Raw genomic sequence first — 45572 nt, forward strand, 5'->3', positions numbered from 1 at the left:
GTAAGTCTCCGGTCGCCAGCACACCACACCCTGCCAATACCCCGACTCTCTCCGCGGATGACCAGGTCAAGCTCGTCGCATGGTTCGAGGAGGGTCGTCACAAGCAGGGGATGGGCGTCCTCGACCGCGATCTCGGCAACTTCAAGCGCAGCGTGGCCATTGCCCCCAGCACGCCTGCCGACTTCAGGAATGTCCATTCGGCCTGCAGAGACCTTGACCATGACCTCAGTATCATCAAGGATTTTGAGCCGATTCCCGACCCGCCCACCCAGGCACTGTGGTCCTCGGCGCTCACGAACCTGCGGCAGGGCGCGACCCAGTGCCTCACCGGTTCCACCGCCAACGATGCCACCCAGGTCACCAAGGCCAAGATCGCCCTCATGAAGGGTGACACCGACTACTCGGCTGTCATGGCCCGGCTGGGCAAGGCTCTTGGCGTCACCCCCACCCCCACATCCAGCTGAAGCCTCCTCCCTCTGCGCTTTGGCCCGCCTCCAGCAGACCGTGGTGCAGCCGACCCCCGGCGGGTATCCGATGGTCCAGGCCGACAAGGAGGACGGCGAGGATCTTCGGGCTGCTCAAGCTCGATGTGCTGGGGGTGCGGATGCAGTCCGCGATAGCGCACGCCGTCGCCGAGGTCCACCGGTCAACTGATGCTCAGCTTCTGCCTGGACCTTTCCTTCGACCACCTCACTGAGAAGCTCAACGAGGTCGTGACGGAGCACATGGATAGCGTCTTCCGCCACCCCGGAGAATTGAATTCGGCAGAGGATCATATGACCCAGTGGCTGGCAGCGATCCGGGATGCAGCAGGGAGGTAGCGCCGCCGATCAGGAGCTCCTGCGGCGATCTACACAGAGCGGTTGACGGCTCATGCCGGCATGGCTTCGTTGGGCGCGGGACGGGCAGCAACTTCACTGTATCCATCCGCTTAGAGTGGCTTCCATGAGTGATCGTCGCGGACCACGGGAAGTCTCGCCGGTGCTGTTGGGTGCGGGTGGAGGTGAGGGCGACTGGCTGCCTGTCACCGCGGGTGAGTCGGGAGCCGCCGTCTTCCGCAGCGCGGACGGTACCCGGTACGCCAAGTGCGTAGTGGCAGCGGAAGCTGCTGGCCTGGAGGCCGAGCGCGACCGGGTCGCGTGGCTCAGCGATCAGGGCGTCCCCGGGCAACGGGTGCTCGGCTGGCGCTCCGGCGACGCGGGGGCCTGCCTGGTGACCAGTGCCGTCGGCGGCGTACCCGCCGACCAGGTGTCCGCCGCGGACCTACGAGCCGCCTGGGGACGCATCACGGACGCGGTCCGCGGGCTGCATGACGTGCCCGTACAGCGGTGCCCGTTCAGCCGGGACCTGGACGCGATGGTCACCACAGCGCGCGACGTTGTGACCCGTGGCACGGTGAACCCGGAGTTCCTCCCTGTCGAGCAGCAGCACACGCCGGCCACGGAGCTGCTGGCCCGCCTCGTCCCGCAGGTCACGCGGCGACGGGAACAGGAGGCTGCCGACACGGTCGTCTGCCACGGAGACCTGTGCCTGCCCAACGTCATCCTCGACCCGCAGACCCTGGATGTGGCGGGTTTCATCGATCTGGGCCGCCTCGGCCGAGCCGACCGCTACGCCGACCTGGCCCTGCTGCTCGCCAACGCGCGGGAGACATGGCCGGACGAAGAGCGGGCACAGGACGCGGACACGGCGTTCGCCGAGGGGTACGGCATCTCCCTCGACCACGACCGCCTGCGCTTCTACCTCCACCTCGACCCGCTCACTTGGGGCTGAGCGGCGGTCAGCCCGCCCAGTCCCAGTCGCCATCCCACCGCTGCCCCGACCGCGATCGCCGGGCCGGAATCGGCAGGCACGGCAGCTCGGCAACACGGTGTTCAGCAAAGGCCCCTCGGCAATGCGGCTGGACGCCGGCCGGTCAGGCCGCAATCGGCAGTGGGGAGGGGACAGCAGCGGTTGGCCGCGTTGATTTCCTGGTGGGTTTGCGGGTGAGGCGGCGGGTCAGCAGGGTGATAGATGCCCAGGTGATGAGTGGCGTGCGGTCGTTCGTGGTCACGGCAGGGACGGCGGGCCCGCATGATCCACGACAGCGAGCGTTCCACCGCCCAACGGCGGGGCAAGCCGAAGAGGCCTTCGGTGTCGGTGGCCGGCGCACGGTGGGCGCCTCGCGGCGGGTGGGGGCCTCAGCCCGGGCCGCCGTCCAGCTGAGAGTATGCCGAGGCGCCTGGGTTCCCCCGGCCGCGGGACCGGGCCGTCGCACAGCCCCGGGCACGACCGGTTCGCTCCTCCGTGGGGGGGCGCCCTGGGGTGTCCAGGGGTACGGGTGCCGCCCTGACCGACACGGACGGACCGGGACGAACCGCGCGGCGGGGGTTAGCGGTGGCGGTCGAGCAGGTTGACCGCCGTGTCGAACGCGGAGTCCCGGTCCGCGGCGGTGACGCTCCCAACCAAGGCATCACCGCCGCCGGACAGTGCATGTACGAAATTGCCCACACGGTTGTTTCTGCACTTGGCTGCTCGCCGGCGTTGGGTTTTGTCCACTCCGGCAACGAACGCTCCTTCGTCGTGGACGTGGCCGACCTCTACAAGACCGACGTCGCGATCCCAGCAGCTTTCGATGCTGCTGCCGAGGGCGAAGAAGACGTAGCCTCGCGCACCCGCCGGGCCCTGCGAGACCGAATCAACGAAACGGGCCTGCTGAACCGCTGCGTACGTGACATCAAACAGCTCCTCTCCTACGACGGCACCCGCGAAGCGATAGAGGTTCGGGGTCAGATGATCCTGCAGTCCGACAGTGGTCTACACGTCCCGAGTGGCCGCAACTACGGGGACGAGCCCATCTGGTGATCGTCATCATCCTCGCCAACTGCCCGTCAGGACTGCGTGGCTTACTCACCCGCTGGCTCCTTGAGATCTCTCCCGGCGTCTTCGTGGGCACCCCATCAGCGCGTGTACGCGACGTTCTCTGGGCGGAAGTTCGTGAGTACGTCAACCAAGGCCGTGCCCTCCTGGTACACCAGACTGACAACGGGCAAGGCTTCACCTTCCAGACCCACGACCATGCTTGGCACCCCACCGACCATGAGGGCCTCACCTTGATCCAACGTCCAAACCTCGCAGCACCACAGGAAGGAGCCCGGGAGCCCGTATCACTCAGAAACCCCGCTCAGGTTGGAGCAACGCTGCCAAGCGGCGGAGATTCGGGGGACGGTAGAGATGACTCATGAATCATTCGACCCAGAAGATTGCCATATGACCGCTAGGTCGCAATCTGCAGTAGTGAGTAAAAACAGGCTCTGCCCAACATAGAACCACAGGTGGGCAAGTGTGGTCCCCGCGCATGCGGGGGTGTTCCCACGACGGCAAACCGGGCCTATCGCGCTCTGAAGTGGTCCCCGCGCATGCGGGGATGTTCCCAGCCCGCTATGCCCAGCCCGCGGGGAGGCTCGGTGGTCCCCGCGCATGCGGGGATGTTCCCCCCAACTCCGGTGCCTCCGATGGCGGGAACACGTGGTCCCCGCGCATGCGGGGATGTTCCCGGGCCGACGTTTGGTGACCTGGGGGGCTCCTCGTGGTCCCCGCGCATGCGGGGATGCTCCCTGCATGACCGGCGTCTACTCGCGGATTGGTAAAGATCCCAGGCAGGTCATTCATCCAACTTTAGGAAGAGTCCGAAGAGACGAATACGTCGCTCATGTCCTTTTCATAGACGCAACGGAAGTTGCCACCCTGAGGCGCCTGCAGCCGAAGCGCACAAATCCCCCTACAGTGCCGCCTGCCCCCGAAGGATGTGACTTCTCCCCCAGCCTGGAGGGCTGCCTCGGGCCCACACCCGACCCGCCAGAAAGATGTCACCCCCACCGGACACCGCCGAGCCGCCATAACCACCACTGTCCTGAGCGCCCTCGTCGCAACCCTGTATCGCTGTTCCCCGCCCCTGAGCCCCCAGCCCAACCAGCAAATGAGGCCACATGAATGCGTACGGCCGGCGCAACATACCGACGGTTCCACGGTTCGCGAAATCGGGAACCGCCGGACTATTGATTCCTCCACCGCCACGTCCTGTCCAACCACGCCGACACGGGACATCGCACCGCCACAGACATCCGCCCCGCCCAGGGGCACGCCCCATTGCCGCATGCCAGCCGCGCCCTCCCTATGCCGCGGCGTAGCCGAGGACAAACAGGTCCCGGGCCCGCTCCAGTTCGCGCTCGGTGCGCAACTGCACCTCCAGGTCGCCAGTTCCGTGATGGCCAACCTCAGTCACATCCCGGGTGAAGTCGGGCACGAGGTCCACCTCCTTCGAATGCAGCCTCACGTAGACGAGAACCTTCGTCTGCTGCGCCGGCGGGACACAAGCGACGTTCCGCAGCCACCGGTAGGGGGTGTACTGCTTCTGCCCGCACCGCCACATCGCCCCCAGCCCGAGCAGCACCTCGCCCAGCACCGCGGACAGATCCGCCATCGTCCCCTCGGCCGCACCACGGCCCGGCGACATCCCTGGCTTGGAACCCGCACCCCGCGTGGCGGGGCGTGCCGACGTGCCCCGAAACGGGCGACCGTCTCCAGGGCGATGTGGTCGTCGCCGTAGAGCCGGTAGCGGACCAGATCGATACTGCGCCGATGCTCACGCACAGCGTGCACGTCGTAGCGGGTTAAAACCACCAACCACACAGATGACGCGGGGCGCGCTCCACAAGATCTGCCCGGCGGCCTCGGAGCCGAGCCGGTCGCGCACCAGGCGTTAAAACTCCGCTTTGTGGTCCATCAGCCAGGCCAGGTAGAACAGGCCTTGGTGGATGACACCTGCGTCCGTCGCCCGCTTGTACTCGACAATCACCGGCGCACCGTTCTCGTCCAAGCCGAGCGAGTCGATCCGACCGCCGTGAACCGGCCCGGTGCTGTACTCGCTCGGCAGGAACCGGACCCCCAGCATGATCTCCAATGGGCCTCGACCAGGCCCTGCATACCCGCCTCGACATCCGCCAGACGCGGCATGACCTCAGTCATGCCGCGCTTCGTGCTGAACAGCCTCAGCCCCATCGCCCCCATCTCAAGATCGCTTCAGGGCCCAACCCGTCCGGCATGAGGACTATTTCGCCGAGGCTTTCGCCCTTACACCCCAACGGGCGAAGTCCACTACGCAGAGTGACATCCCTACTGGACCGACTGCAACATCAGGCTCCGGAACCCTAACTACCCCTCCTGCCTCCTGACACTCGCATGACGCTCAGGCCCCAAAATCTTCCGCGAGAGACGACACTAAATGACCTCTGACCTGCTACTTCCCCCAGCACCGTCGGTGTCGATCTCTTCCCGATGACGCACCATGTGGAGTGCACGGCCGTGTCGAACTGCCTTGTAGAGCGCCCAATCACACATTCCGAAGTACAGGGTTGGCAACACGCCGAGGAGACCCGACCTTCGCTGATCGAGGGCGAGGGGCCAATCAGTGACTCCGGGATCGGGTTCGGCATGGTCGAACAGCCGAGTCGCACGCGAGGAGTCTCCTCACAGAGGCGCGGCCCCACGAATGCCACGCCAGTGAAACGAGCCCAATGTCTCGGGACGCGTCAAGCTGCGGCAGGACGCCCCGCGCCCTTCTCCCCCACAGTCAAGGTCCGCCCCTCGGCTCTCGACCAGCACCCAGGACGAGCCTCCGCAACCCGAACGGCGTGCGCCGGACAGAAGCAACGCTGCTCGCACAACAGGCCGGGGATCATTGTCAGATACATACAAGAAACACCCTCCACCCTTGTACCTCAGCTCCACCTCAGAGCCCCCGCCCCATCACGAGGTCAGCATCATCCGACAGCCATCGCATCTGCAAACGCCTAGCCAACTCCTGGACCAGCCCGTGCGAGCCGATACTTCGACTGACGAATCGTCAGCAAAGTCAGCATGAGGTCAGCAAGAGTCCGCCCAGAGGTGCCCACAGCCGCCCACAGACGGGAATCCTCGCCAGCCCGGGGACCCCCGCTCAGAGCCAGCCAGGCACCACCGGGCCAGGCGTTCCGCGCACAAAAAAATGATGCCGCCGGCCGAATCAGCCAGCGGCATCGAAAGGCAGCATCACCGCAGGTCAGCGCACCCTTCCCCGGGCCTTCAAGGGCAGTGGGGGCAACTCCGGAGCGGGTAGCGGACCCCCGTCGTAACCCTTCACCTCACCGAAGCGGGAGCCCTCCATCCAGTCCTTGCGGGCGGTCTCGATCTCCGACTGTGTACGTCCGACAAAGTTCCACCACATGATCAGCTCTTCCTCGAACGGCTCTCCGCCGAGCAGCATCAGGCCGGCGTCCGATTCGGCCAGGAGGGGGAGTTCGCGGCGACCGCATCCGAGGTAGAGCATGGATCCCGGGGTGAGCGGTACGCCGTCCACCCGGACCTGGCCCGACATGGCGAGTACCGCGTACTCGAAGTCCGGGTTCAGCGGTAGGTCGAGGCGGGCGCCGTCGGTGAGGGTGAGGTCGGCGCCGACGATCGGGGTGTAGGTGGTGCCGGGTGAGGCGGCGCCGTCGATGTCGCCGAGGATGACGGTGGCCGTGAGGCCGGGTGCCGTGATCTGTGGGAGGGCCGTGTGGTGCTGGAAGTGGGGCTCCACGTGCCGGTGGGCATCGGGGAGGGCCACCCACAGTTGTGCGCCGTGGAGAACGCGCGCGTGGGAGCGGGGGCTCTCCTCCGAGTGGCTGATCGCCCGGCCCGAGGTCATCAGACCGAGTTCGCGCGGGCGGATGGTGGCGAGGCTGCCCGTGCTGTCCCGGTGGAGCACCTCCCCCTCGTGGAGCCAGCTGACGGTTTGGAGGCCCATGTGCGGATGGGGCGGGACCTGCATTCCGGGTTCGTCCGCGATGTCGTCGGGACCGTAGTGGTCGACGAAGGCCCAGGCGCCGACCATGCGGCGGCCGAGGTTGGGCAGCAGCCTGCGGACCTCGGTGGATTCACCCAGGGCTACCCGACGCGGGCTGAGGAGTTCGCGTACGGGCTCGGCGACGACGAACCCGCGACCGCCGCAGACGGAGGGGGCGGCCTGACGATCGAGATTGCTCATGACGCTCAACCTATTCCTGTGCGTGCGGGGAGGATCAAACCCTCCACAACAGTAGTGGAATATTCAACTGACCTGATTCCGTTGACGCCGTCGACAGCAACAGCACCAGACTCCGAGGAGTGAGGAACCAGTGAGCGAGACCTACTACGAGTTCGGCACCGCCGCCGAGCGGTGGGACCGTGCGCAGATGTTCTTCGACGCCAAGGAGTACCAGACCGCGGCACGGATCGTGCGCGGCCTGATCGACGAGGCGCCCGGACAGGTCGCCCAGCGGTTGCTGCTCGCGCGTTCGTACTACCACTCGGCCCAGTTGTCCCGGGCCGAGACGGAGCTGAGGGCCGTCTTGGAGCTCGACCCGGTGGAGCACTACGCCCGGCTGATGCTCGGGCGCACCCTGGAGCGTCAGGGCCGGGCCGATGAGGCGGCTCCCCATCTGCGGATGGCCGCCGCCATGGCCGGTGAGGGCTTCGACCCCGCGGACTGAGGGCCGGCACCCCCGGGTCTGGAGAACAGCCCGGGGAACCGTCCGGAGCACCATCTGGGGTTTAAGGAACGATCGTTCTTGACTGATCGTTCCTTAAACCCCTATGGTCGTTGTCATGGGACGCCCCAGAGGATTCGACGAAACCGAAGTGGTGCGGTCGGCGGCCGAGCTGTTCTCACAGCGGTCGTACGACGGCATCTCCATCGACGACCTGGTCACCCAGCTGGGGCTGCACCGCAACAGTCTGTACAAGACCTTCGGCAGCAAGCGGGGTCTGTATCTGACCGCACTGCGCTGGTCCCTGGAGCACCAGGTGGCCCCGCTGATCGACCGACTGTCCGCGGCTCGCGGCACGCCCGAGGGCGTGCGCGACGCGCTCGACACCGCCGTGAGCGGGTCCGGGCTCGATCTGCTCCTGCTGGCCGCGATCGAGCGGGCACCGGTGGACGACGAGGTAGCCGCTCTGGTGGGCGGTGCCTTCGCCGCGCTGGACACGGCCGCAGCACCGACTACCCGGCAGGAGGACGCGTCCGCTCCGGCGCTCGCGGTCGCCCTCACCGGTCTGCTCCTCGGCTTGCGCATCCGTACCAGGTCCACCGGTCCGCAGACCGGCCGAGCGGCCGACGAGGTCCGGGCCGCGTTGGTGCAGCACCTGACCCCTCACCCCTGACCCCACCCACCCCTTCGTTCCAAGGAGCACCGATGGCCCGTGTCAGCATCGAAGACGGCCGACTGATCGTGGAGATGGAAGGACTCGGGAAGGTCTGGGCGCTCAAGAGCCGGCTCGTCATCCCGCTGGAGCACGTTCGCGGCGCGACCGCCGACCCGGGGATCGTCAAGGAGCCCAAGGGGCTGCGGGCGCCCGGCACCCACTTCCCCGGTGTGATCACTTCGGGCACCTTTCACGGCAAGGACGGCAAGGTGTTCTGGGACGTCCGTGACGCCGCGAGGGCCGTGGTGATCGAGTTGGTCGACGAGCCCTATGCGCGTCTGGTCGTCGAGGTCCAAGACCCCCGCTCCACGGTGGCCCTGGTGGAAGGGGCCATTCCCGCCCGCTGACGCGAAGGAACGCCGCCGGTGCAAAGGGCGGGTCGGCCCCTCGTACGCGTCGGATCGACGGGGCTGTCAGCGGCTGGCTGCCGGCAGCCTGGGCACGCTCGCCACCAGCCGGGCCGTGTAGGGGTGTCGTGGTGTGACCAGTACGTCCGCGGTGGCGCCCTGCTCGACGATGCGGCCGTTCTCCAGGACCGCCGTGCGCTCGCAGAGCGAGGCGACCACCGACAGGTCGTGGGAGACCATCACCATCGTCAGTCCGTGATCCCGCTTGAGTTCGTTGAGCAGGTCGACGACCTTCACCCTGGTCGTCACGTCGAGGGCGCTGACCGGCTCATCGGCGAGCAGTACCCGTGGGCCGCACACGGTCGCCCGGGCGATCGCGATGCGCTGCCGCTGCCCACCGGAGAACTCATGGGGGTAGCGCTCGGCGGCGTCGGCCGACAGCCCGACGCGTTCCAGCGCGGCGGCCACCTTGGGCCCGGCCGTGGCGCGCGTGTCCAGTCCGAGCGAACGCAGTGGTTCGGAGACGATGTGCCCGACGCGTCGACGCGGGTCGAGCGATGAGTAGGGGTCCTGGAAGACGCACTGCACACTGCGTCGGAACCGTCGCATCAGTTCGCGGTCGCGGAGCCTGAGCTCGTCGCCGTCGAACCGGACGGCTCCGGCGGTGGGGCTCGTGAGTCCGAGGAGCAGCCGCAGGAGGGTCGTTTTCCCCGCGCCGGATTCTCCGACGAGGGCGAGGCTCTGCCCCTGTTCGACGGTGAGGGCGATGTTCTGGACGACGGGCGCGGTGCGTCCTCGGTAGGTGAAGGAGACGTCGTCCAACTCCAGTACGGGGGTCATCGTCCGTTCCTCGGGTCGAGTGCCGATTCCAGCTGGCGCGCGCTGTCCACCAGGGCCTTGGTGTAGGGCTCGCGGGGAGTGCTGACGATCTCGGCCACGGTCCCCTCTTCCACGGCCCGCCCGTCCTTCAGTACGAGGACGCGTTCGGCGATCTCGGCGACCACCGCGAGGTCGTGGCTGACGAACAGGACGGCCATCTCCCGTTCGCGCACCAGTGTGTCCAGCAGGGTCAGCAGTTCGGACTGGACCGTCACGTCGAGGGCCGTGGTGGGTTCGTCGGCGATGAGGAGTCGGGGGTCACAGGCCAGGGCCATGGCGAGGGCGACCCGTTGGCGTTGGCCGCCTGAGATCTCGTGCGGGAACGCACGGCTGATCCGCTGCGGATCGGGGAGCCGTACCTGCTCCAGGGCGGCGGTGACCGCGTGTTGGAGCTCGGTGCCCTTGAGGCCGTGCCGCCGGGCGAGCGGGCCTGCGAGCTGTCGGCCGACGCGCATCAGAGGGTCGAGCGCGGTCAGGGGCTCCTGGAAGACGATGGCCGCGTCCCTGCCCCGTACGCGCCGCAGGTTCCGTTCGCGGGCGCCGATGACCTGGGTACCGGCCAGGGTGATGCTGCCGCTCGTGGTCATGCCGTCGGGCAGCAGACCGAGGGTCGCGAGCGAGGTGAGGGACTTGCCCGAGCCGGATTCGCCGATGAGGCCGAGCCGTTGTCCCGGCTCGATGCTCAGTGAGAGGCGGTCGACCAGGGTGCGCCCGTCCGCGGTGCGGATCGTCAGGTCGCGGATGTCGAGGATGCTCATGCGCGCCTGCTCTTGGTGGCCGGGTCGAGGGTGTCCCTCAGCCCGTCGGCGATGAGGTTGACGCCGATGACCAGGAGGACGAGGAGGATGCCCGGGGCGAGTGCGCCGGCGGGTGCGGTGGTGAAGGTTGCCTGTGCTTCTTGCAGCATCCGCCCCCAGGACGCGTGGGGCGGCGGGGCACCGAGGCCCAGATAGGAGAGACCGGCTTCGGCGAGCACCGCGAGCCCGAACTGGAGGGCCAGGTTCACGATGAGCGTGGGCCAGATGTTGGGGAGCACGTGTCCGGCCACGATGCGGATCCAGGAGGTGCCCGAGGTCCGTGCGGCGGTGATGTAGTCGAGGGCGAGGACCCGTTTGACGAGGATGCGGACCAGCCGGGCGACGATCGCGCTCTGGGCGAGTCCGATGGCCAGTACGGCGGAGCTGAGCGTGGCCGAGCGGGCGGCGACGATCAGCATCGCGAGGAGCAGGGTGGGGAATGCGATGAGGATGTCGAGGAAGGCGGAGACCGTGTCGTCGAGCCAGCCCTCGGCGAACGCGGCGAGCACCCCGAGGGTGACGCCGATGGTGGCGGCGATCAGGACCGATCCCAGGCCGGCTTGGACCGCGATCCGGGAGCCGTTCATCACCTGGGTGAACAGGTCGCGACCGAGTTTGTCGGTGCCGAGGACGTGGTCCGCTCCGGGCGCGGTGAGCCGTCCGCCGGAGGTGTCGTCCAGGGCGTAGGGGAGCCAGACGTACGAGACCAGGGCGAGGAGGGCGATCAGCCCGGCCAGGGTGCAGCCGGTGATCAGGGTGTACGACCTGGCGGCTGATCGTTTCCGCGGGCCGGCGGGGGGTGTGGGACTGGGGATTCCCACGGGCGTGACGGAAGGGGTTCGGGTGGTCATCGGGTGCCTCCCGACAGTCCGGTGCGCAGCCGTGGGTCGATGATCCGTTGGACGAGGTCGGCGGCGAATCCGATGAGGAGGACGGCGAGCGTGGAGACGAACAGGATTCCCTGGATCACCGGATAGTCGTGCTGGCTGATGCCGGTCGCGAGCATCGAGCCGAGCCCTGGCAGCGCGAACACCGACTCGACGACGACCGCTCCAAGGAGGGTGGAGGCGAGTTCGATCCCGAGGATGGAGATCACGGGCACCGAGGCGTTGCGCAGGCCGTGTCGCCACATGGCCCCGCCGAAGGAGGACCCGAGGGCGCGGGCGGTTCTGAGGTAGTCGCTGCCCAGGACGTCGAGCGTGGCGGACCGTACGTAGCGGATCAGGGATGCGCTCATCACGAGGGCGATGGTGACGACGGGCAGGACCAGTGAGCGGATCGCTTCGCCCGGTTGGGCCCAGCCGTCGGGCGGGAAGCTGCCGGCGGGGAGCCAGCGGGCGTTGAGGGCGAACACCGCGATCAGGATCATGCCGAGCCAGAACACCGGGATCGCGATGCCCAACTGCGACACTCCGCTGAGGAGGGCGCCGTACCAGGTGCGACGGCGGTGTGCGGCGATGAAGCCGGCGGGGACGGCGATGAGCACGGCGAGCACGAAGGCGGCCAGGGTCAGCGGGACGGTCACGTTGAGCCGTGCGCTGATCTCGGGTTGGACCGGCAGCGAGCTGATGAAGGAGTTGCCGAGGTCGCCGCGGACGAGCTGCCCGATCCAGTGGACGAACTGTTCGGGCAGTGGCCGGTCCGAACCGATCGACTCCCTGGCTGCTGCGATCTGCTCCTGGGACGCGCCCACCGAGGTGAGCGCGTTGGCAGGGTCTCCGGGCAACATGCGCAAGAGGACGAACAGGACGACGCTCGCCAACGCCAGGGACACCAGCAGGAAGGCGAAGCGGCGCAGGAGGTAGCACGCCATCAGCCCTTCTTGATGTCGTAGGCGTAGAACTGCGAGTTCAGGCCGTTGAGCGGGTAGCCGGACAGCTTGCTGTTGGCGACCACGATCTGCGGGTAGAGGTACAGCCACTCGCTGGCGGCGTCCTCGGCGGTCTTGCGGTTGACCTTCTTCAGGAGTTCCGTCTGCTCGGCCGCGGTGGAGGACTGTTCGGCCTGCTCGACCCACTGGGTGACCTGCGGGTCGTTGTAGCCCCAGTAGAAGTCGGGGTTGCCGTACCAGACCAGGTCGCGGTCGTTGACGTGCTCCTGGAGGGTGGCTTCGAAGCCGCGGTTCTTGTAGACCTTGGTGTACCACTCGTCCGGGGTGATCGTATTGATCTTGACGGTGATGCCGACCTTGGCGAGCTGCGACTTGATGAAGGTGGCAGCGGTGGGGTGCGGGTCGTAGTTGGGGGTGTCCAGGGTGAAGCTGAAGCCCTTGGGGTATCCGGCCTCGGTGAGCAGGGTCTTGGCACGCTCGGTGTCATAGGTGTCGATCGCGGTGAGGTCCTCGTACCACGGGTCGGTGGGAGGGACCATCGAGCCGATCAGCTTGCCGTGGCCGCCCCAGACGGACTCCAGCAGCTTCTTGTCGTCGATGGCGGCGGACACGGCCTGGCGCACCTTGACGTCGGTGAAGGGCTTGACCTTGTCGTTGAAGGCCAGCAGGAGCTTGGTGGTCGAGTTGCCCTCGTTGACCTTGTAGCTCGGGTTGTTCTCGAACTGGTCGAGCGCATCCGGGGACTGCTCGCTGGTGACCACGTCGACGGCGTTGGTCAGCAGTGCGTTGTTGAGTGCGGTGGCGTCCTTGAAGTAGCGGAAGACGACCTGCTTGTTGGTGGCCGCCTCGCCCCAGTAGTCGGCGAAGCGGTTCAGGCTGAGTGCGGACCCACGGGTCCACTTGCCGAGTTGGTAGGGGCCGGTGCCGTCCTCGCTCGTCTTGAGGTCCTTCGCCTCGGAGTTGATGACCCAGACGTAGGACAGGTTGTAGACGAAGGAGATGGACTTCTGTGCGAGGGTGACCTGAACGGTCTTCGGGTCGGGCGTCGCGATGGACTTGATGACTTCGAGGTTGCTCTTGCGCGCGGACTGGGAGTCCTTCGCGGTCACCTTCTCCAGGCTGTACTTGACGTCCTGGCTGGTGAGCTTCTTGCCGCTGTGGAAGGTCACGTTGTCGCGCAGGGTGAAGGTGTAGGTGAGCCCGTCGGGGCTGACCTGGTGGGACTGGGCGAGGAGCGGTTCGACCTTGCCGCCGTCGGTGAGTCTGAACAGCCCTTCGTACACATTGCCGTTGAGGGCTTCGGTGACGCCCTGGCCGCCGCCTGCGGTGTTGTCGAGGTTCTGCGGTTCGTAGAGGGAGCCGATGTTGACGGTGGCGTCGGCGTCGTGTCCGCCGCCCGATGCACTGCCGGTGGTGGTGGTGCCGCAGGCGCTGAGGGTCAGGGCGAGCGTGGCTGCCGTGGCGGTGGCGTACAGGGCTGACTTCTTGATGCTCATGACAGTGAGGGGCGCTTTCGTGCGGCGATGCGGATGGGGATGGGGTGATCAGTGCTGTGCGGGGACGCCGCCGCGGAAGAGAGGCCGCTTCTCGCCGGCCGAAATCGGCAGGTGGAAACGATTCTGCTGCGGCGGCATCGGACAGTTGTACTGATCGGAGAATCCACACGGCGGCACGAATGCACGGTTGAAGTCGAGCCGCACGGTGCCCTCACCTGTCGGTGTGACGAAGAGGAAGCGCCCGGCGCCGTACGTGGTGTCGCCGTTGGTCGGGTCGCCGAAGACCAGCAGCAGGACACCGTTGTCATCAAAGGCGCTGAGTCGATAGTCCCGACCATCCACCGTGAGCGCGATGTCTCCCGGGACGACCAGGTCACGCGTACCGCCGTTGTCCCGGATGTGCTCGAAGGCGACCTTGCGGGCTCCGGGAACCGGCGTGTACGAGGCATCGAGGACCCAAGCCGGGTCATACGGGAAGACGTCCGTGCGCTCGAAGGCCGCGATCGCAGGCGAACGAGGGTCCCAGAACCGCAGGGCGTGCTCGGGCTCTCCCGTGAGGGGGTCGGTGCGCTCCACCGTGGTGACCGTCACTCCCGGCTCCTGCCCTCGGCTCGCCGCCTCCGGATCGGGTCGTTCGCCCCGCGGGAGCCAGCGGGTCTCCACCAGCGCGAGATTCCCGGTCGCGGACGCGAGCGAGCGGTGTCGCTCGACGCACCACGCCTCCCACTCCCCCACGGGGTCAAGGGACGGCTGATCAGGGACGACGGGGTGTGACACGGCATGGACTCTCGCGTAGACGATTCGACGACTTCACGCCCAAAAGTCACTTGGCGTGAAGTTCAACCCAAAGCTTGCTCTTTATCTTGCATAAGACGAACTAATGTCAAGTTGTGACACATGGTGAGATGACGCCATCAGACGGCATCAGGCGCCGCCCCGGATTCCGTGATCCGTGTTTCTGCTCTTCGGGTGGGCCATGTTGGGTTTGCGGCCCGCGGACGCAACGGTGGCTTCCCTTCGAACCCGCGCACCCGGACGTTCCCGCCCGTAGAGACACACCCCCGAGGGCTCGATCACGGCCAACACCGCCTTGATCCGGCCATCCGCACTCCAGGCCCTGGGCCGCCCCCGTCGACCGTGATGGCATCACCGCATGGACGACGAGCGGCGCATCCTGATCGTGGCCTTCGACAACGCGCAGATCCTCGACGTCGCGTGCCCGAGCGGCGCCCTGGACATCGCCAACCGGCAGGGCGCAACGCCCCGGTACGCCGTCGAGTTGGGCACGCTCGGGCAGCGTCCGGCCCGCACCTCGACGGGCATCGTCCTGGGGGCGGGGTGCGAGCTGGAGTCGGTGACAGGACGTCTGGACACCCTGTTGGTGGTGGGCGGTACCGGCACCCCTGCCGCGGCGGCGAACAGTCGGCTGCTCGCCCAGGTCCGCCGATTGGCACAGTGCAGTCGCCGCATCGCCTCGGTGTGCACCGGCACCTACATCCTGGCCGCGGCCGGACTGCTGGACCACCGGCGGGTGACGACGCACTGGGGATACGGGGAACAGTTGGCCGCCGATCATCCCCGGGTCGCCGTCGACGTCGGTCCGCTCTACATCCGCGACGGAAACGTCTACACCTCCGCGGGCGTCACCAGCGCCCTCGATCTCACCCTGTCCCTGATCGAGGACGACCACGGCCCGACGCTGGCCCGGGCGGTGGCCCGCCAGTTGGTCTCCTATCTGCACCGCCCAGCCGATCAGGCCCAGATCAGCATGTTCCTCTCCGCCCCGCCACCGGGTGACAGATTGGTGCAGGACCTCACCCGCCATATCGCCGCCCATCTGGCGGGCGACCTCACCCCGCGTGCCCTCTCGCTCCGGGCGGGCGTCAGCACCCGTCATCTGACCCGCTTGTTCGCGACGCACCTCGGAGTGACCCCGGCGAGGGCGGTGCGGTCCGCGCGGACCGAAGCCGCGGCCCACCTCGTACGGTCGTCCGATCTCCCGCTGGCGGCCATCGCCCGCCGGTGCGGTCTGGGATCGGCGGAGACCCTGCGGCAGGCGTTCCTGGACCACTACGGGGTCACCGGGGACAGGATTCGCAGGATGCCGGACATGCCTCGTCCGAAGACCCCGCCCGCCGGCAGACTTCCCCGCCATGACGAATCCCCCCTCGAATCCCCCCTTGAGTCACTTCTCGAAGTCAGGGCCTGCGCCGACCCGTAGGACCCTGCTGCGCACCACGGCGGCCGGTGCGGCGCTCACCACGGTCGGCCTGGCCGGGAGCACGGCGGCCCACGCCACCAGCCCGGTGCGGCCGGGCCCCCGCATCGGCATCCTGTTGTACGACGGCTTCAGCGTGCTGGACGCCACCGGCCCCGCGGAGGTGCTGTCCCGGCTGCCCGGCGCGGAGGTCACGATGGTGGCGCAACGCCGAGGGCCGGTGCGTACGGACACGGGCGACCTCCGGGTGATGGCCGAGCGGTCGATCGCCGACGTCGACCGGTTCGATGTGCTGTTGGTGCCGGGAGCCGGGGCGCGGGGTACGACGAGCACGATCGCGAATCGATCTCTGTTGGAGTGGATACGCAAGGTGCACCGGCACACCCGCTGGACGACCTCCGTGTGCACGGGCTCCCTCGTGCTCGCCGCCGCGGGTCTGCTGGAGGGGCGGAAGGCGACGACGTACTGGGCGTCGGCGCCCTATCTCGAATCCGTCTACGGTGTGACCTACGTCCCGGAACGCTATGTGCGCTCCGGAAAGATCATCACGGCGGCGGGCGTGTCCGCCGGGTTGGACATGGCCCTCCAGCTGTCCGCGCTGATGGCCGGCGACACCACGGCCCAAGCGCTCCAGCTCGCACTCGAATACGACCCGCAGCCCCCTTTCGATTCGGGAAACGCGGCGGAGGCGGAGCCCTGGCTCAAAGAGTTGGCCCTGCAACTGCTGGCCCAGTCCCAGGTCTGACGGCCACGGCACCCGGGGCCGGGCCGGTGCCGGGTGGCCGTACACCCCTGTGACGTGGAGCGATGTCGGCGGGTGTGGTAGCCGAGTGACGGCACGGCTCCTATGAGAGACTGCTGAGGCTGGCGGCTAGCCACAGTCCGGATGCGTGGCCCGACTGACAGTCATCCACCACTCGGACGAAATCGTGTTGGGTCTACCCAGCAGTTGACTACGGCATTTCGAGTGGGGATTTGATGACCACAGTTCGTCTGACCACATCCAAGGGCAACATCGTGCTCGAACTCGACGATGAGAAGGCCCCCAAGTCGGTCGCCAACTTCTTGAGCTACCTCGACAGCGGTCACTACACCGGCACCATCTTCCACCGGGTGATCGGCACCTTCATGGTCCAGGGCGGTGGCCTGGACAGCAAGATGCGACAGAAGCCCGCGCCCAAGACGGTGGAGAACGAGGCGCGCAACGGCCTGAAGAACGCGAAGTACAGCGTTGCCATGGCCCGGACCTCGGCTCCCCACTCCGCCAGTGCGCAGTTCTTCATCAATGTGAAGGACAACGACTTCCTGGACTACCCGGGGCAGGATGGCTGGGGCTACGCCGTGTTCGGCAAGGTGGTGGAGGGTGAGGACGTCGTCGACAAGATCGCGCAGACTCCGACCAACGCCCAGGACGTGCCGCTTGAGCAGATCGTCATCGAGTCGGCCGAGGTCGTGAAGGACGCCGGCTGACGAAGCGCCTCCCGCTCACCCGAGTGACCTGCTCGACCTGCACCAGCCCTCAGCTGATGAGAGCCGCTGTGCAGGGCCGGGTCGGACGCATGGGCCTTCTGGGGCTCTCGTTCGACCGAGTGTCGGTCACACCGTCGCGACGGCACGGATGAGTGGTTCGGAGACATGGTGGAGGGGGCTGTCCGCGGAGCGGGCGGCCCCCTCCACCGTTCTCCGCAGCCGGGTACGGCGCGCCGGGACTGTGAGCCACCTGCCACCGGCACCGAGCGCCTTCGGACGAACCTCGCCCGTCCGCATCCATGGACCGCCGCCCGCGGGAAGAAGCGCAGAGGACCAATCCATGACGAGGGCCGAGCCCGGTCGCGACCGCGGTACGGCTCGGAGGAAGGGCGGCTGCCATGCCTGCGATGAGCGGAGCGTCCCCGGACGTGCTGGTGGTCGGAGCGGGGCTCGCCGGGCTGGCGTGCGCCGTCGACCTGCTGCGGGCCGGGCTGAGCGTCCGGGTGGTCGAGGCGTCGGACGGCGTGGGCGGCCGAATGAGGTCCGACCGGCACGAGGGCTTCGTCATCGATCGCGGCTTCCAGGTGTTCAACACCTCCTACCCCCAGGTGAAACGACGGCTGTCCCTGCCCGCCCTGAAGCTGCGCCCCTTCACCCCGGGAGTGGTGGTGCACACCGAGCGCGGCAACCTCCGCTTCACCGACCCCACCCGCGCACCCCACCGGTTCTCCGACCTCCGCCCCGGGCGCCTCGCTTCCGCGCGGGACCTCCTGGCGCTGGGGGTGCTCTCGGCACGGGACGTGCTCGGGCCGGTCGGACCGCTCAAGCGCGGAGAGGACCGCACCACCTGGACGGCGCTCTCGGCTGCGGGGTTCTCCGAGGAGTTCATCGAGCGGTTCTTCCGGCCCTTCCTGTCGGGCGTGTTCCTGGAGGACGAGTTGGAGACGTCCAGCCGCTTCTTCCATCTGGTGTGGCGCAGCATGGTGCGGGGCACGCTCTGCCTTCCGGCCCGGGGCATCGGTGCGGTGCCCGCCCAGCTGGCGGCGGGGCTGCCGGCCGATGTGGTGTCGTTGGAGCGCCCGGTCGAGCGGCTCACCGACGACGGGGTGCTGCTCGCATCGGGGCAGGAGGTCGCGGCGCGTGCCGTGGTGGTGGCGACCGGGCCCGGGCCTGCTGCCTCGCTGCTACCCGGGCTCGTGGTGCCCGTATCGCGCGTGGTCACGACCTACTACCACGCGACGGGCGGTCCCTCTCCGCTGCCCGAGCCGACCCTGTTGACCGATTCGGAGCGACGGTTCCTCAACACCTGCGTACTGAGCGAGGTCCAGTCGGGGTACGCCCCCGCAGGCCGTCATCTGGTCGCGACCTCCGTACTCGGCGCCGATGAGCCGGGGCGCGAAGCCCTCGTGCGCACGGCACTGGCCGAGGTCTACGGCACCGGAACCGACGGCTGGGAGCTGCTGACCGTACGCACGGTTCCCGATGCGCTGCCCGCCATGCCGCCTCCGCAGCCGCTGAGCCGTACGGCGTGGGTGGGCCCGGGGCGTTACGTCTGCGGCGACCACCGGGCGACCGGCTCGGTGCAGGGTGCACTGGCTTCGGGCACCAGGGCGGCGCGGACGGTGCTCCGGGACCTCGCGTCCTCGAACTGACTGGTCACCCGGCCGGGAGCACCGGATCGTCTCGAACTAGTGTGGCGCCCGGTGCATCCAGAACGACGGCACCTCTGGAATCCCGATCATCGGATGGTTCGACGCCATGCGGTGTTGCAGGGCCGGCCGGGAACCCCCGGCCGGGTCGGATTCGGTTCTCTATCTCAAGGGCCCGGGCGGTCTCGTTGAGGCAAGTGAACGTGACCACTCGGAGCGCGCATGTCCACCCCACCGCGAAGGGCCCGCTGGCTGATCCCCGTGGCCCTGCTCATCGCCTGGCTCGCGATCGGCGGGGGGCTGGGCCCCTACGCGGGGAAGCTGGGTGAGGTCGCCACCAATGACCAGGCCGCCTTCCTGCCGCGGAGTGCGGAGTCGACCCGGGTCATCACGGAGCAGCGGGCTTTCCAGCAGCAGGAGACGGTGCCCGCCATCGTGGTGTGGACCGCCGACGGCGGCGGTCGGCTGGATGGGGCGCAGCGCGCAGCGGCCACCAGGGCGTTGGCCTCCGTCGCCGGAGAGCGGGGTGTGGAGGGGCGGCCGTCCCCCGCACTGCCCTCGCGGGACGGGCGGGCGCTCCAGGGGATCGTGCAGCTCAGCCCCGACCTCGGAGACGAACTAGCGGGGACGCTCGACCGGGTGCGGAAGACTGCCGGGAGCGTGCCCGGTGCCTCGGTGCAGTTGGCGGGGCCGGCCGCCGCGCAGGCGGATCTGTCCGATGCCTTCGCCGGGATCGACGGGCTGTTGTTGGGGGTGGCCCTCGCAGCGGTGCTGGTGATCCTCTTGTTGGTGTACCGGAGCGTGCTGCTGCCGCTGGTCATCATCCTGGGGTCGGTGTTCGCGCTGGGTCTGGCGTGCGCGGTGGTGTACTTCCTCGCCGATCGCGGGGTGGTGCGGGTGGACGGGCAGGTCCAGGGCATCCTGTCGATCCTGGTGATCGGCGCTGCGACGGACTACGCCCTGTTGTTGACGGCGCGCTACCGCGAGGAACTCGCCCGTACGACGGACCGATTCCTTGCGGTACGGGCCGCGCTGCGGCAGTCCACGGGCGCGATCGTCGCCAGTGCGGCCACGGTCGCCCTGGGGCTGTTGGCGCTGCTGTTGAGCGATCTGACCAACAACCGGGCGCTTGGACCCGTCGGCGCCATCGGGATCGTCTGTTCGGTGCTGAGCGCCCTGACCTTCCTCCCGGCGGTGCTGGTGCTGCTCGGTCGGGCGGCCTACTGGCCGGCCAAGCCCCCTTCGGCGCAGTCGTCCACGAGTTCGTCGGGAGTGTGGCCCCGGGTGGCCGCACTGGTCGACCGGGCGCCCCGCCGGGTGTGGTCGCTCTCGCTGGTGGGCCTGCTGGCCTGCGCGGCCTTCGCGCCCACACTCACTTCGAAGGGTGTGCCGCTGGACGAGATCTTCGTCAAGGACGCGCCGTCCGTCTCGGCACAGAGCACGCTCGCCCGGCACTTCCCGGGCGGGTCGGGCAACCCTGCGGTCGTCATCGCCGCTGCGGACCGGACGGATCAGGTGGTGGAGGCGGCAGGCCGTACCCCGGGGGTGGCATCCGTGGCGGCGGTGACGGAGTCGGGGCGTCCCGGTGGCGGTCCGCCGCTCGTCGTCGACGGTCGGGTGCGCATCGACGTCACCCTCCAGGACGCGGCGGACAGCGATGCGGCGAAGGAGGCGGTGGCCCGGCTGCGCACCTCGCTCCATGCGGTCCCCGACGCGGCGGCGATCGTGGGCGGCTACACGGCTCAGCAGTACGACACCCAGGTCACCGCGGAGCGGGACCGCATGGTCATCGTCCCCGTCGTCCTGGTCATCATCTTGATCATCCTGATGGGGCTGTTGCGTTCGTTGGTGATGCCGATCCTGTTGGTGTCTACGGTGGCGTTGAACTTCCTGGCCACCCTCGGGGTCTCGGCCCTGGTCTTCGAGCACGTCTGGGGATTCGCCGGAACCGACTCGTCCGTACCGCTCTACGGCTTTGTGTTCCTGGTGGCTCTCGGCGTGGACTACAACATCTTCCTGATGTCCCGGGTGCGGGAGGAGTCCTTGCGGCACGGGGTGCGCGAGGGAGTGTTCAAGGGACTCGTCGCCACAGGCGGAGTGATCACCTCCGCGGGGGTCGTGCTGGCGGCGACGTTCGCCGCGCTCGGGGTGATCCCGCTCGCCTTCCTCGTACAGATCGCCTTCATCGTGGCCTTCGGGGTGCTGCTCGACACCTTGGTGGTGCGCTCGCTCCTCGTCCCCGCGCTGGTGCGGGACATCGGCCCCGCGTCCTGGTGGCCGGGGGTGTTGAGCCGGCGTCCAGCCGGGCGGGACAGCTGACGCACGGGCCGGGTCAGCTCGACCAGTCGAGCGGTCGAGCTGACCCGGCCCGGAAGCGGTCGCTAGCGCGGGCCGCCCACGCTGATGCCCGGGCCCTCCGGCCGGTCGTCCCGGTCATGCGGTTTCAGTTCTATGGCAATCCGGTGGGTCCTCTCCCGCGAGACCGAGGCCCCTGCCTCGGCGGTCAGCACACCGATGCGCAGACCGCCCCTGCCGTTGCCCTCCTGTCGGATCTGTACGGCGAACTCGACGTCGACGCGCTCCACCAGGAAGCGGAGCCTGCTGCCCTCGGCGCTGCGCTGCGCCGCCTCCAACTCCTCCCGGATCCGGCCGATCACCTCGGCCAGTCCGGCGGTCTCGTCACCTTCGTGCCCGCCCCGCCCACCACTTGCGCTCATCGCGGCCCTCTCGTGACACTACGGGGGCGGATCGCCACCCATCGTGGTTATTGTTGCGGAGTATGAGGGAGCCCGAGGGAACTTCCGATACTGCGGTGAGCGACGGCTGTTGGCGGGTGCGACTGTTCCAGGGGGAGGCCCGAGGGGCCGCGCCCCTGGGAGCGGGAGTGCTCCTGCCCGGCGGTCTGGTGCTCACCTGCGCCCATGTCGTACTCCATCCCCTTCGTGCCGCGCGGGACGGGTCGAACACCCAGTCGCCCCGACCGCTGGAACATGTGTACGCCGAGTTCCCCGCCGCCGGGCCGGCCGTACCACATCCGCTGCGTGCCGAAGTGCTGACCGAACACCTCCGTCCGCCGACCTCGCGCTACAGCGCGGACCTCGCCCTGCTGCGACTGGTCGAAGAGCCCGCGGTGCGGCCCGCCGTGCTCCACCGTCAGATACCGGCGCGCAACGAGTTGGTCCACACGGTCGGCTATCCGCAGGACCTCCCGGGCGGGGAGGACATCAACGCCCGGCTCATGGGTCGCGGCGGCCCCGGGCTCTATCCCGAATGGGTACAACTCGATCCGGAATCAGCGCCCTACGTCGTGCGGCACGGCTTCAGCGGCAGCGGGGTGGTGCACAGCAGGACCGGTGGGGTCATCGGCATCCTGGTCCACCAGCACGGCACCGAACGGGTCCCCGTCGCCCTGAGCCACGCCTATATGATCCCGACCGAGACGATCCTGCGGCACCTGCCGTCCGACGAGCTCCACCTCCTGGTGTCGGGACCGCGCGCCGTCTCGCACACCATCCCGCTCGATCTCACCCCCCGCACATCAGCACGTGCCCCGGGTCTGCGGCACACCATGACCCAGTGGCTCAGCGAGGGCGGCCCCACGGCCGGGACCAGCAGCGGGACGGGAAGGGTTTCGGCGCCGTCAAGACGGACTTCCGTCGGCTCCGGCATCGGCCCGGCGGCCTCGGCGGAAGGCCCCCGGAACCAGCACGGCGCCCCGGAACCGGTGGAGTTGGCCTTCGCCGCCGACGACGACCTCGACGCCCTCTCCGTCATCCACTCCACGCTCATCCTCGCCGACCGCGAGCGCAATCCCCGCGCGTTACCCGGTACGGGAGCGAGGGAGCCGCTGGCCGGGTCCATCGATCTGGCGCTGGACGCCACGGGCTGGACCGCGGAGAAGCTCATCGCCCGCACTGCCGCCCGGGCGGGTCTGGACGCCCCGACCACGCCGAACACCGAATCGGGCAGACTCCTGGAGCGGATCGCCGCCAAGGGCCCACCGCTCTCGGCCGCCTTCCTCTCCGTCGACCGGGCGGAACCGACCGGGGAAGCGGTCCTGCCCCTGCTCCACGCCCTCCTCAAACCGGGACACAGCCGGCTGCTGTTGACCTTCCGCGACGCCCGTTCCCCGTTGCTGGAGCGGGTTGCCGAAGAGCTGCTCGACACCGGTTGGGCGGAGCGCCGGGCGGCTGCCGTCGCCGTACGGCTGGGTCTGCTCGCCGAACTGGAACACCGGGAGCGCAGGCTCCAGGAGGCCCGCACGGGCCCGCGGTCCCGGCCGGAGGGCGAACCGGCGTCCGGTCGACTCGCCGCGCGGTTGGCCGAGTTACGCCGGGGCGGCGCCCTGAACAACAGCGCAGCCCTCTGCCACGAACTGTTCCGACTGCGCACTGCGGTGGAGGACGCCGTACAGGCCCTCGATCCGCCGCGTCCATCCCGCGGATACGTGGTGCTCCCGCCGGGTAACGGACTCATCGACCTGCCGCACATCACCGTGGGCGATCCGGATGACTTCGTCGAGCCCGAGCCCGACGGCGAGGCCACCGCGGTCGGAGGTGCCGCGCTCGTGCGGGGGCAAGAACTCCACCAGCAGTACCGGGTCGTCGGCCGGCTCGGTCAGGGCAGCTACGGGCAGGTCTACCTGGCCCGCGATCAGATGCTGGAGGAACGGGCCGTCGCCCTGAAGGGGGTGCGCGACCCCGATGACCCGAGTGCGATGAAGACCGCACTGATGGAACGCCTCCGGCTCGTCAGCCTCAACCACCCCTCGATCATCAAGGTCTTCAACTACGCCAAACACCCCAGCCATCCGGCGAGCACCGCCAAGTTCATCGTGATGGAGTTCGCCGACGGTGCACCACTGCATTGGGTCGCCGACCAGATCGCCCAACGCATCGAGCCCTTCCACGACTACCGGGTGCACGAGTTCATCGCGGCCTACGGGCTGCGCATCCTGGACGCGCTCACCTATCTGCACGTCGAGCGGAAGTTCGTCTACGGGGACCTCTCCCTCAGCAATGTGATCCACTGCGGCGACGGCATCAAACTGATCGACGTGGCCGGGGTGCGCCCCATCGGTGCACCGGGTCCCGTGACGTATCCGGCCCCCGAACTCCACGCGGACACCCGCATGACCGTCCCCGCCGATCTCTACGCCGTCGGGACGGTCCTCCACACACTGCTCGACCAGGTGCCCGAAGACCCCTCGGGGCTGGGCCCCACCTCGCTGCGGCGGCTCCTGAACCGTGCCACGGCACTGCTGCCCGAGGAGCGGTTCGCATCCGCGGAGGAGATGTCCGTACAACTACGGGGAGTCTTGAGGGAGTTGCGTTCGCTCAGGCTCGGCGAGGAGACGTTCGAGCCGTCGCCGCTGTTCGGGGCGGCACCCGCCGCGCTCGACGGGGAGCTCGGCAAGGCACCGCCGCTCGATCAATGGCGGCACGGCGGCAACGTCAAACGACGCTTGACCGCCCGTCCCCCCAAACCGGCGGACGTCGCCCTCGGCCTCCCACTCCCCAAACCGGACGGAGCGGACGAGAACCGGACCGAACTGCAACGCACCTCCTACGACGACCCCGCGGGACTGCTCCAGCTCAGCAGCGCCTGGGACGAGTCGCCGGAACGGGCGCTGCTGCGCTGTCGGCTCCATCTGGAGATCGCCCGCGACCATCCCGGCGAGGCCCTCGCCGAACGCCGTTCCGCCGAACGGGAGTTGATCCGGGCCAAGGCCGCCATCGGAGCACTCGCCGCGTACGACTGGCGGTTGCACTGGCACCGCGGTCTGCTCCACCTCTCCCGGGCCGAGATGGAAGCGGCGTTGGAGTGCTTCGACCGGGTCTACGCCGCGATCCCCGGCGAGTACGCGCCCAAGCTCGCACTCGGCTACTGCCACGAGTTCCTCGGCCGGCCGAAGGAAGCCATCGCACTCTACGGGGCGGTGTGGCACCGCAACCGCGCGCTGGGCGGCGCCGCCTTCGGACTCGCCCGCATCCACCTCGCGGACGGAAGACCGCAACTCGCACTCAATTGCCTCGGCGCCGTCCCCGCCGACTCACGACACCGCACCGCCGCCCGTACGGCCATGGTGCGCATCCTCGCCGACCCGCCCGCCGACGGCTCCCCGCCCACCGTGGTGGCTGCCCGGCGGGCCTGGGTGGCGCTGCACCGGCTCACCCTCAAAGAGGGGCTCACCGATCGGCACGCCCAGGCGCGGCTGCGCGCCGACCTCCAGGAACTGCTGCTCCAACTGGTCACCAGCGTCCCGACCGAACCACCGCCGGACGACGGATCCGCAGTGCGGGGCGGCGCGGGCGAATCGCCCCTGGTGACCCTTCGTCACCAGCTCGAACGACTGCCGGAAGCCATCCCCGCCCCCCTGTCGGAACGTGAGCTGCGGGAACAGCTGGCGGCCTGCTACCTCGGACTGTCCGAAGAGGTGCCGCTCGCTCCGCGGCCCGAGAACCGGGCGCTGGCCGAGGCCCTGGTTGACAACGCGTACCGCACCCGCCCCTTCGGTCTGAGCCACCGACGCGGCGAGCCACGGCACGAGCTGTTCCGCAGCTGGTTGCCGTCCCGCAAGTCCCGACAGAACGAGCAGGGCGGGCAGCCATGACCGATCGCCGATTCCGTACCCCGGGCGCACGACGCCCCGTCCGGCAGATTCCCGGACACCTCCTGCGGCGACTCGTACGACCGGCCTCATGGCGTACGGCGGGGGGCACGGTGTGGCGTTGGGCTTCGGGCCGCGCGGCCGGGGACGGGCGCAAGCCCACCGCTCAGTTCCTACTGGGCAGGATGTTGCTGTTACCGGCCGTCTCCCTCACGGTCCTCGTCCTCGCGGCGAGCGCGTACTTCCATCTCCACGGCCGTACCGCTCAGTTGAGCGAGCGGCACTCCCCCGCACTCGTCGAACTGACCCACGCCAGGGTCTCGCTGACGCTGGCGCAGTACGAGGCGGGGCGGCGGCTCGGTTCGTCCGACGGCGCCCCGCTGCCGCAGACCGATCTGGTCGGGCTCGGTGAACGCTATCCCTCGTTGCTGACCGAGGCGTCCCAGAGCCTCAACAACGCGGCGCAGACCCGGGCCCTGAGCAGGGCGCAGGAGCAGGAGATCCGGGTGGTGTCGGGCCTGGTGGTCGCCTACGACGACTGGATCAACTGGGCGAACAGCCACCATGACAACGACGGGCTGCGTCGGGCGGGCATGGAGTACGCATCGGGTCTTCTGGGTGACGGCAGGGGCCAGGTCGAATCCACGGCCGTTCTCGACCGCATCCGCACATTGGAGCAGGAGTTGCGCAACGACGCCGCCGGCTTGTCCGGGTGGAGCCCGCTGTCCGCGACCACGGCGTCGATCGCCGTACTGGCCTCGTTGTTCTTCTTGTTCCTGGTCGTGGGCACCCTCGACTTCGTCCGTGGACAGCTGCGCGTGCGGAGCCCCCTGTTGACGGTGTACACGGTCCCGGTCGTGCTGGCGCTGGTGATGGTGGCGTTCGGCATCGCCGGTCAACACCGTGCACAACACCACGTGCGCGAGATGGCCGATCGGCTCGGTCGGATCGCGGTTCCCTACGGGGCGAGCACGGGGATCAAGGACGAGATCAAGGACGAGATCGGGACCGACGCCCGGATCGACGACGAGGGCGAGCGGCTTGCGGCCGATCTGGGACGCGCCCATCCGCAGGAGTGGACGTCGATCGTCTCGGTGGGCCTGTCCCTGGGCGCCGCGGGCGCCCTGGCCGGTGGATTCACCCTCTTCCACTACGGCCGCAGACACTTGGCGATCCATTGGAGGACGCTGTGAAGAGATCACGCCCGCTGGTGCGTTCGGCCCTGGTGTGTGCCCTGTTGGCCGTCTCCACGCTCGCCTCCGCCAGTTGCTCGGTCGAGGAGCAGCGGACGCTGGTCGTCCTCGGCCCGTGGACCGACGGGGAGGAGAAGCCGTTCGAAGCGACACTCGCCAAGATCAGCAAACGGACGGGGACACGGTACGTGTACGAGGGGACCCGCTCCCTGCGGGAGACGCTGGTCGCCCAGCTCCGCACCGACTCGCCGCCCGACGTGGCCATACTCAACGGTCAGGGTGAGTTGGCCGAGTACGCCCGGGAGCGTGACGCCAAACCGCTGCCGGAGAAGCTGGCGGGAGCGGCCATCGCCCCCTGGGCGCCCAGGATCACGCTCCTCGACGAGAGCGGGGAGCAGCGGCAGCACGCCTACGGCGTGCCGGTGCGGGTGGACCTCAAGAGCATCGTGTGGAGCCGACAGGGCGATGCCCGGGCCGCCGCGAAGCCACGGTGGTGTCTGGGTATGGCGTCGGGCGCCACATCGGGGTGGCCGGGTACGGACTGGATCGAGGACCTGCTCCTCCAACTCCACGGCCCCCAGGTGTATGAGAGCTGGGCCATCGGCGAGATCGCCTGGAACGACCCCCGGGTGAAGGGCGCCTGGGAGGCGTGGCGCAAGCTTCTGCTGGCGGGCGGTCCCGGCACGGGTGCAGCGGCGGTGTCCACTCCGTTCGAGGATCTGGGTGATCGCGGGTACGGGCTGTTGAACCGCGGCGACTGCACCCATGAACACCAGGGTTCCTTCATCCGTCGCCACTACGGCGACGACGTGCTCCCCACCGCCACATCGGAGGTGGTGCCGGGGCTGCCGACCGGCGGCCCCCGCGCCTTCGAGGTGTCGGGCGACATGGCGGCGGTGTTCACGTCCAGCGATGCGGCGTGGGAGTTGATGGAGGAGCTGATCGATCGCAGGACCCGCAACGACTGGGCCACGGCGGCGAATCCTGCGGAGCGTCCGTTGTTCCCTGACGGCGGTACGGGCCCACGACCGGTGACTCCTGCCACCTCGGCGGTGCTGAAGTTGTTGGCGGGGGCCGACGAAATATGCTTCGACGCCTCCGACGCGATGCCCTCCACCCTGCGCGGTGCCTTCCAACGGGCAGTGTTGGAGTTCCTCCAGTCCCCGGAGGACGACGCCCTGCTCGCAAGTCTGCTGCGGCAGTTGGAAGCGGAACGGAAACTACAGGCCGAAGCGGGTGCCTTCGCGTTGGACCATCTCTGCGGGCGGCCGAGGGCCTGATCCCGGTTGCCCCCGCACGGCTCGGGGGTAGGTACCCGGACGCCATGCCAGAGCGCCGGATCCGAAGTGGCTCAGCTCTGTCCGAGCGCGTCGAGTTCGGCGGTGATGGCGCCGTGCATCAGTTCCCGTGCGTGGGGGATCGTGGTGGCGCCGCTGAGCCAGCGCATACTGAGCCCTTCGAGCAGGGCGGTGAGCCGTTCGGCCGCGGCGGCGTGCGCCGAGGCGGGGGCCATGGGTCGGACGCGGCCCAGGAGTGCGGCTACTTCCTGCACCCATTCCAGGGTGGCCCGGGCGAGGTCTTCGCGCAGCACTTCGTCGAAGACGGCGCTCGCGCGCAGCTCGCCCCAGGCGGTGCTGTTCTCCCGTACCTCCGTGGTGTCCTGAAGTTCGAGGAGCAGGGTCCGTGCCAACTCGTCGCGGGGGGTGAGTGGCGGATCGTCCGGGTGCCGGTCGGTGGTGTAGCGCTCGGCGCGGTCGCTGATGAATTCGAGGGTTCGGCGCAGGACCCCCGTACGGTCCTTGAAGTGGTAGTAGATCAAGGCGGTGGAGACTCCGGCTTCGGCCGCGAGTTCCTCCACCCGCAGGCCCCGGACGCCGCGCCGGGCGATCACCCGGGCGGCTGCTTCAAGGATCTGAGTGCTGCGCGACGCCATGGCCCGCACTGTACCGGGACGTTCCGGGGCAGACGCATGGGGCCCGCCACCGGGCACGCGGGCCGGTGACGTGCGGTCGAGCGCACCGCGTGAGGCGCTGAGCCGTCGCTCGCGCGGCGCCCTGCGGGGTCGTGCTCCCGCCCTGGCACGAGACGGACCGAACCGTGATCAGCCGGCGGGTTCATCGCGTTTCCCGTTTGACTGAAATTTCAGTCAGTGGCACAGTGGCGACACGCGGCCGTATCGCTTCCTCCCGCATTCCGACCCTTTGCGGCTTGAGCGCGCACCCTGGTTCCAGGGGCTCGTGCCGCGCTCCCGAGCCCGCCCGGGCCGGATGCGCCCGCCCGCCCAGTCCCACGATCGGAGCCCCATGTCGAATCCCGCCCGCAGCCGCCGGACCGTACTCCGCGCCCTCGCCGGACTCGGCACCTTCGCCTTCGGCGCCGTCGCCTGCGGCCCCTCCGGAGAAGCCGTGCGGTCCAGCGCCCCCGCCGCCTCCCCGCAGCGGACCTCGAAGGCGTCGGAGCGTCGTCTCGGCGCCGAGTGGGAGAGCCACACCCGTACGTTCATGTCCTGGCCGGCCCTCACCTCGGTCTGGGAGGAGGACCTGCCGTACGTACGGGAGGACATCGCACGGATCGCCCGCGCCATCGGCGAGTACGAGGCGGTCGTCATGATGGCCCGGCCCTCGCAGGTGAAGGCGGCCCAGCGGGCGTGCGGCTCCGGGGTCGAAGTCATTCCGCTGGCCGTCGACGACCTGTGGGCCCGCGACACCGTCCCCGTCTTCGTCGAGGAGGACGGCAAGGTCATCGGCGTCGACTTCAACTTCAACGGCTGGGGCGACAAGCAGGAGCACACGAACGACGCCCAGGTCGGCCGCAAGGTGCTGGAGCGGTACCGGATCCCCCGGGAGCAGGCGCCGCTGATCTCCGAGGGCGGCTCCTTCGAGCCCGACGGGGAAGGCACCCTGCTGATCACCGAGAGCTCGATCGTCAACGCCAACCGCAACCCCGGCAAGAGCCGGGACACGATCGAAGCGGAGCTCAAGCAGAACCTGGGAGTGGAGAAGGTGATCTGGCTCGCGGGCGTACGCGGCGAAGACATCACCGACGCCCATGTGGACAGCCTGGTGCGCTTCACCGAACCCGGTGTGGTCCTGCTCGACCGCGCCTACCCCGGCACCCCGCCGGACTCCTGGTCACGCTCCGCCGACCAGGCGAAGTCGGTCCTGTCGAAGGCGACGGACGCCCGCGGACGACGCTTCGAGGTCATCGACCTCCCCCAGCCCGATCTGAGGAAGATCACGGGCGAGGGCGATGACTTCCTGGCCACGTACGCCAACTTCTACATCGCCAACGACGCCGTCTTCATGCCCCGCTTCGGCGACCGCACGGCCGACAGGCGCGCCCGTTCCATCCTCCAGGAGCACTTCCCCAAGCGGGACATCGTGCCGATCGCCATCGACACCGTCGCCTCGGGCGGCGGCGGAATCCACTGCGCAACGCACGACCAGCCCGGCGAACCGGCTGCGTGAGCGCCCGCCGCCCCCAAGACCTTCATCTTCGGGGGAAGCGGGCGCCAAGCCCTCCGGGGCTCGCTCAACCCGCGAAACGGGCCATCCACGCCTCGACCTCGTCCGCCGACCGGGGCAGGCCAGCCGACAGGTTCTCGTGACCGTCGTGGGTGACGACGAGGTCGTCCTCGATCCGGACTCCGATGCCCCGCCAGTCCTCGGGCACGGTCAGATCGTCCGGCTGGAAGTACAGACCGGGCTCCACGGTGAGCACCATGCCCGCCTCCAGGACGCCGTCGACGTACTCATCGTTCCGTGCCTGTGCGCAGTCGTGGACGTCCAGACCGAGCATGTGACCGGTGCCGGCCATGGTGAAGCGGCGCTGGAGACCGAGTTCGTACGCGCGCTCGGCAGGGCCTTCGATGAAGCCCCACTCGACCAGTCTGGCCGCCAGATGGCGCTGGGACGCCTCGTGGAAGTCGCGGTAGGCGGCGCCCGGCTTGACCGCGGCCATGCCGGCCTCCTGCGCCTCGTACACCGCGTCGTAGACCTGGCGCTGGAGAGGCGTGAAGGTTCCGCTGATCGGCAGCGTACGGGTGACATCGGCGGTGTAGAGGGTGTGCGTCTCCACCCCCGCGTCGAGCAGGAGCAGGTCGCCCGGGCGCACCGGACCGTCGTTGTCCGTCCAGTGCATGATCGTGGCGTGATCGCCCGCGGCACAGATCGAGCCGTAGCCGACGGAGTTGCCCTCCAGGCGTGCACGGCGGAAGAAGGTGCCCTCGATCCAGCGCTCGGAGGACGCGATCGCCCGGGAGAGCTCGGCGATGACATCGGTGAATCCGCGCACGGTGGAGTCCACGGCCTTGCGGAGTTCGACGATCTCCCAGTCGTCCTTCACCAGGCGGAGATCGCTGAGCGCCTCTTCGAGTGCGTCGTCGCGGTCCGCATCGGTGGTGACGGCGGCCTCCAGGGACGGGTCGATGCCGCGGACGATCCGCGTCGGCACATCGGAGCCGGCCAGGTCGACGGTCGCGGTACGGATGTCCCGGCAGGGCAGTCCGAGCACGAGCTCCGATTCGGCCAGGGAACGCCGCCGCCCCATCCAGAGCTCCGCCGTGGGTCCGGTCCAGAACTCGTCGTCGTTCCTGCCGTCCCGCGGGAGCTGGTAGCAGTAGGCGTCATGGCCGCCGTCCGCACGGGGTTCGAGGACCAGAGCGCAGTCCCGGGCCCGGTCGCCGGTCATGTGCACATAGCCCGTGTACGGCCGGAACGGGTAGCTGTCGTCGTTCGAGCGGACCTTGAGGTTCCCGGAGGGGATCACGAGGCGCTCGCCCGGGAAGCGCGCGGAGAGCGAGTCGCGGCGTCGGGCCGCGTACGGAGCCTGTTCGTCGAGCCGCAGGTCGTGGCGCTCGGTGTCCGCCCACCCCGTTCGCATCAGCGCGGACAGTTCCTCGGAGATCTCTGCGTAGAGACCGTTCTTCCGGCCCTTCTTCGCCACGTCGTACACCTTCCTTGGGTGGGTCCGTCACCGACGAGGGGGTCGGCAGCCGTGCGGTTCCACTCGCCTGCGGTGCGGCTCAAAGGCCCCTCGCTGCCCCCGGTCGTCGGCGGCACTCGGACGGTATCCCGTCCCGGCCGGGCCCGGTGCCCAGGAGTGCCACTGGCACAGATCGGCCAAAACCCTTCCCGGATCCGTTGACAATGGGACGCATGACGAACGCGAAACTCGGGGAGGCCCTGCGGCTTCTGGGGCTCGACCGTGCGGCGGCCCAGGTCTATCTGACCCTCCTCGAACTGGCCCCCGCCCCGCTGAGCACGATCGCGGACGCGGCCGGTGTGGACGGTACGGAGATCGCCGGCGCTTACGGGGCGCTGGTGGAGGCCGGTCTGGCCAGCGCCGTCCGTGAAGGCGCGGACGTGGTCGCACCGGTTTCGCCCACCGCAGGTCTGGAGATCCTCGCCCGCCACCGGGCGGCCGAGGTGGAGGAGTCACGCATCGCGGTCGGCGGCGCTTTCGAATCGTTCCGGCGGCAGCGACTGGCCGCGTACAACGACGACCTCGTGGAAGTGGTCACCGGCGACGCGATCGGCCCGAGGATGCGGCTGGCCTGGGCGAGCGCCCGTGATCAGATCCGCCAGTTCGAGTCGCCCCCGTACTTCCCCCTCCCGGGCGCCACGGACGACGCGCTGGCCACACTCGCCCGCGGGGTGACGCAGCGCGTGGTGTACTCACGCGCGTCCCTGGAACATCCGGGCCATCTGAAGGAAGTCATCGAGCCGTGTGTGAAAGCCGGCGAGCAGGCCAGGGTGTTGCCGTCGGTCCCGGTCAAGCTCGTGATCATCGACGAGGCGTACGCACTGGTTTCGTTGTCGATCAAGGAGGCCGATGTTCACAACACCATGCTGGTCGTGCAGCCGTGCGGCCTGCTCTCCGGGCTGATCGCGCTCTTCGAGCAGTCCTGGCAGAACGCCCTGCCCTTCGAGGGCCGCACCACCCGCCCGGGCGGCCTCGCGCCGGCCGATCGGCGTCTGCTGTGGCTCCTCGCGGGCGGTGCGAGTGATGACGTCATCGCCCGCGAGATGGGGATCAGTCGCCGCACCCTGTTCAGACGCCTCCAGATCCTCATGGCCCAACTGGGCGCGGCGAACCGGTTCCAGATGGCCTTGCAGGCGCAGCGCAACGGTTGGTTGTGACCCGGTACACCGCCGCTACGGGGTGCGACCCCTGTCCTCTCGCGCGGCGCCGACGTCACGCGCACCGATGAGCCAGGGAGGGAAGCAACCGCCCCTTGTCTGTCCATGGGCGGCGGGCAGATCAATACATCGGGCAACTACTGCTGATTTTCAGCCACTTATGCGATCATCATCTCGTCATCTCCGGATCCCCCGCGCTGCGTGCGACGGCGCCGTACGGACGCGCCGTCGTGCCCGCTCCGCATCCTTGTGAGTCCCGCGCGGGTCCGGGCACCCTTGTTCACCGCCTGCGCCTTCACGGGGGAACTCCATGCACCACCGATCGGGTACGCCCGCGAGACCCAGGGCGTACACCGCGATCCTGCTCGCCCTGTCCGTCCTCGTGTCCCTGCTGCTCCCGGCCGCGGCGGGCTGGGCGGCAGACGGGACGGTCGGGCTGGGTGCGACACCCGCGGGATCTTCCTCGACTTTGCCTTCGCCCTCGCCCTCTTCCTCGCGGGTAGACCCCTCGCGGCTGCCCTCCGATGTCGACCCTGCCCGCGGGCCCGAGGCCGAGCCCGCAGCCGGTGACGAGCAACAGGACCGAAAGCGCGACGGCGCTGACGAAGAGGACACCGCCCGGTCCAAGGGAAGCAGGGCCCTGGCCCGGGCCGCCGCAGCCGGGGCCCCCAACGCCGCCGACTGCTCCGCCCTTCCGCTCGCCCCCTTCGGCGACCCGGGTTCCGCCCTCCGCAAGGTGACCGTGCCCAGCGAAGGGAGCAGCTGCTTCGTCTTCACCGCTGAACAAGCGGGCCCTCACCACACCCCGCTGGAGAGCCCCGGTTCCTCGGGCAGCGGATACGTCCAGGTCTTCGACGGCCAGGACCAGTTGGCGTGTGAGCTGGCAATCTGCGACCTCCCCCGAACGGGCGCGTTCACGCTGAGGATCGTCAACGACACGTGGGACGCAATCGAGTACCACGTCTCGGTCGTCCCCCTGGGTGTCGGCACCCCCGGCTGTCTGCCGACGGTGGGCACCTCACTCGGCGCTCCACCGATTTCCGGCTCCTCCCCCTCACCGCTGGCCATGATCTGCCAGCCGTTCAACGCCCAGCCCGGCGAGCGGATCCTCTCTGAACTGAAGCCCGAGCGGCACGGTTCCGGACGCAGTTGGATCAGCGATAGCAGCGGCGCGATCATCTGTCCCGCCAACCAGGACGACTTCGGAACCTGTGTGCTCCCCGGCACCGGGCCCTATCGCCTCATCGGCCAGATCGGAAGGGCCGAGGGCGGCTTCCCCGCCGCCTACACGCTGCGGATCCATCGGCTCTCCGACCCCGAGGGATGCCAGACCGTTCCCGTGAACCGCTACGGCTCCGCCCCCACGGCGAGCGCTCCGGGGGTGCACTGCAAGACGTTCACCGTCCCGGTCACAAGACAGTACGACGCATTTTCCGTAGGCGAGGGCTACCGATACCGACAGACCGTCCGTGACAACACCGGAGCCATCGTCTGCCCGGCGTACGAAGGGGTCTCCTGCGAGCTGAAATCCGGCACCACCTATGTGCTGCACACGGGTGACGCCACGCTCCTCCTTGACCGCGCGTCCGGTGCGGGCTGTGAAACCGTCCCACCCGGTTCACACCGCGGCACCCTCGCCCATGGCGCGACCAACTGTCTGGAGTTGCCGTTCGCTCAGGGAGCTTCCATCGCCCTTCCGCAATCCTTCGGGGCCCAGGACGTGCCCACCGAGAGCGTCGTCCGTGACGCGTCCGGCAAGGAACTGTGCGGCTGGGAGAGCTTGGCCAAGGGCTTCTGCAAGCTGACCGGAACGGGACCGTTCCGGGCCCATGTCACCGGGCACAGCGACGACCGGCGAGCCGGTCCCTACAGCCTCTCCTTGATCCGTACGGACGATCCGGCCGGCTGTCGAGTACTGCCCGCCGGGGACTTCACCGCTCAGAGCCCTTCGGTGTCCCTCACCACCGGAGGTGGTTCCTTCGCCGAGTGCCTCGCCATCCCCGCTTCGGACCGTGGTTCCGTCGAGACGCTTCAGATCAGGACCGTCACCGGATCCTCCCGGAATACCGACGTCTATGTCGTGAACAGCGACGGCCGTGTCGTCTGCTCACTCGAAGGACACGAAGGCGGCACCTGGATCACCTGCAAGCTCCGCAGCGGTGGTGCACACACCGTCCTCTTTGCCGGCGTCGACAAACCAGCCGCCTACACCCTCGCCCGACGGGATGTCACCAGCGGTGCGAAGGGCTGCACCAGCACCCCGGCGGTCCCGGTCGGTGGCCCCTCCAGTGCCGGCAAGCCCGCACCAGCGGGCAGCATGACCTGCCACCGTGTCACCACGGCAAGCGCCAAGGACGCCCTGCACCTCAATGTGCGGGATGTGCACAAGGCGTTGTTCTTCGCCGTGTTCAACGCTTCGGGCGTGCCTGCCAATTGTTGGTGGGAACGCGCCTGCGGAGCCAACGGCTCCACCGCCTACCAGGTCATCGTCAGCGCACTGCCCGGCAAGCAACTGCCCGCTTCCTACCGGTTCGACGCACTGCGCATCCGTACCGGATCGACCCCGGCCCCCGAATGCAGCAGGGCTCCCAACGTCACCTACGGCTACGGGCCGATCAGCGGTGTGTTGAACGAGCAGCGCACCGCGCAGTGCGTGGCGCTGCCGACCGCCACTCGCGACGAGTTCGCCGTCGCGTTCGATGACACCGCGGGTGGTGCCGCAACCGCCGTGCCGTCGCTCTACAACGACTCCCTGTCGAACCTCTGTGGACTGTCCTGGGACGGCGCCTACTACTGTGCCTCCGGCAGCGGACCGCACGGGACCTCCCAACCGACCGTCCTGGTCGTCGGGCTGCCGGAGACGGCGTCCGCGACGTCGTACCGACTGCGCTTGGACTGCACATCACCGTGGTGCGGTACCCAGAAGTACACCGTCACCGGTGCCACCCCGACGACCGGGGCATCCGGGTCCACGGTGACACTGAAGGTGAGCGGCTCCGCCCTGCACGAGAAGGACCGGATCCGGATCCGCTCCGGTGCACGGCGGATCGACTCCTCCGCGGTGTCCGTCACCACGTCCCGCACCACGCTCACCGTGCGGCTCGACCTCGCGTCCGCCGCAACGGGCGTGTGGAGCATGGGTGTGATCCCCCACGGGGGTCAGGAACGGCCCCTGGGGAGTTTCACCGTCACTCCGGCGGTCCTGAAGAACACCAAGGCACCGACGGTCGGCGGTACGGCGAAGGTGGGTGTCAAGCTGACCGCCCAGCCGGGCACCTGGACGCCCGTACCGACCTCCTACGGCTACCAGTGGAAGGCCGACGGAAAGGACGTCCCCAAGGCAACCGGCTCCACCTTCACCGTCCCGGCCTCGCTGCTGGGCAAGAAGGTGAGCGTCACGGTCACCGCCAGGCGCACCGGCCACCCCTCGGGGACGGCCACCTCGACGACGACCACCGTGGCCAGGGGCAGCGCACCCAAAGCGACCCAGTCACCCACGGTCTCCGGCACGGCCAGGGTGGGCAAGAGACTGACGGCGAAGCCGGGCACCTGGACGCCCGTACCGACCTCCTACGGCTACCAGTGGTACGCCAATGGATCGGCGATCTCCGGCGCGACGAGGAGCACGCTGGACCTCACCTCGGCACAGGCGGGCAAGAAGATCACCGTGAAAGTGACGGCCAGGCGGACCGGTCACACCGACGGAACTGCGGTCTCCAAACCGACCTCGTCGGTCACGCGTTGACCCGGTGAGCACCGGGACTCGGTCCCGGGGGTCCCGCGGCGGGGCTACGATTGCGGCGAGGCGAACAAACGTGCGCATACAGGAGGGTGCTTCGTGCTCGGTGTGATCCTGCTGGTGGCGTTCGTCGTCGTTGTGGTCGTTGTGACCTACGCCGTCAGCCGCTGGCGCCCAACCCCCCGTTGGGCGAATCGCCGTGGCCGCAACTGCCCGAACTGCGGTGGCTTCCGGGTGCGGACGGTGGTCAGTGACGATCGGCTGAACGGGATGCTGGAGTGCCGCGCGTGTCAGCGGGTGTGGGAGCCGGAGGACCACCGGTCCTGAAGCCCGCCGGATCCGTGGCACGCACCCCGTGGGCGTCGCTCCGCCGACCCTCCGGTGAACAGGTGTGCGCGCCCCTGAGAAGTGGGCCGCGAGCCGGTGGTGACCTCCGATTCCGGGCCTGCGGCAGGCACCCACTTGCGGGGATGCTTAGGTAAGCCTTAGCGTATCCACTCCCACCACTCAGGGCCCGACCGTCACACCGGTCCGGCCCGCGGCGAGCGCTTCACCGACGCAGCCTGGCCGTCCGCTGCCGGAACTCTCGCCGACAGGACCCACGTGAATCACTCCCCCTTTGGTCTGCACAGCCCTGCCCGCGAACACAGCGACTGTGGCGTCGGCTTCCTCACCCGCCTCGACGGCGTACCGCGACACGACGTCATCCGCAAGGGCGACGAAGCACTCCGCACCATCCCCCATCGCGGCGGCAAGTCCGCCGAAGGCGTCGGCGACGGCGCGGGCGTGAGCATCGACCTGTCGGTGGAGTTCTTCAGTGCCATCACCGGCGAGGAACTGCGCGCCGGACACTTCGGCGTCGCCAACTGCTTCGTTCCCACCGACGCCGACCGTCGCGAAGGCGCGGTGGAACTCGTCGGTCGGAGCATCGCCGAGCAGGGGTTCGACGTCCTGCTCGTCCGTGACGTCCCGGTGGACCACAGCGTCGCCCGGCCCGCAGCCGAGCAGTACCAACTGCCCATCGTGCAGTGGGTGTTCCGCGCGCCCGAGCGTTGGGAGCGCGCCGAAGTCGACACGGCTGCCAACCGTGCGCTGCTCGCCGTCGAAGCCGTCGCCTACGCCGATGACGCCCACGCCGGCCTGTACCCGCTCTCCCTGAGCGCACGGACCCAGGTCCTCAAGGGACGACTCAACTCCGGTGAGGTCATCGGGTACTTCTGTGACCTCGGCGATCCACGGCACTCCGTGCGGTCGCTGTACTTCCACACCCGGTTCTCCACCAACACCGAACCGCACCCGACCATGGCACAGCCCTTCCGGCTCATGGCGCACAACGGCGAGCTCAACACCGACCGCAAGAACCGGCTGTCCGACGATGCCCTCGCGCGGGCCCGCACCCGGAGCATCGTGCGTCCCCCGGGGCAGTCGGACTCCAGCCGCCTCGACCAGACCTTGCAGAGCCGGGTCTTCGACGACGGTCTGGACATCGTCGAGGCCGTCGTGTCCCTGATGCCGCCCGCGTGGGAGAACGACCGCACGCTGCCCGTCGCCGTCCGGGACATGTTGGAGTACTTCTCGCTGTACGAGGAGAAGAACGACGGCCCGGCGGCCGTGATCTTCAGCGACGGGGATGTCATCGGCGCCCGACTCGACCGGCTCGGCCTGCGCCCGCTGCGCACCGTCGAGACCGCCGAGTACCTCATGGTGGCGTCGGAAGCCGGGCAGGTCGCGTTCCCCGACGACGAGGTCGTGCACCGGGGCCGCATCGAAGCCGGCGGCATGCTCGTGTTCGACCACCGCATCGGCCGTCGGATGCGCACGGGCGAGGTGCTTGACGCCCTCGCCGCGCGCCGACCGTACTCCGAACTGCTCACCGCGGCCCGGGTGAACCTCGACGACCTGCCGTCCCCCGACTACGAGCGGGGTACGACGACCCTCGGGTACGACGGCGATCTGACGCTCGCCGGCCGCTACGTGGCGTACTCGCTGAACCAGGAGAGCTTCCGGTTCATGCTCGACCCGATGCTCGCCAACGGGTCGGAGCGGATCTCCGCCATGGGCTACGGCAACGCCATCAACGCGCTCAGCGACACCGAGGGCGGCATGGCGAAGTACTTCTCGCAGCGCTTCGCCCAGGTGACGAACCCGCCGCTGGACAGCATCCGCGAGGCCGACGGCATGAGTATGAGGGTCGCCCTCGGCCCGAAGCCCGACGGTACGGGGAACACCAACGGCCGGCAGCTCGTGGTGTCTTCGCCCGTGCTCGGCCATCTGGACATGGTCCGGTTGCGCGACCAGCGGATCGTGCCGCTGGAGCGGTTCGACATGCTGTACGAGCCCGTACGCGGTGATGTGAACGCGAACGCCGACGCCCTGAGGTCCGCGCTCCTGCGGCTCTGTGACGACGTCGAGCGGTTCGCCGCGGAGCGGGGCGGCATCGCGCTCCTCACCGACCGGGCGATCTCGTCGACGCGTGCGCCGCTGCCGACGCTCCTCGCCGTCGCGGCGGTGAACCAGCGACTCATCGAGACCGGGGTGCGCCTGCGGGTGTCGATCGTGGCGGAGAGCGGTCAGCTCGCCTCCTCGCACCACGTCGCGACCGCACTCGGCTTTGGCGCCTCGGCGGTCTACAGCCTCAGCGCACGGCTGCGCGCCGAGGAGAAGCACCCGAGCGCACCGGCGCCCGCTGGCGAGATCACCGAGACCGATCGCGCCCTGGCCCGGTTCCGCAAGGCGGCCGAGAAGTCGCTCGCCAAGACCATGGGCCGCGTCGGACTGTGCACCGCCGAGAGCTACATCGGCGGCGAGTTCTTCGAGCCGAACTACCTCGACACCCGCGACGACGTGTTCGCACGGATCTTCCCTCACATGGACGCCCCCGTCGGCGGTGTGGGATTCGCCCGGATCGCCCAGGCCGCGACGGACTGGCACGAGCAGGCCCGTACGGTGGAGAACGAGCAGCAGATCCCGCTGCTCGGACTGTTCAAGGAGCGGTCGGACGGCGCCGGGCACTCGTTCGGCGTCACGGCCGTGCGCGGCTTCGGCGGCATGACCGAGGAGCAGCCGGAGTTCGGCAGGCCGGATGACTCGGACGCGCTGCGCCTGCTGACGCTCGGTCAGCTCGACGATGCGTTCGGCATCACGGACGCCGCCTACCGGAACACCGGCTACGACGCGCTCAGCGACGCCGAGATCGACGGGTTCCGGATCACGCCCGGATACCGAGCCTTCCTGCGGACGACTCATGAGGAGCGCCTGCGCCGCCCGTCCGCGCTCCGCGACGTACTCGCCCTGCCCGCGGACGTGACGGGGCTGCGCACACCGGAGGACTTCGCCCGGGAGCTCGGGCGGTTCTCCACCTCCGGCAATGCGAGCATCACGGTCCGCGGTGTGGTCGCGTCCGCCGTGGAGCCGCCTGCGGGTACGGAACGGCACAGCGACGCGGTGACCGTTCGACTGTGTCTCACCGCGCCGGGCGCCGACGCGGTCGAGCGCCACTCCGCGCTCGCCGACGGCCTCGCCCGAGTGCACCCGGGTGAGGTGGAGACGCTCGAAGCAGCCGCGGACGGCGTTCTCGTCACCGCTACTGGCACCGCCGCACGGCTGCTCGCGCTCTTCGACCGCGCACCGTGCAGCGTCCCGCTCGACGACGTGCAGCCCGCGCATGAGATCACCCGCTCGCTGGCCTCCGGTGCGATGAGCCACGGCGCGCTCGTGGCCACCGCGCACGAGGCCGTCGCCCACGGCACGAACATGGTCGGCGGGATGTCGAACAGCGGCGAGGGCGGCGAACACCACTCGCGGTACGGCACCATCCGCGGCTCCCGGATCAAGCAGTTCGCGTCCGGTCGGTTCGGCATCTGGGCGGGCTATCTGGCCGATCCGATGCTCCAGGAGCTGGAGATCAAGATCGGCCAGGGCGCGAAGCCCGGCGAGGGCGGCCAGTTGCCCGCGCCCAAGGTCACGGTCGACATCGCGGCGGCGCGCGGCGGCACCCCGGGCATCGAGCTCATCTCCCCGCCGCCGCACCACGACACCTACTCGATCGAGGACCTCGCTCAGCTCATCCACGACTGCAAGGCCGCGCGGGTGCGGGTCGTCGTGAAGCTCGTGTCGTCGGAGGGCATCGGCACCATCGCGGTCGGCGTCGCCAAGGCCGGTGCGGACGTGATCAACGTCGCCGGGAACACCGGTGGCACGGGCGCAGCGGCCGTCACCAGCCTGAAGTACGCCGGTCGGTCGGCGGAGATCGGTGTGGCCGAGGTGCATCAGGCGCTCGTGGCAAACGGGCTCCGGCAGAAGGTCGTGCTGCGCTGTTCCGGCGCCCACCAAACCGGTGGCGATGTGGTCACGTCGGCGTTGCTGGGGGCCGACAGTTTTGAGTTCGGCACGACGGCGCTGATGATGCTCGGCTGTGTCATGGCGAAGAACTGCAATGTGAAGTGTCCCGCCGGGCTCACCACGAACGCCGAGGCGTTCGAGGGCGATCCGCGCGCACTGGCCCAGTACCTGTTGAACATCGCGCACGACGTCCGACAGATCCTGGCCCGCCTGGGGCTGCGGTCGCTGCGCGAGGCGCGGGGGCGCACGGACCTGCTGCAACTGCTCGACCACCCCGCGAGCGTCGGGCGTCTCGACGTCCGCAGACTGCTCGCGCACGTGCCCGAGAAGGTCGTCGAGGACCCGGAGTACCTGGAGAAGGACTTCACCACCGACGACGCCCTCATCGAGCGCGTCCGTGCCGCCCTGATCGACCGGCGCGAGTCGACCGTGCTCGTCGAGGGCGTTCACCTCGGCAACAGTGACAAGTCGGTCGGCGGGCAGCTCGGAATCGATGTCGAGCGGCTCCTCAACCACCAGTCGGACGCGGCCGACCTCGCCGGTGCACCCGCGGTCGTGGCCGACGACCGCGGTCGCCGCCGTCTGGTGGACGGTGCCGTCCGCATCCGCACCACCGGGTCCGCGGGTCAGTCGTACGGTGTGTTCTGCAACGACGGGATCACGCTGGAGCACACCGGCACCGCGAACGACGGCGTCGGCAAGAGCCAGAGCGGCGGGCGGATCGTCGTCCGTGCCCCGGGCGGCGGTAGCACCGAACGCGGTGGCAATGTGCTGATCGGGAACTTCGCCCTGTTCGGTGCGACGGGCGGTCGGACGTTCGTCCAGGGCGAGGCCGGTGACCGGTTCGCCGTGCGCAACTCGGGGGCGACCGCGGTCGTGGAGGGCGTCGGTGACTTCGGCTGCGAGTACATGACCGGCGGTACCGTGCTCAACCTCGGCGGCTTCGGCAAGGGCCTGGGCAACGGCATGAGCGGCGGGTTCCTGTACCAGTACGACCCCTCGGGCGAGCTCCCAGGCCAGGTGAGCGCCGATTCGCTGCTCGTGTTCCCGGTGACCGACACCGCGCACGGCGTCTTCCACGAGCAGGCCGTTCGGCTGCTCCTGGAGTGGCACGTGGCCGCCACCGGCTCCGCGCTCGCGGCCCGGCTGCTGCACGACTGGGCGACCGAGCGGCGCCATGTGTACTGCGGAATGCCCAGGGCGCTGCTGCTGTACCAGGACGCGTCCGAGATCCTCGCTGCGGCCACCCGGGCCGAACTCCTCGACGAACTCGCGAACTCGATCGCGACGGACAAGCTCCGTGCGTTCAAGGTCGACTACCGTGACCGCCGCACCGTGCTCGGCGGGCGTGCCCCGGCACTCGGCGACCAGGGCGGCGACGACATGTTCTCGCTGCTGTCGTCGTACACGGTGCTCGGCGTCGCACAGGACCTCGCGCTCAAGCGGGTGCCGGGAGCGAGCGGCCCGGACGACCCGCGGGTCGCCGAAGCCGTCCGCAACCTCGTGCTCACCGAGGACTTCTTCGTCAAGCAGCGCGTCGTGAAGTACCTGCGCGGCACGCTGGAGCGGTTCGACGACGACGAACTCGCCACGCTGATCGCGATCAAGCGCCTCGACGACTACAAGCACGCACTGAGGCAGCGGAACAACCTCAGCGTGGACGCCCCCGGCACCCATGGCTGGATCATGCACCAGAACGCCAAGAACGCCGGCCGTGTCCGAGCGGCCCGGTTCGACGAACTGCTCGCGACCGCGGCACTCGCCGACATCGCGGAGATGGCAGCCCGCCGCACCCCGAACGCCCCGACCGAAGCGGTGACCACGTGACGCTCATGTCCCCGACCGGGTCGCTCATCCCGGCCGACGCGCCGTTCTCCGCGGAACAGGAGTCCTGGCTCGCCGGGTTCATCGCCGGCATCGCCGCCGCCGGGCGGCGGGAGGACACGACGGCCGCCGCTCCCGTGGCGACGATCGACGTCGTGTTCGGCACACAGACCGGAACCGCCGAGTTCCTGGCCGGCGAGGTCGTCGCCGGGGCCCGGTCCCGTGGCCTCGGCGGGCGGGTCACCGCGCTCGACGACATCACGCCCGAGCGGCTCGCCGAGATGTCCCATCTGCTCGTCGTCACCTCGACGTACGGCGAGGGCGAGATGCCCGACAACGCCGGGCTCTTCTGGGAAGCGCTGCGGGCGGAGGGAGCACCACGGCTGGAGGGCCTGCGCTATGCGGTCCTCGGGCTCGGGGACCGCGGGTACGACGACTTCTGCGAGGCGGCGAAGCTCCTCGACACCCGCCTTGAGCAGCTCGGCGCCACCCGGCTGTGCGGTCGCGTCGACTGCGACGTCGACTTCGAAGATCCCGCCGCTCAGTGGACGACCACGGTCCTGGACGTGCTCGCCGCGGAGACCGGCGCGACGGCGACGAGCGCTGCGCCGACGACTGCCGCGGACCCGGTCGCCGCGACCCGTTCCCCGTGGCACAAGCGCAATCCGTACCGCTCCCGTCTGGTGGTGAACCGGCTGCTGTCGTCACCGGACAGTGCGAAGGAGATCCGCCACTACGAGTTCGACCTCGGCGACAGCGGCATCACCTATGCGGCGGGGGATGCGCTCGCTGTCGTACCAGTGAACGACGACGCGCTCGTCGGGGAGTTCCTGACGCACCTCGGGGCGAGCGGCGAGGAGGACGTCGACGGTCGACCGCTCGTCGAGGTGCTGCGCACCGGGCGTGAGATCCGCACCCCGTCGAAGGAGCTCGTGGCCGATCTGGTCGAGCGTGCCCCGTCGAGCGAGCTGGCCTCGGTCGTCGCACACGGCGACCGGCCCGACCTCGATTCCTGGCTCTGGGGCCGGGACGTGCTCGACCTGCTCCGGGACGCCGGATCCGCCGCACCGGGTCTCGACGAACTGCTGCCGTTCCTCCGGCCGCTCCAGGCGCGCCAGTACTCGATCTCGTCGAGTCCGCTCGCCCACCCGGACCGCATCCACCTCACCGTCGCATCGGTCCGGTACGGCGCCCAGGACCGCCGGTACGGGGGCGTCGCCTCCACCTACCTCGCGGACCGGATCGGCGAGACCACACCCGGCACCGCCGATGCCACCGCGGGCGTCTACCTCCAGGCGAACGCCTCCTTCAGCGTCCCCACGGACGACGACGCTCCCATCGTCATGATCGGCCCCGGCACCGGTATCGCACCGTTCCGCGGCTTCCTGCACGAGCGCGCGGCGCGAGGGGCTTCCGGGCGCAACTGGCTGTTCTTCGGCGACCAGCACCGCCGTACCGACTTCGTCTACGAGGACGAGCTCACCGAGCTCCGCGAGCAGGGCGTGCTCACCCGGCTCGACCTGGCGTTCTCCCGCGACCAGGCCGAGAAGATCTACGTACAGACACGGATGCGCGAGCAGTCCCGCGCGTTGTACGGCTGGCTTGAGGACGGCGCGTACGTGTACGTCTGTGGCGATGCCTCGCGGATGGCGAAGGACGTCGAAGCGGCGCTGTTGGCCGTCATCGCCGAGCAGCGCGGACGCGGTGACGAGGACGCGGCGCAGTACCTGGCGGATCTGCGCCGGGCGAAACGCTATGTACGGGACGTGTACTGAGCATGATGAACCAGCATCCCGAACCGCTGGACGCCGACGGCCTGTGCGCGTTCGAGGAGCTCTGCGTGCGACGACACACCACCGTCCGGCCCATCGACGCCCGGATGGCGGAGCTCGCGCGCTGTCTGACGCTCCTCCAGTATGTGCAGGCGGTCACCGGTGGGCCGGTCGCCCGGATCGACCAGACGGGCACCTACGCGGTCCCGAGCCTGCGCGGCGAGGCGTTCACCATCCGGCCGGGGTCGATCGCCCTGCGCGTGGACGGCGTGGGCTTCGCGTCCGCCGCGGTCGTACGGGACGGGGGAACCGGCACGGTCGTCCTGCATCTGCGCGATGCCGACGGCCGGACCGCGCACCAGGGGCGGCTGCTCTCCGAAGGGGACCGGCTGCTGGTCGAACTCGCCCGTGCCGCCGAGACCGGGGCGCTGATCGCCGAACCGTCCGCGGTCCCCGAGCCCCCAGCGTGGGAGGACGGTGACCAACTCGCGCAGCTCGACGCGATCCTCGTCGACGGCGGGGTGGCCCGGCGCGCGGAGTTCGCCCGATACCGGGGCGAGCACCGGGCGATCGACGTCGGGGTCGTGCCCGAGGTGCTGGAGTACGTCTGCTCCGCCGGGCTGCCGATCGGCGTGGCGGTGTTCGCCCCGGCGGCCATGCAGGCGTGCAACGGTCGGGTGCACGTCACCGATCAGACCGTGGGCGGGCAGGTGTTCGCGGCGTTCGCACAGAGCTCGGTGCAGATCGACCTCGCGGGTGTCCGTGCCTGTCATCTCGTCCGCTCCACGGCCGCGCACGGCCCGACTTCGGCGATCGAACTCGACGACGGGGACGGGCGCTGCGTCGCGGTCATCACACAGTTCGGGATCGTCGGCGAGGACGTGCACACGGCCTGGGAGCACCTCGCGGCCTCACTGCCAGACGCCTAGCGCCCTTCTTTCGGATCTTGCTGGGCTCGCGTGCCCTGGCACCGCGCCTCGCCGCGTTGTCGTCAATCACCAATGCTCCGCAGTGATTCATTCCTC

32 protein-coding genes, 3 pseudogenes and 1 CRISPR repeat array (1 of these 36 running past the window's edge) are annotated in these 45572 nt (G+C 69.2%); of the genes and pseudogenes, 22 read left to right on the top strand and 13 right to left on the bottom strand.

The window, feature by feature from the left end; genetic code table 11:
- Nucleotides 1–464, top strand: partial view of a hypothetical protein gene (locus ABZ348_RS03055; protein WP_358928691.1) — the 3' portion only. It extends 100 nt beyond the left edge of the window; 464 of the gene's 564 nt are visible here — the last part of the coding sequence; the start codon falls outside the window, past its left edge; its stop codon occupies nt 462–464.
- Nucleotides 465–945: 481 nt separating this feature from the next.
- Nucleotides 946–1773: an APH(3'') family aminoglycoside O-phosphotransferase gene (locus tag ABZ348_RS03060; RefSeq protein ID WP_358928693.1), complete on the top strand. Its 828-nt coding sequence runs from the start codon at nt 946–948 to the stop codon at nt 1771–1773.
- 142 nt (nt 1774–1915) lie between these two features.
- On the opposite strand, the pseudogene ABZ348_RS03065 reads toward ABZ348_RS03060, so the two are convergent.
- Nucleotides 1916–2155, bottom strand: a pseudogene (locus tag ABZ348_RS03065) (IS5/IS1182 family transposase); the annotation flags it as partial.
- A 275-nt stretch (nt 2156–2430) separates the two neighbouring features.
- Between ABZ348_RS03065 and ABZ348_RS03070 the strand changes: the two are divergent.
- Nucleotides 2431–2844, top strand: a pseudogene (locus tag ABZ348_RS03070) (type I-E CRISPR-associated endonuclease Cas1); the annotation flags it as partial.
- Nucleotides 2841–3211: pseudogene (gene cas2e / locus ABZ348_RS03075) on the top strand (type I-E CRISPR-associated endoribonuclease Cas2e). The pseudogenes ABZ348_RS03070 and cas2e, both read left to right, overlap by 4 nt.
- A 113-nt stretch (nt 3212–3324) precedes the next feature.
- Nucleotides 3325–3597: direct repeats of the CRISPR family, unit length 29 nt; unit sequence GTGGTCCCCGCGCATGCGGGGATGTTCCC.
- Between the two features lie 556 nt (nt 3598–4153).
- Here cas2e and ABZ348_RS03080 read toward each other — a convergent pair.
- The 3 genes from ABZ348_RS03080 to ABZ348_RS03090 all read right to left on the bottom strand — a co-directional run bounded on the left by ABZ348_RS03080 (nt 4154) and on the right by ABZ348_RS03090 (nt 7045).
- Complete coding sequence (locus ABZ348_RS03080) at nt 4154–4462, bottom strand: hypothetical protein (protein WP_358928695.1); 309 nt, start codon at nt 4460–4462, stop codon at nt 4154–4156.
- 279 nt (nt 4463–4741) lie between these two features.
- Nucleotides 4742–4942, bottom strand: a complete 201-nt coding sequence (locus tag ABZ348_RS03085; protein WP_358928697.1) for a hypothetical protein — start codon at nt 4940–4942, stop codon at nt 4742–4744.
- A gap of 1137 nt (nt 4943–6079) precedes the next feature.
- Entirely contained in the window at nt 6080–7045 is a 966-nt protein-coding gene (locus ABZ348_RS03090; RefSeq protein WP_358928699.1) for a pirin family protein, read from the bottom strand.
- Nucleotides 7046–7175: 130 nt separating this feature from the next.
- Between ABZ348_RS03090 and ABZ348_RS03095 the strand changes: the two genes are divergently transcribed.
- The 3 genes from ABZ348_RS03095 to ABZ348_RS03105 all read left to right on the top strand — a co-directional run bounded on the left by ABZ348_RS03095 (nt 7176) and on the right by ABZ348_RS03105 (nt 8588).
- Nucleotides 7176–7529, top strand: coding sequence for a tetratricopeptide repeat protein (locus tag ABZ348_RS03095; RefSeq protein WP_358928701.1), 354 nt, complete (start codon nt 7176–7178; stop codon nt 7527–7529).
- Nucleotides 7530–7644: 115 nt separating this feature from the next.
- Nucleotides 7645–8199, top strand: coding sequence for a TetR/AcrR family transcriptional regulator (locus ABZ348_RS03100; protein WP_358928703.1), 555 nt, complete (start codon nt 7645–7647; stop codon nt 8197–8199).
- Nucleotides 8200–8231: 32 nt separating this feature from the next.
- Nucleotides 8232–8588: a hypothetical protein gene (locus ABZ348_RS03105; RefSeq protein ID WP_358928705.1), complete on the top strand. Its 357-nt coding sequence runs from the start codon at nt 8232–8234 to the stop codon at nt 8586–8588.
- A 66-nt stretch (nt 8589–8654) separates the two neighbouring features.
- On the opposite strand, the gene ABZ348_RS03110 is transcribed toward ABZ348_RS03105, so the two are convergent.
- From ABZ348_RS03110 to ABZ348_RS03135, 6 genes are read right to left on the bottom strand one after another with little or no spacing between them, the layout of a single operon-like run.
- Nucleotides 8655–9428: an ABC transporter ATP-binding protein gene (locus ABZ348_RS03110; protein WP_358928707.1), complete on the bottom strand. Its 774-nt coding sequence runs from the start codon at nt 9426–9428 to the stop codon at nt 8655–8657.
- Entirely contained in the window at nt 9425–10225 is an 801-nt protein-coding gene (locus ABZ348_RS03115) for an ABC transporter ATP-binding protein (protein WP_358928709.1), read from the bottom strand. The genes ABZ348_RS03110 and ABZ348_RS03115 overlap by 4 nt, the downstream gene beginning before the upstream one ends.
- Nucleotides 10222–11115: an ABC transporter permease gene (locus tag ABZ348_RS03120; RefSeq protein ID WP_358928711.1), complete on the bottom strand. Its 894-nt coding sequence runs from the start codon at nt 11113–11115 to the stop codon at nt 10222–10224. The genes ABZ348_RS03115 and ABZ348_RS03120 overlap by 4 nt, the downstream gene beginning before the upstream one ends.
- Nucleotides 11112–12077, bottom strand: coding sequence for an ABC transporter permease (locus ABZ348_RS03125; RefSeq protein ID WP_358928713.1), 966 nt, complete (start codon nt 12075–12077; stop codon nt 11112–11114). The genes ABZ348_RS03120 and ABZ348_RS03125 overlap by 4 nt, the downstream gene beginning before the upstream one ends.
- Nucleotides 12077–13591 (bottom strand): ABC transporter substrate-binding protein, encoded by a 1515-nt coding sequence (locus ABZ348_RS03130; RefSeq protein WP_358928715.1) that lies wholly within the window; start codon nt 13589–13591, stop codon nt 12077–12079. The genes ABZ348_RS03125 and ABZ348_RS03130 overlap by 1 nt, the downstream gene beginning before the upstream one ends.
- A 48-nt stretch (nt 13592–13639) precedes the next feature.
- Nucleotides 13640–14368 (bottom strand): DUF1684 domain-containing protein, encoded by a 729-nt coding sequence (locus ABZ348_RS03135; protein ID WP_358928717.1) that lies wholly within the window; start codon nt 14366–14368, stop codon nt 13640–13642.
- A 376-nt stretch (nt 14369–14744) separates the two neighbouring features.
- Between ABZ348_RS03135 and ABZ348_RS03140 the strand changes: the two genes are divergently transcribed.
- From ABZ348_RS03140 to ABZ348_RS03160, 5 genes are all read left to right on the top strand, one after another.
- A complete protein-coding gene (locus ABZ348_RS03140) occupies nt 14745–15812 on the top strand; it encodes a DJ-1/PfpI family protein (RefSeq protein WP_358928719.1) in 1068 nt (355 codons plus the stop codon).
- Nucleotides 15772–16554, top strand: coding sequence for a DJ-1/PfpI family protein (locus tag ABZ348_RS03145; RefSeq protein ID WP_358928721.1), 783 nt, complete (start codon nt 15772–15774; stop codon nt 16552–16554). Before ABZ348_RS03140 ends, ABZ348_RS03145 begins: the two co-directional genes overlap by 41 nt.
- 233 nt (nt 16555–16787) lie before the next feature.
- On the top strand, nt 16788–17279 hold the full coding sequence (locus ABZ348_RS03150; protein ID WP_358928723.1) for a peptidylprolyl isomerase: 492 nt from the start codon (nt 16788–16790) through the stop codon (nt 17277–17279).
- 398 nt (nt 17280–17677) lie between these two features.
- Nucleotides 17678–18931, top strand: a complete 1254-nt coding sequence (locus ABZ348_RS03155) for an NAD(P)/FAD-dependent oxidoreductase (protein WP_358928725.1) — start codon at nt 17678–17680, stop codon at nt 18929–18931.
- Nucleotides 18932–19150: 219 nt separating this feature from the next.
- Complete coding sequence (locus ABZ348_RS03160; protein WP_358928727.1) at nt 19151–21247, top strand: MMPL family transporter; 2097 nt, start codon at nt 19151–19153, stop codon at nt 21245–21247.
- 62 nt (nt 21248–21309) lie between these two features.
- Here ABZ348_RS03160 and ABZ348_RS03165 read toward each other — a convergent pair whose 3' ends face one another.
- The gene (locus ABZ348_RS03165) at nt 21310–21645 is read right to left on the bottom strand and encodes a trypco2 family protein (protein WP_358928729.1); all 336 of its coding nucleotides are present in this window, start codon (nt 21643–21645) and stop codon (nt 21310–21312) included.
- A gap of 95 nt (nt 21646–21740) precedes the next feature.
- Between ABZ348_RS03165 and ABZ348_RS03170 the strand changes: the two genes are divergently transcribed.
- The 3 genes from ABZ348_RS03170 to ABZ348_RS03180 are packed head-to-tail and all read left to right on the top strand — an operon-like array spanning nt 21741 to nt 28011.
- Entirely contained in the window at nt 21741–25541 is a 3801-nt protein-coding gene (locus ABZ348_RS03170; protein ID WP_358928731.1) for a tetratricopeptide repeat protein, read from the top strand.
- Nucleotides 25538–26731 (top strand): hypothetical protein, encoded by a 1194-nt coding sequence (locus ABZ348_RS03175; protein WP_358928733.1) that lies wholly within the window; start codon nt 25538–25540, stop codon nt 26729–26731. Before ABZ348_RS03170 ends, ABZ348_RS03175 begins: the two co-directional genes overlap by 4 nt.
- Nucleotides 26728–28011 carry a hypothetical protein gene (locus ABZ348_RS03180; RefSeq protein WP_358928735.1) on the top strand — a complete coding sequence of 428 codons (1284 nt, stop codon included), beginning with the start codon at nt 26728–26730 and terminating at the stop codon, nt 28009–28011. Before ABZ348_RS03175 ends, ABZ348_RS03180 begins: the two co-directional genes overlap by 4 nt.
- Nucleotides 28012–28082: 71 nt before the next feature.
- Here ABZ348_RS03180 and ABZ348_RS03185 read toward each other — a convergent pair whose 3' ends face one another.
- On the bottom strand, nt 28083–28664 hold the full coding sequence (locus tag ABZ348_RS03185) for a helix-turn-helix domain-containing protein (RefSeq protein WP_358928737.1): 582 nt from the start codon (nt 28662–28664) through the stop codon (nt 28083–28085).
- A 370-nt stretch (nt 28665–29034) separates the two neighbouring features.
- Here ABZ348_RS03185 and ABZ348_RS03190 point away from each other — a divergent pair, with 370 nt between their 5' ends.
- A complete protein-coding gene (locus ABZ348_RS03190) occupies nt 29035–30198 on the top strand; it encodes an agmatine deiminase family protein (protein WP_358928739.1) in 1164 nt (387 codons plus the stop codon).
- A 64-nt stretch (nt 30199–30262) separates the two neighbouring features.
- On the opposite strand, the gene ABZ348_RS03195 is transcribed toward ABZ348_RS03190, so the two are convergent.
- On the bottom strand, nt 30263–31612 hold the full coding sequence (locus ABZ348_RS03195; RefSeq protein WP_358928805.1) for an aminopeptidase P family protein: 1350 nt from the start codon (nt 31610–31612) through the stop codon (nt 30263–30265).
- A gap of 275 nt (nt 31613–31887) precedes the next feature.
- Here ABZ348_RS03195 and ABZ348_RS03200 point away from each other — a divergent pair, with 275 nt between their 5' ends.
- The 6 genes from ABZ348_RS03200 to ABZ348_RS03225 all read left to right on the top strand — a co-directional run bounded on the left by ABZ348_RS03200 (nt 31888) and on the right by ABZ348_RS03225 (nt 45476).
- Nucleotides 31888–32871 (top strand): helix-turn-helix domain-containing protein, encoded by a 984-nt coding sequence (locus tag ABZ348_RS03200; protein ID WP_358928741.1) that lies wholly within the window; start codon nt 31888–31890, stop codon nt 32869–32871.
- A 310-nt stretch (nt 32872–33181) separates the two neighbouring features.
- Nucleotides 33182–36616 carry a cell surface protein gene (locus tag ABZ348_RS03205; protein WP_358928743.1) on the top strand — a complete coding sequence of 1145 codons (3435 nt, stop codon included), beginning with the start codon at nt 33182–33184 and terminating at the stop codon, nt 36614–36616.
- 93 nt (nt 36617–36709) lie between these two features.
- Complete coding sequence (locus ABZ348_RS03210) at nt 36710–36937, top strand: hypothetical protein (RefSeq protein WP_358928745.1); 228 nt, start codon at nt 36710–36712, stop codon at nt 36935–36937.
- Nucleotides 36938–37213: 276 nt separating this feature from the next.
- The gene (locus ABZ348_RS03215) at nt 37214–42778 is read left to right on the top strand and encodes a glutamate synthase-related protein (RefSeq protein ID WP_358928747.1); all 5565 of its coding nucleotides are present in this window, start codon (nt 37214–37216) and stop codon (nt 42776–42778) included.
- 5 nt (nt 42779–42783) lie between these two features.
- Nucleotides 42784–44550, top strand: a complete 1767-nt coding sequence (locus tag ABZ348_RS03220) for a sulfite reductase subunit alpha (RefSeq protein ID WP_358928807.1) — start codon at nt 42784–42786, stop codon at nt 44548–44550.
- A 2-nt stretch (nt 44551–44552) separates the two neighbouring features.
- Entirely contained in the window at nt 44553–45476 is a 924-nt protein-coding gene (locus tag ABZ348_RS03225; protein ID WP_358928749.1) for a hypothetical protein, read from the top strand.
- Nucleotides 45477–45572: the final 96 nt, after the last annotated feature.

The organism is Streptomyces sp. NPDC005963, assembly GCF_040638655.1.
Lineage (GTDB): Bacteria > Actinomycetota > Actinomycetes > Streptomycetales > Streptomycetaceae > Streptomyces.

What these genes read in the sequence shown, in the direction of transcription:
- ABZ348_RS03110 (WP_358928707.1), bottom strand. Translation starts at nt 9,428, where the DNA reads ATGACCCCCGTACTGGAGTTGGACGACGTCTCCTTCACCTACCGAGGA.
- ABZ348_RS03155 (WP_358928725.1), top strand. Translation starts at nt 17,678, where the DNA reads ATGCCTGCGATGAGCGGAGCGTCCCCGGACGTGCTGGTGGTCGGAGCG.
- ABZ348_RS03090 (WP_358928699.1), bottom strand. Translation starts at nt 7,045, where the DNA reads ATGAGCAATCTCGATCGTCAGGCCGCCCCCTCCGTCTGCGGCGGTCGC.
- ABZ348_RS03160 (WP_358928727.1), top strand. Translation starts at nt 19,151, where the DNA reads ATGTCCACCCCACCGCGAAGGGCCCGCTGGCTGATCCCCGTGGCCCTG.
- ABZ348_RS03195 (WP_358928805.1), bottom strand. Translation starts at nt 31,612, where the DNA reads ATGCGAACGGGGTGGGCGGACACCGAGCGCCACGACCTGCGGCTCGAC.
- ABZ348_RS03185 (WP_358928737.1), bottom strand. Translation starts at nt 28,664, where the DNA reads ATGGCGTCGCGCAGCACTCAGATCCTTGAAGCAGCCGCCCGGGTGATC.
- ABZ348_RS03140 (WP_358928719.1), top strand. Translation starts at nt 14,745, where the DNA reads ATGGACGACGAGCGGCGCATCCTGATCGTGGCCTTCGACAACGCGCAG.
- ABZ348_RS03120 (WP_358928711.1), bottom strand. Translation starts at nt 11,115, where the DNA reads ATGACCACCCGAACCCCTTCCGTCACGCCCGTGGGAATCCCCAGTCCC.
- ABZ348_RS03100 (WP_358928703.1), top strand. Translation starts at nt 7,645, where the DNA reads ATGGGACGCCCCAGAGGATTCGACGAAACCGAAGTGGTGCGGTCGGCG.
- ABZ348_RS03105 (WP_358928705.1), top strand. Translation starts at nt 8,232, where the DNA reads ATGGCCCGTGTCAGCATCGAAGACGGCCGACTGATCGTGGAGATGGAA.
- ABZ348_RS03175 (WP_358928733.1), top strand. Translation starts at nt 25,538, where the DNA reads ATGACCGATCGCCGATTCCGTACCCCGGGCGCACGACGCCCCGTCCGG.
- ABZ348_RS03060 (WP_358928693.1), top strand. Translation starts at nt 946, where the DNA reads ATGAGTGATCGTCGCGGACCACGGGAAGTCTCGCCGGTGCTGTTGGGT.
- ABZ348_RS03150 (WP_358928723.1), top strand. Translation starts at nt 16,788, where the DNA reads ATGACCACAGTTCGTCTGACCACATCCAAGGGCAACATCGTGCTCGAA.
- ABZ348_RS03130 (WP_358928715.1), bottom strand. Translation starts at nt 13,591, where the DNA reads ATGAGCATCAAGAAGTCAGCCCTGTACGCCACCGCCACGGCAGCCACG.
- ABZ348_RS03200 (WP_358928741.1), top strand. Translation starts at nt 31,888, where the DNA reads ATGACGAACGCGAAACTCGGGGAGGCCCTGCGGCTTCTGGGGCTCGAC.
- ABZ348_RS03125 (WP_358928713.1), bottom strand. Translation starts at nt 12,077, where the DNA reads ATGGCGTGCTACCTCCTGCGCCGCTTCGCCTTCCTGCTGGTGTCCCTG.
- ABZ348_RS03080 (WP_358928695.1), bottom strand. Translation starts at nt 4,462, where the DNA reads ATGGCGGATCTGTCCGCGGTGCTGGGCGAGGTGCTGCTCGGGCTGGGG.
- ABZ348_RS03225 (WP_358928749.1), top strand. Translation starts at nt 44,553, where the DNA reads ATGATGAACCAGCATCCCGAACCGCTGGACGCCGACGGCCTGTGCGCG.
- ABZ348_RS03115 (WP_358928709.1), bottom strand. Translation starts at nt 10,225, where the DNA reads ATGAGCATCCTCGACATCCGCGACCTGACGATCCGCACCGCGGACGGG.
- ABZ348_RS03165 (WP_358928729.1), bottom strand. Translation starts at nt 21,645, where the DNA reads ATGAGCGCAAGTGGTGGGCGGGGCGGGCACGAAGGTGACGAGACCGCC.
- ABZ348_RS03220 (WP_358928807.1), top strand. Translation starts at nt 42,784, where the DNA reads ATGTCCCCGACCGGGTCGCTCATCCCGGCCGACGCGCCGTTCTCCGCG.
- ABZ348_RS03190 (WP_358928739.1), top strand. Translation starts at nt 29,035, where the DNA reads ATGTCGAATCCCGCCCGCAGCCGCCGGACCGTACTCCGCGCCCTCGCC.
- ABZ348_RS03205 (WP_358928743.1), top strand. Translation starts at nt 33,182, where the DNA reads ATGCACCACCGATCGGGTACGCCCGCGAGACCCAGGGCGTACACCGCG.